The 57,671-nt window shown below is 35.2% G+C and carries 49 protein-coding genes and 5 tRNA genes (2 of these 54 cut by a window edge); 32 read left to right on the top strand and 22 right to left on the bottom strand.

The features are described from left to right. A protein-coding gene (locus EZ428_RS22800; protein WP_131555656.1) for a TonB-dependent receptor crosses the window boundary here: on the top strand, nt 1-270 show its end. 2,538 nt of this gene lie to the left of the window's left edge; 270 of the gene's 2,808 nt are visible here — the last part of the coding sequence; the start codon falls outside the window, past its left edge; it ends in the stop codon at nt 268-270. 113 nt (nt 271-383) lie between these two features. After that, complete coding sequence (locus tag EZ428_RS22795; RefSeq protein ID WP_131555655.1) at nt 384-1,712, top strand: hypothetical protein; 1,329 nt, start codon at nt 384-386, stop codon at nt 1,710-1,712. 221 nt (nt 1,713-1,933) lie between these two features. Here EZ428_RS22795 and EZ428_RS22790 read toward each other — a convergent pair whose 3' ends face one another. After that, nucleotides 1,934-3,685, bottom strand: a complete 1,752-nt coding sequence (locus EZ428_RS22790; RefSeq protein WP_131555654.1) for a lysophospholipid acyltransferase family protein — start codon at nt 3,683-3,685, stop codon at nt 1,934-1,936. Nucleotides 3,686-3,746: 61 nt separating this feature from the next. On the opposite strand from EZ428_RS22790, the gene EZ428_RS22785 reads away from it, so the two are divergent. The 3 genes from EZ428_RS22785 (at nt 3,747) to EZ428_RS22775 (ending at nt 6,650) form a co-directional block, all read left to right on the top strand. Then, on the top strand, nt 3,747-4,667 hold the full coding sequence (locus EZ428_RS22785) for a ComEA family DNA-binding protein (RefSeq protein ID WP_131555653.1): 921 nt from the start codon (nt 3,747-3,749) through the stop codon (nt 4,665-4,667). A 1-nt stretch (nt 4,668) separates the two neighbouring features. After that, nucleotides 4,669-5,196 (top strand): adenine phosphoribosyltransferase, encoded by a 528-nt coding sequence (locus EZ428_RS22780; protein WP_131555652.1) that lies wholly within the window; start codon nt 4,669-4,671, stop codon nt 5,194-5,196. Between the two features lie 302 nt (nt 5,197-5,498). Beyond that, nucleotides 5,499-6,650: an acyl-CoA dehydrogenase family protein gene (locus EZ428_RS22775; protein WP_131555651.1), complete on the top strand. Its 1,152-nt coding sequence runs from the start codon at nt 5,499-5,501 to the stop codon at nt 6,648-6,650. Nucleotides 6,651-6,662: 12 nt separating this feature from the next. On the opposite strand, the gene EZ428_RS22770 is transcribed toward EZ428_RS22775, so the two are convergent. Beyond that, on the bottom strand, nt 6,663-7,244 hold the full coding sequence (locus EZ428_RS22770) for a dihydrofolate reductase family protein (protein ID WP_131555650.1): 582 nt from the start codon (nt 7,242-7,244) through the stop codon (nt 6,663-6,665). Between the two features lie 593 nt (nt 7,245-7,837). Between EZ428_RS22770 and EZ428_RS22765 the strand changes: the two genes are divergently transcribed. The 3 genes from EZ428_RS22765 (at nt 7,838) to EZ428_RS22755 (ending at nt 13,971) form a co-directional block, all read left to right on the top strand. Beyond that, nucleotides 7,838-8,746, top strand: a complete 909-nt coding sequence (locus EZ428_RS22765) for a hypothetical protein (protein ID WP_131555649.1) — start codon at nt 7,838-7,840, stop codon at nt 8,744-8,746. A 634-nt stretch (nt 8,747-9,380) separates the two neighbouring features. Then, complete coding sequence (locus EZ428_RS22760) at nt 9,381-12,509, top strand: SusC/RagA family TonB-linked outer membrane protein (RefSeq protein ID WP_131555648.1); 3,129 nt, start codon at nt 9,381-9,383, stop codon at nt 12,507-12,509. Between the two features lie 10 nt (nt 12,510-12,519). After that, nucleotides 12,520-13,971 carry a RagB/SusD family nutrient uptake outer membrane protein gene (locus EZ428_RS22755; RefSeq protein WP_131555647.1) on the top strand — a complete coding sequence of 484 codons (1,452 nt, stop codon included), beginning with the start codon at nt 12,520-12,522 and terminating at the stop codon, nt 13,969-13,971. Nucleotides 13,972-14,158: 187 nt separating this feature from the next. Here EZ428_RS22755 and EZ428_RS22750 read toward each other — a convergent pair whose 3' ends face one another. After that, entirely contained in the window at nt 14,159-14,545 is a 387-nt protein-coding gene (locus tag EZ428_RS22750) for a hypothetical protein (protein WP_131555646.1), read from the bottom strand. A 234-nt stretch (nt 14,546-14,779) separates the two neighbouring features. Here EZ428_RS22750 and rpsU point away from each other — a divergent pair, with 234 nt between their 5' ends. The 19 genes from rpsU to EZ428_RS22655 all read left to right on the top strand — a co-directional run bounded on the left by rpsU (nt 14,780) and on the right by EZ428_RS22655 (nt 31,320). After that, a complete protein-coding gene (gene rpsU, locus EZ428_RS22745; RefSeq protein WP_055132547.1) occupies nt 14,780-14,974 on the top strand; it encodes a 30S ribosomal protein S21 in 195 nt (64 codons plus the stop codon). Nucleotides 14,975-15,094: 120 nt separating this feature from the next. Further along, nucleotides 15,095-15,979, top strand: coding sequence for a tyrosine-type recombinase/integrase (locus EZ428_RS22740; protein WP_131555645.1), 885 nt, complete (start codon nt 15,095-15,097; stop codon nt 15,977-15,979). Nucleotides 15,980-15,992: 13 nt separating this feature from the next. Then, entirely contained in the window at nt 15,993-16,340 is a 348-nt protein-coding gene (gene hpf, locus EZ428_RS22735; RefSeq protein WP_131555644.1) for a ribosome hibernation-promoting factor, HPF/YfiA family, read from the top strand. 243 nt (nt 16,341-16,583) lie between these two features. Next, nucleotides 16,584-16,656 (top strand) — tRNA-Thr (locus EZ428_RS22730). An 87-nt stretch (nt 16,657-16,743) separates the two neighbouring features. Further along, nucleotides 16,744-16,826, top strand: a tRNA-Tyr gene (locus EZ428_RS22725). A gap of 85 nt (nt 16,827-16,911) precedes the next feature. Then, nucleotides 16,912-16,984: transfer RNA gene (locus EZ428_RS22720), tRNA-Gly, on the top strand. 80 nt (nt 16,985-17,064) lie between these two features. Beyond that, a tRNA-Thr gene (locus EZ428_RS22715) sits at nt 17,065-17,136 on the top strand. A gap of 130 nt (nt 17,137-17,266) precedes the next feature. Beyond that, nucleotides 17,267-18,454 carry an elongation factor Tu gene (gene tuf / locus EZ428_RS22710; RefSeq protein ID WP_131555643.1) on the top strand — a complete coding sequence of 396 codons (1,188 nt, stop codon included), beginning with the start codon at nt 17,267-17,269 and terminating at the stop codon, nt 18,452-18,454. A 64-nt stretch (nt 18,455-18,518) separates the two neighbouring features. Then, nucleotides 18,519-18,589, top strand: a tRNA-Trp gene (locus tag EZ428_RS22705). Nucleotides 18,590-18,606: 17 nt separating this feature from the next. Next, nucleotides 18,607-18,804, top strand: a complete 198-nt coding sequence (gene secE / locus EZ428_RS22700) for a preprotein translocase subunit SecE (protein ID WP_131555642.1) — start codon at nt 18,607-18,609, stop codon at nt 18,802-18,804. Between the two features lie 8 nt (nt 18,805-18,812). Next, a complete protein-coding gene (gene nusG, locus EZ428_RS22695; RefSeq protein ID WP_131555641.1) occupies nt 18,813-19,355 on the top strand; it encodes a transcription termination/antitermination protein NusG in 543 nt (180 codons plus the stop codon). 202 nt (nt 19,356-19,557) lie between these two features. After that, entirely contained in the window at nt 19,558-20,001 is a 444-nt protein-coding gene (gene rplK / locus EZ428_RS22690) for a 50S ribosomal protein L11 (RefSeq protein WP_131555640.1), read from the top strand. A 23-nt stretch (nt 20,002-20,024) separates the two neighbouring features. Next, nucleotides 20,025-20,723, top strand: coding sequence for a 50S ribosomal protein L1 (gene rplA / locus EZ428_RS22685; protein WP_055132255.1), 699 nt, complete (start codon nt 20,025-20,027; stop codon nt 20,721-20,723). Nucleotides 20,724-20,725: 2 nt separating this feature from the next. Then, nucleotides 20,726-21,247 carry a 50S ribosomal protein L10 gene (gene rplJ / locus EZ428_RS22680; protein WP_131555639.1) on the top strand — a complete coding sequence of 174 codons (522 nt, stop codon included), beginning with the start codon at nt 20,726-20,728 and terminating at the stop codon, nt 21,245-21,247. A 64-nt stretch (nt 21,248-21,311) separates the two neighbouring features. Further along, nucleotides 21,312-21,689 carry a 50S ribosomal protein L7/L12 gene (rplL, locus tag EZ428_RS22675; RefSeq protein WP_131555638.1) on the top strand — a complete coding sequence of 126 codons (378 nt, stop codon included), beginning with the start codon at nt 21,312-21,314 and terminating at the stop codon, nt 21,687-21,689. Nucleotides 21,690-21,843: 154 nt separating this feature from the next. Then, a complete protein-coding gene (gene rpoB, locus EZ428_RS22670) occupies nt 21,844-25,650 on the top strand; it encodes a DNA-directed RNA polymerase subunit beta (RefSeq protein WP_131555637.1) in 3,807 nt (1,268 codons plus the stop codon). Between the two features lie 97 nt (nt 25,651-25,747). Next, on the top strand, nt 25,748-30,040 hold the full coding sequence (gene rpoC / locus EZ428_RS22665) for a DNA-directed RNA polymerase subunit beta' (RefSeq protein WP_131555636.1): 4,293 nt from the start codon (nt 25,748-25,750) through the stop codon (nt 30,038-30,040). Between the two features lie 158 nt (nt 30,041-30,198). Beyond that, a complete protein-coding gene (locus EZ428_RS22660; RefSeq protein WP_131555635.1) occupies nt 30,199-30,939 on the top strand; it encodes a hypothetical protein in 741 nt (246 codons plus the stop codon). Nucleotides 30,940-31,005: 66 nt separating this feature from the next. Then, complete coding sequence (locus EZ428_RS22655) at nt 31,006-31,320, top strand: DUF3467 domain-containing protein (protein WP_131555634.1); 315 nt, start codon at nt 31,006-31,008, stop codon at nt 31,318-31,320. 13 nt (nt 31,321-31,333) lie between these two features. Here the strand turns inward: EZ428_RS22655 and miaA are convergent, their stop codons facing one another. The 7 genes from miaA to EZ428_RS22620 form a co-directional block, all read right to left on the bottom strand. Then, nucleotides 31,334-32,242 (bottom strand): tRNA (adenosine(37)-N6)-dimethylallyltransferase MiaA, encoded by a 909-nt coding sequence (miaA, locus tag EZ428_RS22650; protein ID WP_131555633.1) that lies wholly within the window; start codon nt 32,240-32,242, stop codon nt 31,334-31,336. Between the two features lie 91 nt (nt 32,243-32,333). Next, on the bottom strand, nt 32,334-32,981 hold the full coding sequence (locus EZ428_RS22645; protein ID WP_131555632.1) for an IS1096 element passenger TnpR family protein: 648 nt from the start codon (nt 32,979-32,981) through the stop codon (nt 32,334-32,336). 61 nt (nt 32,982-33,042) lie between these two features. Next, on the bottom strand, nt 33,043-34,449 hold the full coding sequence (locus EZ428_RS22640) for a CCA tRNA nucleotidyltransferase (protein WP_131555631.1): 1,407 nt from the start codon (nt 34,447-34,449) through the stop codon (nt 33,043-33,045). Between the two features lie 109 nt (nt 34,450-34,558). Next, a complete protein-coding gene (locus EZ428_RS22635) occupies nt 34,559-35,122 on the bottom strand; it encodes an L-threonylcarbamoyladenylate synthase (protein WP_131555630.1) in 564 nt (187 codons plus the stop codon). 1 nt (nt 35,123) lies between these two features. Next, nucleotides 35,124-35,894 (bottom strand): DUF5672 family protein, encoded by a 771-nt coding sequence (locus tag EZ428_RS22630; RefSeq protein WP_131555629.1) that lies wholly within the window; start codon nt 35,892-35,894, stop codon nt 35,124-35,126. Continuing rightward, complete coding sequence (locus tag EZ428_RS22625) at nt 35,891-37,105, bottom strand: glycosyltransferase family 4 protein (protein WP_131555628.1); 1,215 nt, start codon at nt 37,103-37,105, stop codon at nt 35,891-35,893. The genes EZ428_RS22630 and EZ428_RS22625 overlap by 4 nt, the downstream gene beginning before the upstream one ends. 8 nt (nt 37,106-37,113) lie before the next feature. Beyond that, nucleotides 37,114-37,932, bottom strand: a complete 819-nt coding sequence (locus tag EZ428_RS22620; RefSeq protein ID WP_131555627.1) for a 2,3,4,5-tetrahydropyridine-2,6-dicarboxylate N-succinyltransferase — start codon at nt 37,930-37,932, stop codon at nt 37,114-37,116. A 62-nt stretch (nt 37,933-37,994) separates the two neighbouring features. Between EZ428_RS22620 and EZ428_RS22615 the strand changes: the two genes are divergently transcribed. After that, nucleotides 37,995-38,390: an RNA-binding S4 domain-containing protein gene (locus EZ428_RS22615; RefSeq protein WP_131555626.1), complete on the top strand. Its 396-nt coding sequence runs from the start codon at nt 37,995-37,997 to the stop codon at nt 38,388-38,390. 49 nt (nt 38,391-38,439) lie between these two features. On the opposite strand, the gene EZ428_RS22610 is transcribed toward EZ428_RS22615, so the two are convergent. Continuing rightward, a complete protein-coding gene (locus EZ428_RS22610; RefSeq protein ID WP_131555625.1) occupies nt 38,440-39,162 on the bottom strand; it encodes an EcsC family protein in 723 nt (240 codons plus the stop codon). Nucleotides 39,163-39,288: 126 nt separating this feature from the next. Here EZ428_RS22610 and EZ428_RS22605 point away from each other — a divergent pair, with 126 nt between their 5' ends. Further along, nucleotides 39,289-41,211 (top strand): TlpA family protein disulfide reductase, encoded by a 1,923-nt coding sequence (locus tag EZ428_RS22605; RefSeq protein ID WP_165501855.1) that lies wholly within the window; start codon nt 39,289-39,291, stop codon nt 41,209-41,211. 197 nt (nt 41,212-41,408) lie between these two features. On the opposite strand, the gene EZ428_RS22600 is transcribed toward EZ428_RS22605, so the two are convergent. Both EZ428_RS22600 and EZ428_RS22595 read right to left on the bottom strand, forming a co-directional pair. Beyond that, a complete protein-coding gene (locus tag EZ428_RS22600; RefSeq protein ID WP_317126466.1) occupies nt 41,409-41,780 on the bottom strand; it encodes a nucleoside deaminase in 372 nt (123 codons plus the stop codon). An 84-nt stretch (nt 41,781-41,864) separates the two neighbouring features. Then, the gene (locus tag EZ428_RS22595; protein ID WP_131555623.1) at nt 41,865-42,467 is read right to left on the bottom strand and encodes an OmpH family outer membrane protein; all 603 of its coding nucleotides are present in this window, start codon (nt 42,465-42,467) and stop codon (nt 41,865-41,867) included. Nucleotides 42,468-42,634: 167 nt separating this feature from the next. Between EZ428_RS22595 and gyrB the strand changes: the two genes are divergently transcribed. Then, on the top strand, nt 42,635-44,593 hold the full coding sequence (gene gyrB / locus EZ428_RS22590; protein ID WP_131555622.1) for a DNA topoisomerase (ATP-hydrolyzing) subunit B: 1,959 nt from the start codon (nt 42,635-42,637) through the stop codon (nt 44,591-44,593). Nucleotides 44,594-45,075: 482 nt separating this feature from the next. On the opposite strand, the gene EZ428_RS22585 is transcribed toward gyrB, so the two are convergent. From EZ428_RS22585 to mdh, 8 genes are all read right to left on the bottom strand, one after another. Further along, the gene (locus EZ428_RS22585) at nt 45,076-46,002 is read right to left on the bottom strand and encodes a bestrophin family protein (protein WP_131555621.1); all 927 of its coding nucleotides are present in this window, start codon (nt 46,000-46,002) and stop codon (nt 45,076-45,078) included. Between the two features lie 24 nt (nt 46,003-46,026). Next, nucleotides 46,027-46,524 carry a hypothetical protein gene (locus EZ428_RS22580; protein ID WP_131555620.1) on the bottom strand — a complete coding sequence of 166 codons (498 nt, stop codon included), beginning with the start codon at nt 46,522-46,524 and terminating at the stop codon, nt 46,027-46,029. A gap of 116 nt (nt 46,525-46,640) precedes the next feature. Beyond that, nucleotides 46,641-47,993: a sensor histidine kinase gene (locus EZ428_RS22575; protein ID WP_131555619.1), complete on the bottom strand. Its 1,353-nt coding sequence runs from the start codon at nt 47,991-47,993 to the stop codon at nt 46,641-46,643. After that, the gene (locus tag EZ428_RS22570; protein ID WP_131555618.1) at nt 47,993-48,670 is read right to left on the bottom strand and encodes a response regulator transcription factor; all 678 of its coding nucleotides are present in this window, start codon (nt 48,668-48,670) and stop codon (nt 47,993-47,995) included. The genes EZ428_RS22575 and EZ428_RS22570 overlap by 1 nt, the downstream gene beginning before the upstream one ends. Nucleotides 48,671-48,838: 168 nt before the next feature. Then, nucleotides 48,839-49,375 (bottom strand): SRPBCC family protein, encoded by a 537-nt coding sequence (locus EZ428_RS22565; protein WP_131555617.1) that lies wholly within the window; start codon nt 49,373-49,375, stop codon nt 48,839-48,841. Nucleotides 49,376-49,432: 57 nt separating this feature from the next. Further along, on the bottom strand, nt 49,433-50,104 hold the full coding sequence (locus EZ428_RS22560; protein ID WP_131555616.1) for an N-acetylmuramoyl-L-alanine amidase: 672 nt from the start codon (nt 50,102-50,104) through the stop codon (nt 49,433-49,435). A 40-nt stretch (nt 50,105-50,144) separates the two neighbouring features. Further along, on the bottom strand, nt 50,145-50,567 hold the full coding sequence (locus EZ428_RS22555; protein ID WP_131555615.1) for a retropepsin-like aspartic protease: 423 nt from the start codon (nt 50,565-50,567) through the stop codon (nt 50,145-50,147). A 79-nt stretch (nt 50,568-50,646) separates the two neighbouring features. Next, on the bottom strand, nt 50,647-51,585 hold the full coding sequence (gene mdh / locus EZ428_RS22550; protein WP_131555614.1) for a malate dehydrogenase: 939 nt from the start codon (nt 51,583-51,585) through the stop codon (nt 50,647-50,649). 169 nt (nt 51,586-51,754) lie between these two features. Between mdh and EZ428_RS22545 the strand changes: the two genes are divergently transcribed. Next, on the top strand, nt 51,755-52,204 hold the full coding sequence (locus tag EZ428_RS22545; protein ID WP_131555613.1) for a lipocalin family protein: 450 nt from the start codon (nt 51,755-51,757) through the stop codon (nt 52,202-52,204). A gap of 33 nt (nt 52,205-52,237) precedes the next feature. On the opposite strand, the gene EZ428_RS22540 is transcribed toward EZ428_RS22545, so the two are convergent. Next, a complete protein-coding gene (locus EZ428_RS22540) occupies nt 52,238-52,945 on the bottom strand; it encodes a DUF2071 domain-containing protein (RefSeq protein ID WP_131555612.1) in 708 nt (235 codons plus the stop codon). A gap of 342 nt (nt 52,946-53,287) precedes the next feature. On the opposite strand from EZ428_RS22540, the gene dnaE reads away from it, so the two are divergent. Further along, on the top strand, nt 53,288-57,671 hold the 5' portion of the coding sequence (gene dnaE / locus EZ428_RS22535; protein ID WP_131555700.1) for a DNA polymerase III subunit alpha. The gene runs 50 nt beyond the window's last position; the window shows 4,384 of its 4,434 coding nt (coding positions 1-4,384); it begins with the start codon at nt 53,288-53,290; its stop codon lies off the right edge, out of view.

The raw sequence follows: 57,671 nt of genomic DNA, 5'->3' as shown, positions 1-57,671 counted from the left end.
ATTTCTGAAGTAGGTTATCAAGGTTATCCTGATATCTATGAAAAAGGAAGAAATATGATAGATTTTCAAATTTCAAAAAGATTATTGAAAAATAAAGCAGAATTGAGACTCAACCTAGTTGATATTTTGAATGAAAAAATCTATTTCTATCAAAACAACAACACAAAGAATACATATCAAGCGGGAACAGACAATATCATGAACACTGCTAGGACAGGAACTGGTGCAAGTTTAACTTTTACCTACAATTTTAGCCTAGATAAAAAATAACCCTTAACATTAAGGTAATATTCAGATAATCTAATGGTAAAGAAGGCTTAATGTTTAAAAAACATTAAGCCTTTATTTTTGAATAAATAAATAAATAATTAAAAGAAAAGACAATGAGAAATTACAAATTATCAGTTTTATTTTTGGCAGCTCTTTTGGCCTTCGCATCATGTAGAAAAAGTGATGATGAAGAAGTTGTGGTAACTCCAAAAGCACCCGAAACTATCAATGGTGAGATTACAACAAGCAGAACTTTAACTGCTGATAGACAATGGATTTTAGACGGTGTAGTTTTAGTTAAAAATAATGCTGTTTTAACTGTAGAGCCAGGAACTGTGGTAAGAGCGAAAATTGGAACTAAAGCTGCTTTAGTAATAGACAAAGGTTCTAAATTAATTGCAGACGGGACGGTTACTAAGCCGATTGTTTTTACTTCTGGTAAAGACGCAGGTAGCAGAACTCCAGGTGATTGGGGAGGTATAATTTTAGTAGGTAAAGCACCAACAAATAGAACAACAGCTGTGCAAGTAGAAGGTGGTGTTGCATTAACTTACGGAACTGATAATGTACCAACAGATAACTCTGGAATTTTACGTTACGTGCGTATTGAATATGCAGGTATTGGTGTAAATGATAGCGAGATAAATGCTTTAACTTTCTATGCGGTAGGAAGTGGAACAATAGTTGAAAATGTACAAACTGTTTATGCTAATGACGATGCTTACGAGTTTTTTGGTGGAACAGTACAATGTAAAAACCTAATTGCTTACGCAACTGCGGATGATGACTTCGATTTTGACTTTGGCTTTAATGGAAGCATACAGTTTGCATTAGCCTTAAGAGACCCTGCTTTTGTTGATGCAGCTGATGATGGTAACGGTGTTGAGTGTGATAATGATAAAGATGGAACTGACGCACTTCCTATTACTCAACCTAAATTATCTAATTTAACTTTAATTGGCCCAAATAATGCAACTGGTACAGCATCTAGACATGCTTATGGTAACCGTTGGAGAAGAGGTGCTAAGTTTATCTTTAATAATTCTATTATATTAGGAAACCAAAAAGGTGGATTAAATATCGAATCTGATAAAACTGCTAACTTCTATAAAGCTGGTGATTCACAATTTAAAAATAACATTGTAGCTGCTTATGGTCCTTCATTTTTAGTAACTGCTACTACTTTGACAACAGCGGAAATGCAAACAAAAGCATTAGCAGATGGTTGTGTAGTTTTGACAGATGTTAACGTTGGTCTAAAATTAAACAATCCATTTAACCTATTAGCTCCAAACTTTTTACCAAGTACAGGTTCTCCTGCACTTGCAGGTACTTGGGTAGCTACTACAAATGCAACGTCTGTAACTTATCGTGGTGCTTTTGGAACTACAGATTGGACAGCAGGTTGGGCTAATTGGAATGCTCAAAACACAAAATATTAATAAAAAATAATATCTATCAAAAAGGCATCGTAAATTTTATGATGCCTTTTTTTGTTTTTATAACCCAAGCTTAACATTCATTTAACAAGCTAAAATTACTTTTGCAATGTTAAATATTTGGTTAATAATTAACGTTTAAGTTTAGGTTAGTTGATAAAGCAAAAAGCCACGATGGATGTCGTGGCTTTTGTTATTTAAGTCCCCTTTAGGGGATTTAGGGGTTAGAAATTCTTGCCAATTTTCTCCAGCATATCAGTCGGGATTTTATGTGCATCAACCACCAAAAACCCATCTAAACAATCTGAAAATTTAGGGTCTATGTTAAAGCAAATAATTTTGGCATTTAGGTTCATGTACTGACGAAGCAATACTGGAATCTTGATATGCGAGTTCTCAATATCCCCAATCAAGCCATCTAAATCTTTTAATGAATCACTGCTTTCTACCAATAAATCTGTATCAATGCCTGTTAAGTCTGCCTTAAATTTGTTTCTTGGCTTAATGTACGATGCTAATTCGTAATCAAAATGATTTTTTGTAATATAATCTACAATGATAGACTTAGATAGTTTAGAGAAATTATTGCTGATACTTACAGGGCCAAACAGATATCTGTATTGAGGATTTAGTACCAAATATTTTAAAATCCCTTTCCATAGTAAAAATAAGGGTAATGGTTTAAGTTGGTATTCTTTTCTAATCCACGAGCGGCCCAATTCAATTCCTTGTCTCAGAATTGGATAAAAAGGTTCTTTAATCTTAAATAATTCCGATAGGTAAAAACCTCTTCTACCCATGGTATCTAAAATTTCATCTCCTTTGCCAATGCGATAAGCGCCTACAATATTCTGTAAATCCTTATCCCAAATAAATAAGTGGTTATAGTAAATATCGTAGTTATCTAAATCTATTTTCTTGTTTGTTCCCTCGCCAACTTCCCTAAAAGTAATTTCACGCAAGCGCCCAATTTCTCTTAAAATATTAGGGATACTTGCAGTCGGGGTTATGTAAACTTCATAATTTTTTTCTTCCCAAACCCTAAAATCTTCAAGTTTATCGACTTCTTTAAGAATCAGGTTTCTATCCGTTTCTTCAACTATTGCTGCTGGTGTTTTTTTTCTTTTAAAAAGATTAATCGGATTAAATAATTTCTTTTCTTCCTCTAAGCTTGTGCCTAGTGCATAAGTTCGGGCTCTTAGAAAATCTAATAATTTGTTGGTGTCTTTTTTATAGGATATATCCTCAATTTTAATTGGTTTTCCAATCCTAACCTTAATATTTAAACCTTGTTTGTTTAAAAATTCTGAAGGTAACTTTGCGGTTCTTAATGTTGGGTGAATAAAACTTAGAATGTTAAATAGAACCCCATTGTTGCCGTGAAAATAAATAGGTACTACGGGAACCTTAGAACGTGAAATCAGTTTTCCTACTACAGGATGCCAAATTCTATCGGTAACTTCTTGTGTTTCTAGGTTAAAAGTAGAAACCTCACCTGCAGGGAAAATACCAATAGGGGTACCGCTTTGCAATAAATCAAACGTAGCTTTTAAGCCGCTAATGCTCGATGAATGTTGTACGTTCTCAAACGGATTTACGGCAACAAAAAACTCACTAAGGTTAGGTATTTTCTTAAGGATAAAGTTAACCATTACCTTAGCCTCTGGCCTAACCGTACACAAAAGTTTTACCAATGCCAAACCTTCTACGCCGCCATAAGGGTGATTGGCAATGGCAATAAAGCCACCAGTCTTGGGTATGTTCTTTAAATCGTCTTCGTCAAAATCTATGGTTACTCCAATGGTTTCTAATATTTTATCAACAAACTCTAATCCGGCAAAATGTTCGTTTTTAGAAAATACCTTGTTGATATCGTTCAACTTCATTACTTCCATTAATAAAGCTGCAAGACCTGGGACGCCTAACTTATCTATTTTAGTGGCTTTGGCAAACTCTTGTTTAGTAATAATCTTCATCTAAAGGGAGGTGTTAATTAGTAAAGCAATTTCAAAAATAACGATTATATTTAGAGTACCTATGCTAAATATTAAAACTTGGTTAAATAACTACTTTGGCTTTACAAAGCGAGAGTACAATGGATTGTTGGCTTTAATGACTATTTTATTGCTAGTAAGTGTATTGCCTTATTTTTATTCAACATATTTTATAAAACCTCAAGTTCTATCAATTGAAGAGCAAACGGCTTTAAAAAAATTGGTTTTAGTAAATCAGCAACGGCCTACTTATTATTCAAAAATTCGTAATCAGATAGAAGACAGTGAAACTACGCCCCTAAGTCTTTTTAAGTTTGACCCCAATAAAATTGATTTGGTACAATGGCAAAAACTTGGACTTTCTGCAAAACAAGCTCAATCAATAGTTAATTATAGGAATAAAGGTGGCAAGTTTTACAAGCCAGAAGATTTGCAAAGGATGTATGCCATCACCCCAAAAAAATACAAAGCTTTACTACCTTACATAGAGATAGAAAACATTAGTTTTGCAAATAAATTTGAAAAGAAGGCATATCCAGAAAGAACTCCTTATGTTAAAAAGGAATTAGTTGTTGTAGAAATAAATGGTGCAGATACCTTACAGCTAGATGAAATTAAGGGAGTAGGAGCAGCATTTGCCAGGCGAATAGTGAAATATAGAGAAAAATTGGGCGGCTTTTACAAAAAGGAACAATTACTGGAAGTTTACGGATTGGATAGCGTGAAGTTTGTAGAGATTAAAGATCAGGTTAAGATTGATGTTTCGAATATTAAGAAAATCAATATCAATACAGCTGAATTTGAAGATTTGAAAAGCCATCCGTATCTAAAATATAAACAGATAAATGCGATAGTTCAATATAGAAAACAACATGGAAAATTTAATAGCATTGATGATTTAAAGAAAGTGGCTATCTTAACCCCACAAAATATTCAAAACCTAGCACCTTATCTCACTTTCTAAAATGCTCGAAACCAGAATTAAACAAACTTTACGTGATGTTGCCGATTTCCCAAAACCAGGAATTATTTTTAAAGACATTACTCCGGTACTAAAAGATGCTGCTTTATGTGCGGAAATTACTAAAGCGCTAGCCGACCAATTAAAAGGTGTAAAAATAGATGTTGTTGCAGGTATAGAAAGTCGTGGCTTTTTATTTGGTTTAGCCTTGGCACAAGTTCTAGATGTTCCGTTTGTTCCCATACGTAAAGCGGGAAAGTTACCTTACAAAACCATACAACAATCTTACGATTTAGAATATGGCAGTGCTACTTTAGAGGTTCATGAGGATGCCTTTACTGCCGGGCAAAATGTTTTAATTCATGATGATTTATTGGCAACAGGAGGTACGGTAGTTGCTGCTTCTAAATTGGTAAACCAGTTACAGGCAAATGTTGTAGCGTATTCTTTCTTAATTAGCTTAGATTTTTTAAACGGTAAGGATAGATTAAACCTCTTCAGTCCAAATACATTTTCCTTGGTAAGTTATTAATGCGTTAGAAAACTACCTTAGTGTAAAAAACGCAATTTTATTACCGTTACAACTATCTAGCATAAAATATTTTAAAATAAATTTCCTTATAATTTATACTGGTTTTCTTTCAAAATAAGAAGTTGATTGAGTTAATGAACCAAATACCAAAACATTCTACTTAATATGGCTAAAAAATATCTTGCTAGTGTTATATAATTTGTTTATCATTGTTCTAAACCAAATATAAATCTTAAGAAAAGTTTAAATGCGAACACAAAAAGGTGTTGTGTTTAAACTTTTCTTTTTTTAAACCCTACCGTATGAACACAGGCTTTAGCTTTGAAGTAGCCGAAAATCAAGAAATCATTAAACAAATGGTCAGCGATTTCGCTGAAAAACACATCCGTCCAAACGTAATGGAGTGGGATGAAGTGCAACATTTTCCAATAGAAATTTTTAAACAACTAGGCGACCTCGGTTTGATGGGCGTTTTAGTGCCAGAAATTTACGGAGGCTCTGGCTTCGGTTATCAAGAATATGTTGATGTTATTGTAGAAGTTTCTAAAGTATGTGGCTCAATTGGGCTTTCTTTGGCAGCTCATAATTCACTTTGTACCGGACATATACTCGCTTTTGGTAATGAAGAGCAAAAAATGAAATGGTTGCCTAAATTAGCAACGGCAGAATGGATTGGGGCTTGGGGCTTAACAGAAGCAAATACAGGCTCAGATGCCTTGCGTATGCGTACCACTGCAGTTTTAGAAGGTGATGAATACGTGATTAATGGCTCTAAAAATTGGATTACCCATGGTAAATCTGGAGATGTAGCCGTAGTAATGGTTCGCACTGGTGAAGCAGGTAGCGCGAAGGGAATTTCAGCAATTGTTGTAGAACGAGGAACACCAGGTTTCTCTGCTGGTAAAAAAGAAAACAAACTAGGTATGCGTGCGTCAGAAACTACAGAGATGATTTTTGATAACTGCCGTGTACCCAAAGAAAATTTATTAGGCGTAGAAGGCGATGGCTTTAAACAAGCAATGAAAGTTTTAGATGGCGGTCGTATTTCTATTGCGGCCTTATCATTAGGCATTGCTAAAGGTGCTTATCTCGCTGCTGTTGGTTATGCTAAAGAACGTCATCAATTTGGAGTGCCTATTTCTAGTTTCCAAGGGATTAGTTTTAAGTTGGCAGATATGGCTACAGAAATTGAAGCTGCTGAACTGTTAATCCGTCAAGCTGCAGATTTAAAGAACAGGCATTTGCCGATGACAAAAGAATCTGCGATGGCAAAATATTATGCATCTGAAGTTGCAGTGAGATGTGCTACAGAAGCGGTACAGATATTTGGCGGTTATGGATATACTAAAGATTTCCCAGTAGAGAAATTCTATCGCGATAGTAAATTATGTACAATAGGGGAGGGAACTTCAGAAATCCAAAAAATAGTAATCGCTAGAGAAATTCTAAAGTAATAAGCTTAAAATTTAAGGTGATGTTTGTGAATGTTTTAATCGATATTTCACAAACGTCATTCCTGACTTATATGTTTTGGTTGCTACTGTTTCAAATTCAATTTGCTCAGATTCCCCAAAAAGCCTTAAGCCTTTTCCTAAAATTATTGGAACTGTCCTAATTTCAATTTCATCAATTAAATTCGCCTTCAATAAAGATTTGCTCAGTGATAAACTTCCCCAAAGCACCATGTTTTTTCCATTTTGTTGTTTTAGCTTTTTAACTTCGTCAACAGCATCTCCGTTTTGTAGTTTAGCATTATCCCATTTTCCCCACCCTACTTTTACTAATGAATTAGAAAACACAATTTTTGGTGTTTCATTTAAATGATTTGCTATAATTTCTTTTTCGGCTTGTGGTGTTGGCCAAAATTCAACAAATAATTTATAGGTACTTGCGCCTAATAAAATGGTGTCGATGGAATCCATTCCTTCTAGAATATCTTGATCTGAATCAACATTCATTTCATTCGAGCCAAAAAAATCAGTTGAACCTTTTTCATCAGCTGCATAGCCATCAATCGACAGCCATTCTTGAATAATTAATTTTCTCATGTCAATTTTCTTTATTATTGATTGCCTTTGGTAACATTCGAACTGATCAAAAGTTTCATGAGGCTATTGCAGGTCGTTATTGTAAATGATGAGCTGAGGTAGCTAAATAACTAAATGCATATAATAAATTTTAAATAATGAAGGGCTTGGTTAATTATTCTATAAATTTTTCTTATCTTCAATTGCTATTGCGCCCCTCAAGGCTAAGCTTATAAAAGCTTCAAATTCCTTTAAAATTTCATCAGCTCCCGGTCCACATTAAGTCCACGTCAAGTGCGCCTTAACTCCACGTTATATCCACCTGTCCTTTGTCGTTCACTCGTTGTTCCTTTAGTGTTTCTTCTAAGCTCATTAGGATAAGCCTTTCTAAAATGGGGGTTTCTACGAACCGGCCTCAAACTTAGCTCGGATAAAAGACGAAGAAGTTGCATATGATGATTTCTAATCTGTCCAGTGTATTTTGATACTTAAATAAAGGTGAGAATAAAATGATAAGCTAACAGGGGTAACAAAATTTCATTCTGGTGATATACTCTCGAAAGGCGAAAGCAGAAAAGCCAAAATAGAGTAAGCGTTATCAAAAAATAATCATCATGAAAAATTTAACCTTTATCGCATTAGTAATATTTAGTTTATCATCTTGTAAAAAAGATTTCAGTTCAAATTCATCTCAAGGTTTAAGTCTTGCCGAATTCAATTCTAAATTTTCAATTCCAACCCAAAGTTTTAATGGAGTTGCAGGGACGGCATTTACAATTACAGGGGCAAAGGGAATAAAATTAGATTTCCCTGCAAATGCTTTTTTAGATGCTATCGGAAATCCTGTAAGTGGAAATGTAAAACTTACCTTAAAAGAAGTATTAACTAAAAGAGATATTTTATTGTCTGGGAAATTTACAGAATCTAACGGTCAGCTTTTAGTGTCAGGGGGTGAGTTTCAAATTTTAGCGCTTCAAAACGGTCAGCTTTTAAGATTAAATCCCGCTGCAACAGTAAATATTAACGTGCCTACTACGTTAAGTACCGCACCAATGGATTTATTTGAATTTAAACCAACAGCTGCATCGGATAGTACTTGGATGTTAAATCAAAAAGCAAGGGTATTCACAACGCCTGCTTATTATCAATTTTCATTACCTAATTTTGGCTGGGTTAACTGCGATTACTTTTACAGTAACCCAAATCCAAAAACAACAGTTACGGCTGGTCCAATATATGCAGGCGTCATTCCAAGTATTAAAGAGCAAAGAGCCTATTTAATTTTCGACAATTTTAATAATGTAATTGGTTTGCCTTTTGTTATGGCGGTTAACAAACATCAATCTTATTTGAATTCTTTACCGATTGGGATGGCAGGTAAGTTGGTAATCATTTCTGTGGATATGAACGATAAAATTTATTTCGGGGCAACAAGTTTTACTGTTAGTGCAGATTTGAATTTAAACATACCTGTGTCATTGGCAACTCAAAGTACAATAGATAACTATTTAAACAATCTGTAAATTCTTGTTTTAGAATAAATAAAAGGCCCTAGCTTATTTTTAAGTTAGGGCTTTCTTATGTAGTAATAGTGTGATGTTGAAACCATAAAGTTGTTAAGTTAATTTGGTTGTTAAGGTAAATTTTATGCACTATTAAAAAGCTAGATTACCAAATGACAATAATTCTTTTTTTTTGTACTTAAAACCATAAAAAATATTATTTAAACTCTTTAAATTGCTATTTTATTAGTGTGTTATGCGTTATAAGTATATTTATTATTGTGTTTTATTGTTAATTTTCTTTTTAGTGATTAAAAATCAGTTTTTTAATCACTAAAAATTATGCTTTTTTTATTTTTTTATTAAAAAAAAGTAAATAAATATTAAATTTTAATGTTTTAGTCATTTTTTTACCTAATTTGGTTTTACGAAAACTTAAAACAAACTAATTATCTCATTTTTATTGTTTTTTTCTCCAAAAAATATGTTTTTTGGAGAAAAAAACAATTTATTTTTCCTTATAATTTATCTATATGGAAAAATAAGGCAGGTTTTAATTGCCAAAAATTTCATTCGCGTTTTTTGCTTTCTGATTTGCTTATGTAGAATAAATTTTCTCAATAATAATTAATCATTAACCCTAAAAACTAAAAGTATGAAAGAAAAACTACTCGTTTTGTTCCTTCTAATTTTGCTGAGTGCATCGGTAAATGCACAACAGAAGACTATTACTGGAAAGATTACAGAAAAAGGAGGGCTTCCCCTTCCAGGAGTTTCCGTTACTGTTCCAGGTACTAGAATTGCCACTCAAACCAATGAAGATGGTGTTTATTCTATTACAGTTCCTAATAATACTACATTGCTTGCATTTCGTTTCTTAGGTTATGTAAGTAAAACTTTAACTATTACCTCAGGTACAATTAATGTGACATTAGAAGAAGATACAAGCACATTAAGTGATGTTGTTGTAACTGGCTATGGGACAGTTAAGAAAAGTGACTTGGTTGGTTCTGTTGTTTCAATTAGAGGCAACCAAATTGCAAATAGGCCTGTTCAAAGTTTTGATCAAGCCTTAGGAGGTAAAGCAGCTGGTGTTCAAATATCAATACCAAATGGTGTGCTTAACAATCCTCCTGTATTTCGTATTCGAGGTACAAACTCAATCTCATTAAGCTCTTACCCGTTAATTATTGTTGACGGTGTTGCGTCTTTTACGGGAGATGTGAGTGGGAGCAATGCAGCGGGTAATGCGCTGTCAAGTATCAATCCCCAGGATATTGAAACCATTGACATATTAAAAGATGCTGCAGCAACTGCAATTTATGGTAGTAGAGCGGCTAATGGTGTAGTTGTAATTACAACTAAAAGAGGAAGAACTGGAAAAGCGACAGTTACTTATGATGGTTGGACGGGTATTGCGAATGTGCAAAGATTGCCAGATATGATGGATGCTTATCAATATACCGACATGAAAAATGAAGGGCTAAGGAATGCGGGCACTTTTAATGCCGCTACTAATGCTTATGCCTTAACTAATGGCCCGGATGGCAATCCAATCAATACAAATTGGTATGACTATGCTTATCGTCAAGGAGTTTCTTACAGTAGTTCACTAAGTGTTTCTGGTGGGTCAGAGTCTACTAATTATTACATGTCGCTTAACTACACCAATCAACAAGGTATAATTGTAAAAAATGACTATAAAAGATTAGGTGTGCTTTTTAATATTGATCATAAAATAAGCAAAACATTAAGTGTAGGTGCTAAATTGCAATATGCTAATGAAGACAACCTGGCTGTTATTAGTTCAGGCTCTCTAGATGGTCAGGCATTTTCTACTGCAGGTCTTGGTCGTGTTGCTTTAGTTAATTCTCCTAACGTTTCACCTTATTCAAATGCTGGTGGTTATAACTTAAGCGGAAATAACTTAGGTATCATGAATAATAAGGTCAGTCAGGTTGGCTTCTATAATCCTGTTGTTCAAATTGATTTGGATAGATCTTACAACTATTTGAATAGAGTTCAATCGAATGCATTTGTGCAGTATAGACCAATTCCAATGGTTACATTAAGGAGCGTTTATGGCATAGATTATCTATATTCTACCAATGATACCTTTGCAAACCCTGTAAATGGTGATGGTTTTGCAGCATTAGGCTCTGCGGGTATGAGTTACAGTCAGAATAAACGTTCAGTTTGGACAACTACAGCGCAAGCAGATAAAACTTTTAATAACGATCATACCTTTTCTTTACTATTAGGTACAGAACAACAAACTACTGTAAATACGTCGTTTGGTGCTGGTAGGTCTGGACTTTCTGATTTAGCTTTTAATGATTTCACTGCTGGTTACACCCAATTTTCTAATACTGGAGGTTTTGGAGAAAACTATTTAGTTTCATTTTTTGGTCGTTTAAACTATGATTATAAAAAGAAATATATAGTTAATGGTACTTTACGACAAGATGAGTATTCTGCATTTGGTCCTGATAAAAAGGCTGGTACATTTTACAGTTTTGGGTTAGGGTATGAGTTAGCTCAGGAGGATTTTTGGAAAAATGGCAAAATTGGTAAAGTTTTTAGCAGTTTTAAATTAAGAGGTAGCTATGGTGAAGTTGGTAACTTTGCCGGTTTAGGCAATTTAGCTCCAAATTCTTACTATAGCCCAGGTTTATTTGGAGGTGCGCCAACATTAAACTTTAGTCAGGCTGGTAATTCTGAGATAGGTTGGGAGACTAGTAAGAAATTAGATGTAGGTGTAAATTTTGGTATCTTAAAAGACAGGATTACCTTCGAATTGGCTTATTATAAAAATGATATCGATGGATTGATATACAATGTTCCTCAAGCTCCATCAGCTGGTTTGCCAAATTCTCCACAAACTAACATTGGTTCTATGTACAATAAAGGTTATGAGTTTACTGCAAATGCGCAGGCAATAACGACTAAGAATTTTAGCTGGTCGTCATCTTTTAACTTTACCTATAATAAAAACGTAATTGAATCACTTACGCCAACAATAACTCAATTTACTTCAACAACATCAGGGTTAGAAACTGCCAATATATCAAGAGTTGGAACGTCGCTAGGAATGATTTATGTTGTAACTACTGCTGGTGTTGACCCTGCAACTGGAAGAAGAATCTATGTTAGCGGTTCTACAGGCAGAAAAATGCTTTATGATCATGCCTCACCTGTGGCAAGCCGCTGGAAATATGAAGATGGGTCTATCGCTCCTGGTATTACTTCTCAAGATCAACAAATCTATGGTAACTCTCAGCCTAAATTCTATGGTGGTTTTAACAATAACTTCAAGTACAAGAATATTGATTTGAGTTTAACCATCACCTATCAAGCAGGATTTTATATTTATAATGGAACTCAAGCGTCAATTATGGACCAACGTTTTTGGAATAACTCTGTAGATATCTTAAATAGGTGGACTACTCCAGGTCAGATTACCTCAGTGCCAAGAGTGGTAGCGGGAGATAATATGTCTAACGGTTCTGCTGTGCCTCTTGATATAAATGTTTATAAGGGGGATTTTATTAAGTTGAGGGATATCTCGATTGGTTATACTGTTCCGGGTAGCTTTCTTACTAAAATGAAGATTGCTTCTGCAAGGGTATTTGTAAGTGGACAAAATTTACTCATCCTTACCAAATACAATGGTACTGACCCTGAAGTTTCATCAAATGGTGGTTCTAATGGTTCTCAAGGTGTTGAGCGTAACTCAGTAGCAAGTGCAAGAGTGTTTACTGCAGGATTAAATTTCAAATTTTAAGATGATTAACATGAAAAGAAAAATAATATATACACTTGCATTGCTAGCTCTTATAGCTACATCATGCAGAAAGGAGTCGAAATTAAATCCAGAATCGGTTAATGCCGTTTCCTTTGAATTTTCTTTTAGCACGCCAGATAGGGTAAAAGCCCAGGTACTCGGAATGTACTCAGGGTTAAAGGCGGGTGATTTTTATGGTGGTAGATACATCGTTTACAACGAAGTAAGGGCAGATAATTATATTAACCTAACAACAAATGCCGTAACAGCTTATCAGGTATGGAATTTTACAACTTCTAATAATGCACAAGAAGTAACAGGGTTATGGGGTGCCGCTTACTCAGTAATTAACAGGTGTAATTTATTTATAGATGGTATGGCTGCTGGTGGCGCTGCAACAGTGGGGCCAGCATTGGCGGCCAATTATGTTGCGGAAGCAAAATTGGTAAGAGCAATTAGTTATTATAGTTTATTGCAATTATACGCTAGGCCATATTGGGATGGAAATGGTAGTAAACCAGGAGTTCCATTAAGATTAAAAGGTAATTCTGTTGCAGGTAATTATGATTTAGCTAGAAATACTGTTGGAGAGGTTTATGCACAGATTATAAAGGATCTAAATGAAGCCGAAACAGCTTTGCCGTTGAATTATACTACTGCATATGATAACACGATTCGTGGTCATAGGAATACAGCAATCGCATTTAAAACAAGGGTGTATTTAAGTATGCAGCGTTACGCAGACGTAATTACAGAAGCTAATAAGATTGTAAGTGCGGCAGCTCCGTTTACCGCAACATCAGGTGTTGCCAATGCACTACAGGCTAATGTGGCTAATGTGTTCAAAACGCCATATACCACTACAGAATCAATTATGTCATCACCTATGAATGCAACTACTGATGTTGTTGGTGGTCAAACGGCATTAGGTTCTTATTTTTTCTCGGTTAGAGAGTTTAAATTAAATGATGCTGGTATTATTGCCGATGCAGGTTGGAAGGCAACGGACACTAGAAGGACATTAATAGGTACGGCTACAATAAGTGGTGTGCCTAGTAAGCTGATGGGTAAGTTTGCAACACCATCGCCTTACATAGATTATGTGCCGATTATTCGTTATGCAGAGGTTTTGCTAAGCTTGGGTGAGGCCATTACAAGAAGCACTAACACAGTTGATGCTAGGGCAATTAGTCTGTTAAATGCAGTTAGGCAGCGTTCTGATGCAACAACTACTTTTACAGCTGTAGATTTTCCAACATCTGCAGATCTTGCCACCGCATTCTTAAAAGAGAGAAATATTGAGTTGCTTGGAGAAGGGTTAAGAAGTCCAGATTTATTGAGACTAGGTTTAGACCTTCCTGCAAAAGGAACCGTATCTTCAGTTCCATCAACCGATAGAAGATATATTTTTCCTATTTCACAGACAGAATTATTATATAACAAATTAATGACGGATAACTAATTCTAGATTTACGTTTAATGAAGTGCCCCGAATTTTCCGGGGCACTTTTATTTAATTGCCATAGATGATGCTTTGTTTGATACGGCAAATTTCACGATAACTCAAGACTGCATATAAATGTTCCAATGGTAATTAGAGGTTAAAACTGCAATAGAAACAGCTTCGAATTACGTATGTATGTTTTCGTTTAAGGCAAAGGTTCCCTTATAGATACGATGCTATCAACCACATAGGCCTTAAACCCCCTCCATGGCAGAGCACCTTTGTATTCTTTATAATGTAACTCGAACATTTTACCACTATTTGCCATCATCTTGTCGGCGACCTCTTCGTTGCCTACCGAGAATTCAAACTCATTAGATTGTACATTTCCAGTGGTTCTAGATTTTAAACCTACTTGAATAATTTTTCCTTCATAGGTTTTAAACAAGTAACCCTTTTTTACAATGTAATTTAGTTCGCCAGCTTTTACGCCTTCTCCAAACACAAAGTAATAACGATAATAAATAACGATGCTTAAAATGAGTACAACAACTATTGTGCTGTAGGCAATAATTTTTTTTCCGATTGTCATGATGTGTTTCTTAGGTATTTAAAAGTAGTAAACAATAATAGATTAATATCAATAATGGCAAACCATTTTAATGCCAACTTAAGCTGACATTAACGGTTAGGTCATTTTAAATCTCTCTACAGTACATTTATAAAAATATTTATAAAAACCTTTCTAATTTTCAATATTTTACCTACATTTGCAACCCCAATAACAGGGAACATTAAACACATCGAGAGGAGGTATTTCTACGTTATGATCATTATTAACATTAAAGACGGCGAATCATTAGATAAAGCGCTTAAACGTTTCAAGAAAAAGTTTGAAAAAACTGGTGTATTGAGAGAACTACGTAGTCGTCAGGCATACGAGAAAAAATCTGTTGCTCGTCGTACAGAAATCAAACATGCTGTTTACATTCAGAACATGAACCAAGAAGGAACTTTATAGTTTTAACTTGTTTAATAGATAAAAAAGTCTCGACGTTTAGTTGGGACTTTTTTTTTGAAAAAAATAATTTGCAATTCATTTTTTTGTATATTGACAAATATTGAATAACGAATAAGGCCTATGCTTATTAGTAGTTTTTTAACCTATTTGCAACATGAGAAGCGTTATTCTCCACATACTGTAAAGTCATATCATACTGATCTATTACAATTCGAGAAGTTTTTGCAAGAGGAATTTGAAACTGATCTCATCTCAGCTCAAACACCACAAGTTAGAAGTTTTGTGGTTTCTTTAATGGACTTGAAAATTTCTGAAAATGCAATTGGACGAAAAATATCATCTCTTCGTAGTTTCTACAAATATCTTTTACGAGAGCAAGCGTTAAAGAAAAATCCAATGTTATTAATTAAGGCACCTAAAGTGCCAAAACGATTGCCCGTGTTTATTGAAGATGCTAAAATGGATTTGCTGTTAGATGGGTTAGATAGCTTTGATGAAAGTTTCTCTAGTCAAAGAGACAAATTGGTATTAGAAATGCTTTTTGGTACTGGCGTTCGTTTAGCAGAATTGTTACTTTTAAAAGAAACTGATGTGAATTTTTACGAGGCAACCATTAAAGTGCTGGGCAAGAGGAATAAAGAACGTATTATCCCATTGCATAGTGAATTGGTCATTCAAATAAAAAATTACATTGAATTAAAATCATTGCAAAAATTTGATAACAAAAGCACTACCTTAATCGTTAGCAATCCTGGCGCCCCAGCCTATCCCAAATTAATATATAGGATAGTAACTAGTTATTTGACATTAATATCAACCCAAGATAAAAAAAGTCCCCATGTTTTGAGGCACTCTTTTGCAACTAGTTTATTGAATAGAGGCGCAGATCTAAATTCGATTAAAGAGTTGTTGGGGCACTCAAGCTTAGCTGCAACACAAGTTTATACACACAATTCAGTAGAACGTTTAAAAACTATATATAAACAAGCCCATCCAAAGGCATAAAAAAGGAGGAAAAATGAAAATTAGAGTACAGTCGATCCATTTCAATGCGGACAAGAAATTATTAGATTTCATTCAGAAAAAAGTAGATAAGTTAGATTTATTCTTTGACCAAATCATAGGGGGCGAGGTTTATTTGAAACTCGAAAATGTAGAAGACGAAGAAAATAAGATATCAGAAATAAAATTAATGGTTCCTGGAGGTACATTATTTGCAAAAGAGCAATGCAAATCATTCGAAGAGGCTACAGATTTGGCTATCGAATCACTAAAAAAACAAATTACCAAGCATAAAGATAAAACAAGAGCAAAATTAAGCGAGCATAAAGCGCTTTTAAATGCAGATGAAGTATCTGATTATTAAGTAGATATTTTTAACATTGAATTATATAAGAATTGACGGAAAGTATTCCGTCAATTTTTTTTTAAAATAAATTTTTTTCAAAGATTAATTATTGTAGATTTGCATTCCATTTCGGAAGGGGCATTGCTTCGGAGTAGAAACGGGTTGTTCTGTGAAAAGTTAAAAAATAAAAAAATGTTAGTTCGATTATATAAAAACACAATTTTTTATATATTTGCGCCACATTAAAAAAAAAGTATAAAAGCCTCCTTAGCTCAGCTGGTAGAGCAACTGACTTGTAATCAGTAGGTCATTGGTTCGATCCCGATAGGAGGCTCTTTTTATTTACGATGGTAAATTTTCGACTTTAGATTGAGCGCAAGTTCAGTCATAATTCGTAAATCTAAAATCTAAAATAAAAAGCGGGGGGATTCCAGAGCGGCCAAATGGGACAGACTGTAACTCTGTTATCGCAAGATTTCGAAGGTTCGAATCCTTCTCCCCCCACAATCTGATTTTAGATTGTAGATTAACGATTTTGGATTGATAGATTTCAATTGTAATTCGTAAATCAAAAATTGTAAATCAAAAAGCGGAAGTAGCTCAGTTGGTAGAGCGATAGCCTTCCAAGCTATAGGTCGCGAGTTCGAACCTCGTCTTCCGCTCTTAAAAGAGTGAGCAGTTGGCGGTTAACAGTTGACAGTTTGAACTGAAAACTGAAAATTGGTTACTGAAAACTAAAAAAGCCGACTTAGCTCAGCGGTAGAGCACTTCCTTGGTAAGGAAGAGGTCATGGGTTCAATTCCCATAGTTGGCTCTAAAAAGAATAAAGAATAAATACTTTGTTAAATCTGTTTAAAATGCAGAATGAGCAAGGTTTTTTGTATTGAAATTGTATCAAAACAATAAATAAATAAAAAAGTTAACCTACTAATAAGTATAAAAACATGGCAAAAGAAAAGTTTGACCGCAGCAAGCCGCACTTAAATATCGGCACTATCGGTCACGTTGACCACGGTAAAACAACCTTAACAGCAGCTATCACTAAAGTGTTATCTGATGCTGGTTTATCTGAGGCGCGTTCATTTGATTCGATTGACTCTGCTCCAGAGGAAAAAGAAAGAGGTATCACAATTAACACGGCTCACGTTGAGTATTCAACAGCTAACCGTCACTATGCCCACGTTGACTGTCCAGGTCACGCGGATTATGTGAAAAACATGGTTACTGGTGCGGCTCAAATGGATGGTGCTATCATTGTGGTAGCAGCTACAGATGGTCCAATGCCACAAACTCGCGAGCACATTCTATTGGCTCGTCAGGTAGGTGTTCCTTCATTAGTTGTTTTCATGAACAAAGTTGATATGGTGGATGATCCAGAATTACTAGAATTAGTAGAGATGGAAGTTCGTGAATTATTATCTTTCTATGATTTCCCTGGTGATGATATTCCTGTAATTCAAGGTTCAGCTCTTGGTGGCTTGAACGGTGATGCTAAATGGGTAGCAAAAATTATGGAATTAATGGATGCTGTAGATAGCTACATTCCAATTCCTCCACGTTTAACTGAACTTCCATTCTTAATGCCTGTTGAAGATGTATTCTCTATCACTGGTCGTGGTACTGTTGCAACTGGTCGTATTGAGCGTGGTGTAATCAACTCTGGTGATCCAGTTGAAATCTTAGGTATGGGTGCTGAGAACTTAAAATCTACAGTAACTGGAGTTGAGATGTTCCGTAAGATCCTAGATTACGGTGAAGCAGGTGATAACGTAGGTTTATTATTACGTGGTATTGAGAAAACTGATATCAAACGTGGTATGGTAATTTGTAAACCAGGTTCAGTAACTCCTCACGCTGATTTTAAAGCTGAGATCTATGTATTATCAAAAGCAGAAGGTGGACGTCACACTCCATTTTTTAACAAATACCGTCCACAATTCTATTTCCGTACCACAGATGTAACTGGTGAAATTTCATTAGCTGAAGGAACTGAAATGGTAATGCCAGGTGATAACGTTACAATCTCTGTAAAATTGATTTCTCCTATCGCAATGGAAAAAGGTCTACGTTTCGCTATCCGTGAAGGTGGTAGAACTGTAGGTGCTGGTCAGGTAACTGAAATTGTAAAATAAGGGTTAGCCCTTCAAATATCACAATTAGCTAATTAGCAAATTCGCTGATTAGCTAATTGTGTCTACGGGAATAGTTCAATGGTAGAATAGAGGTCTCCAAAACCTTTGATCAGGGTTCGAATCCTTGTTCCCGTGCTTTTAAAAGATATAATATGGCTGGTGTAGTTCAATTTATTAAAGAATCATACGAAGAAATGACCCAGAAGGTAACTTGGCCTACTTGGGGAGATTTGCAAAATTCTGCAGTATTGGTTTTGGTAGCATCATTAATTATTGCATTAGTTGTATTTGCAATGGACAAAGGAGCTAATTATATATTAGAAACTTTTTATAATTCACTTTCTAAATAGAATACTAGATGAACGATCAGTTAAAGTGGTATGTAGTTAGAGCGGTAAGTGGTAAAGAGAAGAAAGTAAAACAGTACATAGATTCTGAAATTAGCCGTTTAGGTCTTTCTCATTTAGTTCCTCAAGTATTAATCCCGATGGAGAAATACTATCAAATGAAAGAGGGAAAGAAAATTGCAAAGGAGCGTAACTTTTATCCTGGTTATGTTTTAATCGAAGCAATTCTTGATGGGGAGTTAGAGCATGTTATTAAAGGTGTAAATAGTGTAATTGGATTTTTAGGCGACAAAGCCGGAAATGCAATTCCGATGCGCCAAGCAGAAGTTAACCGTATTCTAGGTAAGGTTGATGAAATGAGCCAACAAGCTGAAACAATGAACATCGCCTATTATGTTGGTGAGAATGTTAAAGTAATGGACGGACCATTTAACGGGTTTACCGGAGTTATTGAAGAGGTTAACGAAGAAAAGAAAAAATTGAAAGTAATGGTTAAAATCTTCGGACGTAAAACTCCACTAGAGCTTAACTATATGCAAGTAGAGAAGGAATAAAATTTATTTTAAAAAATATATTTGAGGACTGCAAGATTATTCATATCTTTGCAGTCCTTTTGGTTTTATGTGTTTAGGTTATCATGTTAAAAGAGGCTGTAGTCTCAATTCTCATATCTCAAATTCTCATACCCAATAGGATATCAAAATGTTACATGCTTCCAATATTTAACATTGAGTATTACAATTAACAAATCAGAAAATGGCAAAAGAAGTCGGCGCACTTGTTAAATTACAAATCAAAGGCGGAGCTGCAAACCCATCACCACCAGTAGGACCTGCATTAGGTGCTAAAGGTGTTAATATTATGGAGTTTTGTAAACAATTCAATGCTCGTACCCAAGATAAGCCAGGTAAAGTATTACCAGTTGTGATTACTGTATATGTGGACAAGTCTTTCGAATTTATCATCAAAACCCCTCCGGTTGCTATCCAATTATTGGAAGCTACTAAATTAACGAGTGGTTCTGCTGAGCCCAACCGTAAGAAAGTTGGTTCGGTGACTTGGGATCAAGTTAAGTCAATTGCTGAAGATAAGATGACTGATTTAAATTCATTCACTATCGAATCTGCTATGAAAATGGTAGCGGGTACAGCACGCAGTATGGGAATCATCGTTAGTGGTGATGCACCCTGGACAAATTAATTAACAAAAAACAGTTTACAACAGTGGCGAAATTAACAAAAAATCAAAAACTGGCACACGCTAAACTAGAAATCGGTAAATCGTATTCTTTACAGGATGCGGCTGCTTTGGTAAAAGAGATTACTACAACTAAATTTGATGCATCGGTTGATATCGATGTGAGTTTAGGTGTAGATCCACGTAAAGCCAATCAAATGGTACGTGGTATAGCTACTTTACCTCACGGTACAGGTAAAACTGTACGTGTTTTAGTTCTTTGTACTCCTGATAAGGAAGAAGAGGCTAAAGCTGCAGGTGCAGATTTCGTAGGTTTAGACGAATATGTGGCAAAGATTGAAGGTGGTTGGACAGATGTTGACATTATTATCACTACTCCTGCTTGTATGGCAAAAGTAGGTAAACTGGGCCGCGTTTTAGGTCCACGTAACCTTATGCCAAACCCAAAATCAGGTACAGTTACCAACGAAGTTGGAAAAGCTGTGACTGACGTAAAAGGCGGTAAGATTGATTTTAAAGTTGACAAAACTGGTATCATCCATGCTTCAATAGGAAAAGTATCATTCTCAGCAGAGAAAATATATGAAAACGCGTTGGAAGTACTTCAAACGATTTCAAAATTAAAACCTTCTGCTGCAAAAGGAACTTATTTTAAAAGCATTCACGTGTCTTCTACAATGAGTCCTGGAATTGCAATCGAAACTAAATCAGTAGCGGGGATCTAATTATGAACAGAGAAGAAAAACAAGAAGTAGTTTTAGCTCTACAAGAGAAAATGCAAGAGTATGGCAATTTTTACATTGCTGATACGTCAGGCTTATCTGTTGAGAAAGTAAATAACATCCGTCGCAAATGTTTCGAAAGTGGTATCGAAATGAAAGTTGCAAAAAATACATTAATCAAAATTGCGATTGATGGATTAGAAGGCGACTCGTCTGAGATACACGCAGCATTAAAAGGTCAATCGGCTTTATTATTTTCAAAAGTAGGAAATGCACCAGCTAAGCTGATCAAATCTCTAAGAAAAGGTAAAGAAACGAAACCAGCGCTTAAAGGTGCTTATATCGATACAGCAATATTTGTTGGTGATAACCAATTAGATGCATTAGTAAGTCTTAAATCAAGAGAAGAACTTATTGGCGAAATCATTGGATTATTACAATCACCAGCTAAAAATGTTGTTTCGGCATTACAATCTGGCGGTAACAAAATTGCAGGTATTGTTAAAACACTACAAGAAAGAGGTTAACGAACACCTTAAGTTCGGAATTAAACAAAAATATTTTTACGTAAATTTTTAAAATCTTAATAAAATGGCAGATTTAAAAGCGTTTGCTGAGCAATTGGTAAACTTAACAGTTAAAGAAGTTAACGAATTAGCTCAAATCTTAAAAGACGAGTATGGTATCGAACCAGCTGCTGCGGCGGTTGCTGTTGCAGGTCCTGCTGCTGGTGGCGAAGCTGCTGCAGTTGAAGAAAAAACTACTTTCGATGTAATATTGAAAGAAGCTGGTGGTGCTAAATTAGCAGTTGTTAAATTAGTGAAAGACTTAACTGGTTTAGGTTTGAAAGAAGCTAAAGACTTAGTTGATGGTGCACCAAAAGAATTAAAAACTGGTGTTGCTAAAGACGAAGCAGAAGCTTTGAAAAAACAATTAGAAGAAGCTGGAGCTGTAGTTGAGATTAAGTAATCACTTAATTTTAACGAACCTTTAAGAATAAGACTCCGACTGTTAAGTCGGAGTCTATTCCCGTTTATAAACATTTCATCTTGTTTGGTTGGTGATCTGTTTAAAGGCAAACCAAACTAATAGTTTATTCTTAAACTAAATTAAATTTAGTCCCTTGGCAAGTAAAGTCGTAGACCAAAGAGTAAATTTTGCACGTAGTAAGCATATCATAGATTATCCAGATTTTCTGGATGTGCAGTTGCAATCATTTAGAGAATTTTTTCAGATAGAAACAACTTCAGATAACCGTCACACAGAAGGTTTATTTAAAGTATTTGCTGAAAATTTCCCAATCACAGATTCTAGAAACATATTCGTTTTAGAATTTTTAGATTATTTTATTGACCCACCACGTTATGACATTCCTGAATGTATTGACCGTGGGTTAACTTACAGTGTTCCGTTAAAGGCAAAGCTTAAACTTTCTTGTAACGATGCAGAACACGAGGATTTTGAAACCATCATTCAAGATGTATATTTAGGAACCATACCTTATATGACTCCTAAAGGTACGTTTGTGATTAACGGTGCAGAACGTGTAATTGTTTCTCAATTGCACAGGTCTCCAGGTGTGTTCTTCGGCCAAAGCCGTCACACAAATGGAACTAAATTGTATTCTGCTCGTGTGATTCCTTTCAAAGGTTCTTGGATTGAGTTTGCTACAGATGTTAACAACGTAATGTATGCTTACATCGACCGTAAGAAAAAATTCCCGGTAACCACCTTATTGCGTGCAATCGGTTATGATTCTGATAAAGACATCTTAGAATTGTTTGATCTTGCTGACGAAGTAAAAGTTAGTAAATCAGGTTTAAAGAAGTATACAGGACGTAAACTGGCTGCAAGAGTTTTAAGAAAATGGACAGAAGATTTTGTAGATGAGGATACAGGTGAAGTTGTTTCTATAGATCGTAATGAAGTTATCTTAGATAGGGATACCGTTCTTGAAGACGACCATATCGATATGATCATCGATGCGGGTGTTAAAACTATTATCTTATCTAAAGATGATGGTGCATCTCAAGCTGATTATACCATTATATACAATACTTTACAAAAAGATACTTCAAACTCTGAAAAAGAGGCTGTTGAAAACATCTATCGTGCTTTGCGTAACGCAGAACCACCTGATGAGGAAACTGCAAGAGGTATCATTGAGCGTTTATTCTTCTCAGATAAACGTTATGACTTAGGTGATGTGGGTAGATACCGTATTAACCGTAAGTTAAAAATGGATACTCCAGATCATGTGAAAGTATTAACTAAAGCAGATATTATTGCTATTGTTAAATACTTGATCAAATTGATTAACTCTAAAGAAGAAGTGGATGATATTGATCACTTGTCTAACCGTCGTGTTCGTACAGTAGGTGAGCAATTATATGCGCAATTCGGTGTTGGTTTAGCTCGTATGGCTAGAACTATCCGTGAGCGTATGAACATTCGTGATAATGAGGTGTTTACGCCAACAGATTTGATTAATGCCCGTACTTTATCGTCGGTTATTAATTCATTCTTTGGTACTAACCAATTATCTCAGTTCATGGATCAAACCAATCCTTTGGCAGAGATTACACACAAACGTCGTTTGTCAGCTTTAGGCCCAGGTGGTTTATCACGTGAGCGTGCTGGTTTCGAGGTTCGTGACGTTCACTATACTCACTATGGTCGTTTATGTACCATTGAAACTCCAGAGGGACCAAACATTGGTTTGATTTCATCACTATGTGTACACGCTAAAATTAACAATTTAGGTTTCATCGAAACTCCTTATAAAATTGTTGAGAATGGTGTTGTGGCAATGGATAAAGATGTAATCTATCTTTCTGCTGAAGATGAGGATGGTAAAACTATCGCACAAGCAAATGCTGAGTATGATGAAAAAGGAAACTTTACTACTGCTCGTGTTAAAGCTCGTTACGAAGGTGACTTCCCGATCATTGAGCCTGAGAAATTGGACTTAATGGATATTGCTCCTAACCAAATTACCTCTATCGCTGCTTCATTAATTCCTTTCTTGGAACATGATGATGCGAACAGGGCTTTGATGGGATCGAACATGCAACGTCAGGCTGTACCATTGTTACGTCCTGAGGCTCCAATTGTTGGTACAGGTTTAGAAGGTCGCGTTGCTCGTGACTCAAGAACTTTGATCAATGCAGAAGGTGATGGTGTTGTAGAATATGTAGATGCTAACGAAATCACAATTAAATATGTACGTAACGATGGAGATCGTTTAGTATCATTTGAAGGTGATAGCAAAACTTATAAATTAATCAAGTTCAAAAAGACCAACCAGAATACTTGTATCAACTTAAAACCAATTGTTAAGAAAGGTCAGAAAGTTGTTAAAGGTCAAGTACTTTGTGAAGGTTATGCAACTGAAAATGGAGAGTTGGCATTAGGGAGAAACTTAAAAGTTGCTTTCATGCCTTGGCAAGGATATAACTTTGAGGATGCGATTGTAATTAACGAGCGCATTGTTAGGGATGATATTTTTACCTCTTTACACATTGAAGAGTTTGAATTGGAAGTACGTGATACAAAACGTGGAGAAGAGGAATTAACACCAGATATCCCTAACGTTTCTGAAGAAGCTACTAAAGATTTAGATGAAAACGGTATCATCCGTATTGGTGCTGAAGTAAAAGAAGGCGATATCCTAATTGGTAAAATTACACCAAAAGGAGAGTCTGATCCTTCACCAGAAGAGAAATTACTTCGTGCAATCTTTGGTGATAAAGCCGGTGATGTTAAAGATGCTTCATTAAAAACTCCACCTTCAATTAAAGGTGTGGTAATTGATACTAAATTATTCTCAAGAGCTAAGAAAACTACTAAAGCAGAAGAAAAATCGGCTATTGAGAAATTAGATAAGAGATATAATTTAGCTACAGAGAACCTTAAAAACGAGTTAGTTGATAAATTGTTCCAAATCGTTAACGGTAAAACATCTCAAGGTGTATTTAACGTTTACAAGGAAATGTTAATCGCTAAAGGTGCTAAGTTTACTCAGAAAATATTAGCAGACCTAGAGTATGCTCATATTAACCCATACAAATGGACAACTGATGATGATAAAAACGATCAAATCAAGTTGTTGTTACATAACTATGGTATCCGTGTAAACGAAGAATTAGGTGCTTACAAACGCGATAAATTTGCAATTAGTGTTGGTGATGAGTTACCATCAGGAATTGTTCAAATGGCGAAAGTTTATGTAGCTAAAAAACGTAAATTAAAAGTAGGTGATAAGATGGCTGGTCGTCACGGTAATAAGGGTATTGTTGCTCGTATTGTACGTGATGAAGATATGCCATTCTTAGAAGATGGAACACCAGTTGATATCGTGTTGAACCCATTGGGTGTACCTTCACGTATGAACTTGGGTCAGATCTACGAAACTGTATTAGCTTGGGCTGGTAAAGAATTGGGTGTAAAATTTGCAACTCCAATTTTTGATGGTGCTAAATCTGATGAGGTTGAAGAGTGGATTGCTAAGGCAGGTGTACCAGCTTCTGGTAGAACTTACTTACACAATGGTTTAACGGGTGAGAAGTTTGATCAGCCAACTACAGTAGGTATTATTTATATGCTTAAACTGGGTCACATGGTTGATGATAAGATGCACGCTCGTTCTATCGGACCATACTCATTAATTACACAACAACCATTGGGTGGTAAAGCTCAATTCGGGGGTCAGCGTTTTGGTGAGATGGAGGTTTGGGCATTAGAGGCATTTGGTGCAGCTAATATCCTACAAGAGATCTTAACAGTTAAATCTGATGATGTTATTGGAAGAGCCAAAACTTACGAAGCCATCGTTAAAGGCGAAAACCTACCAACTCCAGGTGTACCAGAATCATTTAATGTATTGGTACATGAGTTACGCGGTTTAGGTTTAGATATTACGTTAGACTAAATAGTATTCAGTATAAAGTATTTAGTAGTTAGATAAAAGCTAAGCGCCAAGTCTAATTACTAACTACTAACGACTAAGTACTCAAAACAAAAGAGCTATGTCTTACAAAAAGGATAATAAATTAAAAAGCAATTTCACCTCGATTACCATTAGCTTGGCATCGCCTGAGAATATTTTAGAGCGTTCAAGTGGTGAGGTGTTAAAACCTGAGACTATCAATTATCGTACTTACAAACCAGAACGTGATGGTTTGTTTTGCGAGCGTATTTTTGGTCCAGTAAAAGATTACGAATGTCACTGTGGTAAATACAAACGTATCCGTTATAAAGGTATTGTTTGTGACCGTTGTGGTGTTGAGGTAACTGAGAAAAAAGTACGTAGAGAGCGTATGGGTCACATCAACTTGGTGGTGCCTGTTGCGCATATCTGGTATTTCCGTTCTTTACCTAACAAAATCGGTTATCTTTTAGGTTTACCTACCAAAAGACTAGATTTGATCATTTACTACGAGCGTTATGTAGTAATTCAATCTGGTTTAATGGCAGATCAAGGTATCAACTATATGGACTTCTTAACTGAGGAAGAATATTTAGATATCTTAGATAAATTACCTAAAGAAAATCAATATTTAGACGATAAAGATCCTAATAAATTCGTTGCCAAAATGGGAGCTGAAGCATTAGAAGATTTATTAAAACGTATTGATTTAGATAGCTTATCATACAATTTACGTCACCAAGCTGCTAACGAAACTTCTCAACAACGTAAAAATGAGGCGTTAAAACGTCTTCAAGTTGTTGAAGCTTTCCGTGGTGCTAGAACTCGTATTGAGAATAACCCAGAGTGGATGATCATTAAAATCGTTCCTGTTATTCCACCAGAATTACGTCCTTTAGTACCATTAGAAGGTGGTCGTTTTGCAACTTCAGATTTGAACGATTTATATCGTCGTGTAATTATCCGTAACAACCGTTTAAAACGTTTGATTGAGATTAAGGCACCAGAAGTTATTTTACGTAACGAGAAACGTATGTTACAGGAAGCTGTAGATTCGTTATTTGATAACTCACGTAAAGTAAATGCTGTTAAAACTGAAGGTAACAGAGCATTAAAATCTCTATCCGATATTTTAAAAGGTAAACAAGGTCGTTTCCGTCAGAACTTACTAGGTAAACGTGTGGATTATTCTGCTCGTTCGGTAATTGTTGTAGGACCAAACCTTAAACTACACGAGTGTGGTTTACCTAAAGATATGGCTGCTGAGCTTTTCAAACCGTTTATTATTCGCAAGATGATTGAACGTGGAATTGTGAAAACAGTTAAATCTGCTAAGAAAATTGTAGATAGAAAAGACCCATTAGTTTGGGATATTCTTGAAAACGTATTAAAAGGACACCCAGTGTTGCTTAACCGTGCACCTACGTTGCACAGATTAGGTATCCAGTCTTTCCAACCACGTTTAATTGAAGGGAAAGCTATTCAATTACACCCATTAGTTTGTACTGCATTTAACGCGGATTTTGATGGTGACCAGATGGCGGTGCATTTACCTTTAGGTCATGCAGCAATTTTGGAAGCCCAAGTTCTAATGTTAGCAGCTCACAATATTCTAAACCCTGCAAATGGCACACCGATTACGGTTCCATCTCAGGATATGGTTTTGGGTCTTTATTATATTACTAAAGGCCGTAGAACTGATGCTGGTCGTGTTGTTAAAGGACAAGATTCATCATTCTATTCTCCAGAAGAAGTTATCATTGCTTACAACGAGAAGAAAATTGATTTACACGCTTTCATTAAAGTGAAAGTTAACGTAAAACAAGAGGATGGAACGATTGTAAATAAATTAACTGAAACTACTGTTGGTAGAGTATTGTTTAACCAAATGGTGCCAGAAGAAGTGGGTTATATCAATGAGCTATTAACTAAAAAATCTTTAAGAGATATTATTGGTGAAGTAGTGAAAATGACTGGTATGGCTCGTTCTGCAAGATTCCTTGATGATATCAAAGAACTTGGATTTAGAATGGCATTCCAAGGTGGATTATCGTTTAACTTACAAGATGTTAACATTCCGGTAGAGAAACATACTTTATTGGAACAAGCAGCTGGTGAAGTTGAAGAGGTAAGAAACAACTATAACATGGGTTTTATTACCAACAACGAACGTTACAACCAAATTATCGATATCTGGACTCGTATTAACAACCGTTTAACTACGTTTGTAATGAACCAATTGTCTAGCGATAACCAAGGTTTCAACTCTGTTTATATGATGCTTGACTCTGGAGCCCGTGGTTCTAAGGAGCAAATTCGTCAGTTAGCAGGTATGCGTGGTTTGATGGCTAAACCTCAAAAATCTGGTTCAGGTGGTGAGATTATCGAAAACCCGATTTTATCTAACTTTAAAGAAGGATTATCGGTATTGGAATACTTTATATCTACTCACGGTGCTCGTAAAGGTTTGGCGGATACAGCGTTAAAAACAGCAGATGCTGGTTACTTAACTCGTCGTTTACATGACGTTGCGCAAGATATGATTGTTAACGCTGTAGATTGTGGTACTTTAAGAGGTATGTACACTACTGCATTAAAAGACAATGAAGATGTCGTTGAACCATTGTATGACAGAATTTTAGGTCGTATTTCACTTCATGATGTGTTTAATCCTTTAGATGGTAAATTGTTGGTTTCTGCAGGAGAAGATATTTCTGAAGAAATTGCAAAAACGATTGAAGAATCTCCATTAGAAGGTATTGAAATTCGTTCGGTATTAACTTGCGAAAATAAACGTGGTGTTTGTGCATTATGTTATGGACGTAACTTAGCATCCGGTAAACGTGTTCAAAGAGGTGAAGCTGTTGGTGTAATTGCTGCACAGTCTATCGGTGAGCCGGGTACACAGTTAACCTTACGTACATTCCACGTGGGTGGTACTGCATCAAACATTGCTGCAGAATCTCAGATCAATGCTAAATTTGACGGTGTTATCGAATTTGAAAACTTACGTACTGTACCAACTACTACAGAAGATGGTGTAGTTGATATCGTATTGGGTCGTTCTGGTGAGTTTAAAATTACTGAACCAGGTACTGGTAAAGTAATTGTAACTAACAACATTCCTTATGGTGCATTCTTATTCGTTAAAGAAGGAGACAAAATCTCTAAAGGCGATAAGATTTGTTCATGGGATCCATACAACGCAGTTATTATTTCAGAGTTTGCAGGTAAAATTCATTTCGATGCAATTGTAGAAGGTGTAACCTTCCGTGAAGAGTCTGATGAGCAAACTGGTCACCGTGAAAAAGTTATTATCGATACACGTGATAAAACTAAAAATCCGGCTATTCAAGTAGTTGATAAAAAAGGTGAACTGATCAGGAATTATAACATTCCAGTAGGTGCTCACATCGCTATTGAAGAAGGTGAAGCAGTTCAAACTGGTCAGATTTTAGTTAAGATACCTCGTGCTACTGGAAAAACAAGAGATATTACGGGTGGTTTACCACGTGTAACTGAGTTATTCGAAGCACGTAACCCATCTAACCCGGCTGTAGTAACTGAGATTGATGGTGTGGTAACTTTAGGTGGTGTTAAACGTGGTAATCGTGAGATGACTATTGAATCTAAAGACGGAGAAGTTAAAAAATATCTAGTTCCATTGTCTAAACACATTTTGGTACAGGATAACGACTTTGTGAAAGCAGGTATGCCATTATCTGATGGATCAATTTCTCCAGCTGATATTTTAGCTATTAAAGGCCCTGCGGCTGTACAAGAATACTTAGTAAATGGTATCCAAGAGGTTTACCGTTTACAAGGTGTGAAAATTAACGATAAACACTTCGAGGTAATTGTACACCAAATGATGCAGAAAGTTCATATCGAAGATCCGGGTGATACTCGTTTCTTAGAAAATGATTCTGTTGATAGATGGGACTTTATGGTTGAGAACGATGAAATTTATGACAAAAAAGTTGTTGTAGAAGCAGGGGACTCAGAAACAGTAAAACCAGGTCAAATTCTTTCTCTACGTAAATTAAGAGATGAAAATTCTCAATTGAAACGTAAAGATTTGAAACAGATTGAAGTACGTGATGCACAACCAGCAACAGCGAGTTCAATTTTGCAAGGTATTACTAGAGCTTCATTGGGTACCAAATCATTTATCTCTGCGGCATCATTCCAGGAAACTACTAAAGTACTGAATGAGGCAGCAATTGCAGGTAAACGTGATAATATGTTAGGCTTAAAAGAAAACGTTATTGTTGGTCACTTGATTCCTTCAGGTACTGGTGTTCGTGGATATGAGCGTATCATTGTTGGTTCTCAAGAAGAATACGATAAATTATTAGCTTCGAAACAAGAAGAAGAGGAAGTAGAAGCTTAATCCCTAAATTCCCTAAAGGGGAATTATAATCAAAATCCCTAGTGTTAATTCGCTAGGGATTTTTTTGTACCCAATAACCCTTAGTTAAATATGCCCTGCTCGTGGTATATAGAAGTTGATTTTTTGAATAGATATTTACAAAATCAAAATCATAAACAATGAAAAATTATATCTCTAAACTAACGCTTTTATTTGTTGTTTTAGCAACTGTAGGATTAACATCTTGCAAAAAAAGTGAAACTCCAGAGCCTACTGTAACACCTCAATTAGCCAAAGTAGTTTTTTGGAATCCTTCCACTGGAACAGAATCACTTAGTGCAGAATTTATTTATGATACTAAAGGAACCATGACTAGCTTAATTTATGGAGGAACAACCTACACTGTAGCATTTGATTCATCAAATAAATTAGCGTCGCTTACAGGAACGTTAAAACAAGGACTTATCGTTACTTATACAATAGAATATAGTTCTGCTGGTCAGTTAGTTAAAGTTGTTTATGCAGATGGTGGAACAAATGCAAATACTAAAACCATTACTTATAATGCTGCTGGTAAAATCAGTAAAATTGGAATTGTGTATACAAATACAGCTATTACTCCTTATAATGCAGAATATACTTGGAATGGTGACAACCTTGCCACCGCTTCTTCAGGCACTTATATCACAACTTATACTACATATGATGATAAGTTAAATCCTTATAGTTTGGCTGACGGAATTTCAGTCGTTTTTTACGGAAACCCTGCTTCAAAAAATAATGTAACTGAAATTAAAACGCTAAATGGTACGCTTACTAATGCACAAAAAAGGACTTATGAGTACAATAGTGCTGGTTACGCAACTAGTATGAAATTATTGGATGGAAGTAACGAAGGGCAAAAATATTATTACAGATAATTAAATAAATTGAAAATATTAGTGAACAAACTAGCGCTTTAATTTTTAAAGCGCTAGTTTTGTTTTATGGAAGAACAACAAAACGAAAACCAACTTAACATAGAATTATCTGAAGAGATTGCAGAGGGGATTTTTTCTAATTTAGCCATCATTACTCATTCAAATACAGAATTTGTATTGGATTTTATAAGAGTAATGCCAGGTGTGCCAAAAGCAAAAGTTAAATCGAGAATTATTTTAACGCCAGAACATGCTAAACGATTATTGCATGCCATACAAGATAATATAGAGAAATACGAGGTGGCAAATGGAAGAATTAAAACTCAAGAAGAGCCTCCAGGCTTTCCAATGAATTTTGGCGGGCCAACTGCGCAAGCCTAATTTATTTACGATTTTAGATTGACGAATTGAGATATTGAATAATATCATCAACCTGATTTGGCTCAAACCAAGCTGTTTTTTCATCTCGTCTGAACCAGGTGAGTTGCCTTTTTGCAAAACGACGCGTGTTTTGTTTAATCATCGAAACTGCGGAAGTTAAATCTGTTTTACCATCAAAATAATCGAATAATTCTGAATAACCAACAGTGTTTAAAGCATTGTATTGCCGATGGGGAAGGAGCGATCTGGCTTCTTCTAATAAACCAGCTTCTATCATTAAATCTACGCGATGATTGATACGGTCGTAAAGCAAAGCCCTATCCATATTTAAACCAATTTTGATGATTTGAAAAGGTCTTTCTTTTTTATTTGACGTTAAAAATGAGCTTAATTTTTCGCCGCTAGAAAGCACAACCTCTAAACCTCTGATCATTCTTTGAGGATTAGATTGGTCTACTTTTTCGTAATATTCTGGGTCTAATTCTTGAAGTTGTTTTTTGATTGATTCAATTCCTTCAGCAGCTAATTTTTCATTTAGTGCTTCACGAATATTAAGGTCTATTTCTGGTAAATCATCCAAACCTTTGCAAACAGCATCGATATATAAACCAGAGCCGCCAACCATAATCATAACATTATGCTTTTTGAACAGCTCATCCATCAATTGCAACGCTTGAACTTCAAAATCGCCTGTGCTAAAAAATGTTTTTACGCTATGGGAATTTATAAAATGATGAGGTGCAGTAGCCAACTCTTCTGTTGAAGGTTTGGCGGTGCCGATATGCATTTCTTGAAAGAACTGTCTTGAATCTGCAGAGATAATCTCACTTTGATAAAACTGCGCTAACTTTATAGCTAGTGCAGTTTTACCTATTGCTGTTGGCCCAACTATTACAATTAAGGTTTTTTGGCTGATTTGCATTTATATTAACTTAATTGCAGTAACTAAACTATTGTTCAGTGAAAAATAAGCAGAGATTTCTCCTCGTTTCTCGTTCGAAACGACAGTAAAATTAATAGTCTTCTTCTTTACCGCTTCCGAATTCTTCATCGGCATAATCATCGCCGTCGGCAAATTCATCTTTTTCTTCCTCTTCTTCAGTATCATCTACTTCTTCCGCCATGATACCTCTTCCTCCCATTGCTTCTAATTCTTCGGTGTCTTCTGGCACAAAATCCATTTCATTTAAAAAGTCGAAATCTGTAGATGCTGCTGCAGTGCTTACTGCAAAACCCCCAGCATTTTTTTCGATGATTTTTGGAGCTTCTCCAGTACTTTTTACTAAGAAAGGATACTCGATATTTGGATCGTTTTCTAGAATGATTTTAATCAATTCTACGTGAAAATCAAACGGACGTTCAAAGTTGTAGATGTAATAAAATTTTTGATGTGGGTCTTCAATAAAGTTACTCAATTTAGATTTCTCCATTAAAGCTACTCCATTATTCACTTTGCGCTCATTTGGTAACAATGCAATTTCATCACCCTTAATCCAGTTATCTGTACTTACATAAAATGATGATGATTTATCAGCATTGTAGCCAGTAGAACGATGGATTGCCCTATGTAAATCTTCAAAAGTTTGAGTAGTTTTAATATCGATTTCTCTTACTACGTCGTCAAAATCTTCAAAAGAAATTTTAAATCTATAAATTGCCATTGTGGTGTTCTGTATCTTTCTGTAAAATTAAGAAATAAAAAATTATTTCGTAGCCTTAAGCTCACTTTGTAACTTGGTTTAAGCCTAATTGTTTAGCTTTTTCTAGCATAAAGTTAAACGCTTCTTCATAACTGTTTGTTATTTCGCCTTCTAATATCGCTTCTCTTATTGCATTTTTAAGTAGTCCTACCTCTCTACCAGCATCTAAACCAAAGGTTTGCATGATATCATTTCCGGAAATTGGCGGTTGCCAGTTCCGTAATTGGTCACGTTCTTCAACATCTTTAAGTTTTTGTTTAACTAACTCAAAGTTGTTGCGATATTTCTTAATTTTGTATTCGTTTTTTGTAGTTACATCAGCATTGCATAACGCCATTAAACTTTCAATCTCCTCTCCAGCTTCAAATAATAATCTTCTTACTGCTGAATCTGTTACTTTTTCTTGTGCTAAAACAATTGGTCGTAAATGTAATTGAACCAATTTTTGAACGTATTTCATTTTTTCATTCAATGGTAATTTCAATTGAGCGAAAATTTGAGGAACCATTCTGGCTCCTTTATCTTCATGACCGTGGAAGGTCCAACCGTGTCCTTCTTCAAATCTTTTGGTAGCAGGTTTAGCAATATCATGTAAAATTGCTGCCCAGCGTAACCATAGGTCATCAGTTGTTTCGCAAATGTTATCTAAAACCTGTAAAGTATGATAGAAATTATCTTTATGTCCTTTCCCTTTAATGATATCAACACCATAAAGATTTGCCATTTGAGGGAAAATTAGGTGTAATAATCCAGTATCAAACAGGTGCTTAAAACCAATTGAAGGTGTTTTTGCCAAGATGATTTTATTTAGCTCATCCGTTATTCGTTCTTTTGAAACAATGCTAATTCGTTCATTCTGCGTTTTGATAGCTTGTATGGCATTATCATCAATTTGAAAATTTAATTGTGTAGCAAAGCGGATGGCACGCATCATCCTTAATGGATCATCAGAAAAAGTAATTTTGGGATCTAATGGCGTACGAATAAATTTGTTCTCTAAATCTGCCAGTCCATTAAATGGATCAACCAAGCTACCATAATTTGAAGCATTAAGAGATATGGCTAATGCATTGATTGTGAAGTCCCTGCGTAATTGATCGTCTTCTAAAGTTCCATTTTCTACAATGGGTTTTCGAGAATCAGAGCGATAAGATTCTTTTCTGGCACCAACAAACTCTATTTCTAAATCGTTGTACTTCAGCATCGCTGTGCCGAAATTCTTAAATACGGCAACTTTTGTTTTTAATTGTTGACCAACCTTTTCTGCAAAATCAATCCCATTACCAAGTATTACTATGTCAATATCTTTAGAAGGGCGATTTAAAAATAAATCCCTTACAAAACCACCAATAACATAAGCTTCTGTTTTGGTTTGTTCAGCAATGTTTGCTAATACTTTAAATATTGGATTTGATAGGTGTTGTTGCATAATTTTGTCATGGTCATGCTGAATTTATTTCAACATCTTTTTAGCATAAAGACCCTGAAGTAAATTCAGGATGACTAGCAGGGCTATAATTTATGCAAAAATAGTAAAATTACTTACGTATAAACTCAAATTGCCCAGATGGACCTAATTTAATAATGGTAGAAGGTTTTTTTACAGTGTGATTTTCCTGGTCAAAATCAACAATGTAATCAACAGCGCTTTTTACTTCATCGCTAATTTCATCGAAAAATTTAGGTGTTGGCTCGCCACTTATATTGGCAGAAGTTGAAACTATTGGTTTACGAAAACGCTGCAGTAATTGCTCACAGAAATTATGTTTAACAATGCGGATGCCTATAGTTCCATCCACGTTAATTACATTTTTGGCTAAGTTTTTTGCGCCAGAAAAAACAATCGTCATAGGGTTCTCTGCATATTCAATTAACTCATAAGCTACTTCGGGGATTTCCGTAACATAACTTTGTAACTTGTTTTCATTATCTAAAAGGATAATCAAACTTTTATCAGTGCTACGCCCTTTGATAGCATTTACCTTCGCAACTGCTTCTTCATTAGTAGCATCGCAACCTAAACCCCAAACGGTATCTGTAGGATAAAGAATTACGCCACCATTTTTTAAAACTTCAAGTACATTATTAATTTCCTGTCTCATCTTACTTAATAATTGGAATAAACTTTTTCCAGAATTCTGGATTATGTTTTAATGGAGCATGACAACCGAAAGGTAGCGTTTCTCCTAAATAATTATAGGCAACTGCCGGATGAAATTCAACTGCAAACTTCATTCCTTCTTCCCATTGGGGGATTTTAAATTCTGCAAACAGTGGAGCTTCTAATGACCAAAAAATATCCTCATTAAAATTATCACCTTCAGCTTTTATATACTTATTTAGTAATGATTGTTCTACTACCGCTAAAACTTTTAAAGCTGAGCTTATTTTGCGAAGCGACAAACCGCCATTACCAACTTTGTTGTATCTATCTCCATAGATTTTATTTTTTTTAAAGGAGAGCTTTATTTTCTGCCCTAAATTGTAAACGGCATTTCTATTCAACTTGTCTGGTCTAAACCAAGGAGAACCAATATAATCATAATCTTTTTCGCACCAAGCTTGTAACTCATCTTTAAAAAGATAAACATCTGCCTGGTGAATTAACATGAAATCATATAAACCGAATGCCGTATAAAAACCTTTTGATAATAAAAGATGATTGTAACCACTAATGCCTTCAAAATAATGCTTGGCAAATCTTTTTACTTCTAACTGCTCCAATTGACCAAATGATTTATCAACCATTAATCCCTCTGGTGCAACAATAACTTGTTTAAATCCTTTAGTTAACTGTAAACCATTTTCTAAAAAAGCCAGTTCAATTGCTGTTGGTTTTTGGTAAAGTGGAAAAATGACTACACAACGTTTCATTGTTTGATTGTTTTTAAATAGCAATCCATCAGCTGTTTATTAACTATTTCATTATTGAATTTTTGAACGTATTCAAGCCCTTTTTGTTTCATTGTTTCCTGCAACCCTTTGTCAGTTAAAACTTTGTTTATTGCATTTGCTAAATCAACTTCGTTATCTGGAGAAACATAAATACTATTTGGTCCGCCCGCTTCTTCCAAACAAGAGCCAATTGCTGCAATTACTGGAACATTGCTGTATAATGCCTCAATTACTGGAATTCCAAAGCCTTCATAGTATGATGGAAGAACAAAAAGACTAGCCAGTTGATAAATTAAAGGTAAATCACTAAAAGGAACTTTTTTAAGGAAAATTACCCTGTGTAGTAAACCCAAATTTTCTATTTCCTTTTTTACCAAAGCTGTATATGCGGTTTCTTTGCCAACAACAACGAGTTTAAAGTCAACATCTATTTTCGGTAACGCTTTGATAATGAGTAAAAGATTTTTTCTCGCCTCAATGGTGCCAACATTCAATATGAATTTATCTGAAAGCTTGTATTTTTCCTGTATTTTTTCTTTTTCAGCAATGCCCGATAAAGTTTTAAAACTATCATCGCAGCTTTGATAAATTACATCAATTTTTGAAGGATTGATATTATAAAGTTCTACAATGTCCTCTTTTGTTTTTTCGCTGATGGCGATAATCCTATCAGCATTATCACAAGCATATTTACTTTTAAACTTATAAATAAGCCTATCTATAAGATTATAATAGTGTGGTTTTCGAAGAAAGATCAAGTCATGCATCGTTACAATACTCTTAATTCCGGTGTGCTGTATGCCGAAAGGAATTTCATGACTTAAACCGTGAAATAGTTCGATTTTGTCTGCTAAAAGCTGTTTTTTGATGCTTATACTTCTCCAGAACAATTTGGATTTTCCTTCTTGAGGTAGTTCTAGGTAAACATTTAGCTTTGTAAACAAGGGTAAGTTTACAATTGCTTCCTTTTTTTTAGGTGTGTAAATGAAATATTGATTTTCTGGAAATTGTACGGCTAAATGTTCAATCAACGATCGGCTGTAATTGCCTAGGCCGGTTAAATTATTTGCCGCACGTTTACCGTCGTAACCTATTTTGAGCTTAAATCCAAAAGCCGAAAGACCAAAGCTTGATTGCTCAAGTTCAGGACTTTCGGCTTTGTGAGTTAGCTTTTCGCTTTTTTCTTTCACCTTTTTGCTTAAACAGCTACATTATTTTCTCTTAATGCATCATTTAGAGAAGTTTTTTTATCTGTAGATTCTTTACGTTTTCCAATAATTAAAGCGCATGGAACCTGGAAATCTCCGGCAGGGAATTTTTTGGTGTATGAGCCTGGAATAACAACCGAACGAGAAGGCACATATCCTTTATATTCTACTGGAGTAGGACCAGTTACATCAATAATTTTTGTAGATGCTGTTAATACAACATTTGCACCTAAAACAACCTCTTTCTCCAATTTTACGCCTTCAACAACAATTGCTCTAGAACCTAAGAAACAATCGTCTTCAATAATTACAGGAGCTGCTTGAACAGGTTCTAAAACACCTCCAATTCCAACACCACCACTTAAGTGAACACGTTTTCCGATTTGAGCGCATGAACCAACTGTTGCCCAAGTATCAACCATTGTACCTTCGTCAACATAAGCACCAATGTTTACATAAGAAGGCATCATGATTACACCTTTAGCTAAAAAAGCACCATAACGGGCACTAGCCATAGGTACAACACGCACACCTTGTTCTTTATAGTTGGTTTTTAATTCCATTTTATCATGGTAAACAAATGGTCCAACTTTAATTTCTTTCATTTCTTTGATTGGGAAATATAAAATCACGGCTTTTTTAATCCATTCGTTTATTCCCCAAGAATTTAAAATAGGTTCTGCAACACGCAACTCGCCTTTATCTAATCTCAAAATTACTTCTTCAATTGCCTCGCAATAGTTGTTGTAGGTTAATAAAGATCTATCTTCCCAAGCAGCTTCTACTAATTTTTTTAATTCTCCAATCATTTTTTTTAATTTTTTACAAAATAAATCAATTTTATCTATTGAGCGTTGTATTTTTGATTTTTATGACTGAAAAAGAGAAATTAAGGATAGATAAATATCTCTGGGCAATAAGATTGTTTAAAACCAGAAGTTTGGCGACCGATGCCTGCAAAGCTGGTCGGGTGAAATTTAACGGTCAAAATTTAAAGCCTTCAGCTATTGTTAAGGTAGGGGAAGTGTATCAAGTTTCTAAAGGAATAGAGAAAAAGGTAATAGAAGTTATCGAGCTTTTATATAATAGGGTTGATGCAAAAATTGCAATAACAAAGTATAGAGATATCACACCTGTGGAAGAAACCCACGCTTACAAATCGATGTTTCATGCACCAAGTTTAAAACGAGACAGGGGAACAGGCAGGCCGACTAAAAAAGACAGAAGAGAAACTGATGATTTAATTGGTGGACTTTACGAGGAATAGTTTATCGGTGTCGTTGGTTCGTTAGTACGTTTTGACACTAGATTTAAGACTAACGACTCACTACTCTAACCCTATAAGCCATCATTGCAGTTTTACCAAGCTTTTGTATCAATTGGTAATTAGCGACTGCGCCTACAGCTGCACCCACAACGGGAAGTAGTTGTGCCATTTTAGCCAAATCTATATAATCTCTATATTCTTGCTGAAAAGTTTGCCAATCGAATTGATCTGCGCTCTCGGGCAATACAATTAATTTTTGATCCCAGTTTTGCATCTGTTTGTATACATTTTGAGTTCCTACTTTGCTAGAAAAAGCCAGTTGGAAAATATGAAGAATGTATAGCCTTTCACGATAGTCTTTAACATCAAAACCATAAAGAGCTGCGATTTCAAAAAGCATTTTTATTTTAATGCCAATTAGTATTGGAAAATCAGCCATGCTCATTAAAAAACCACCTGCTCCGGTTATTCCACCTTCGGCTGCACCAGTTTTACTAAAGCTGTCAACTTTCGATTTTACTAAAGCTTCCCTGTGCAATAAGCTCATTTCTTCATCTGGCATAGCCGAAGTTGTATAAGTAGAGCCAAACAAAACAGCTTTAACCATTTGTTTAATTGCTGCAGTAATTGCTTTATGAACTTTTGCTGGAATGTAACTGTTTATTTTGGTCTGCACCTTGGTTGCTAAATTGCCAAGAAGAGATGGTTTTTTCATCAATTCCAATTCCCAAAATTGTAATTCTAACTTTATTTGAGCTTCGTAGTTATCCATGTTTAATATTAGTCAAAAATCATTCCGTCAATTAGTTAGACTAATTATTTGATGTTTATTACAAAATTTTGCAAATCTCAAAAACAAACTATATATTTAGTTGTTGTTTCACCTAATTCTTGTTTTATGAAAAAAATATCATTGTTAATCTTCTTATTAATGGCATTGGTTATTTCGAGATCAAATGCTCAGTCAGTTAAATTTTCTTCAGCTGCACCAGAAGCTGGTCAGCTATTATCTTTTGTGTATGATCCGTCAGGTGGGAAACTTGATAAGTTAGCTGATTTGAAATGTACGGCGTATACAACGATCAATACAAAAATTAAACCTGTACAAGTTACACTAACTAAAGATGGGCAAGTTTTTAAAGGTGATGTACCTACCGTAGATAGTACTGCATTTGTATTGTTGGCATTTTCTGTTGGCAAAGAAAAAGATGATAATCCAAACGGTTACTACACTTTGATGTATAAAGGTGGAAAACCAACTGCAATGGCCTACTATTGGGAAGCACAGTTTTATAATGGATATGGGGCCGCTTATGCAGGGGCAAAAGCAGATAAAAATAAAGCTTTAATAGCATTTGATAAAGCATTTACTGTCGATCTAGCTTTGAAATCGAAGTTTTTGGTAAATTATTTATCTCTTCAATTAGCTGTGGATAAAGTTGCGGGTGCAAATATGACAAATGATCAAATTACTGCATTGAATGCCTCTAAAAACCAAAAGGAAGATGATTTGACAAAAATTGCAAGTCTTTATACACTACTAAAGAAAAAACCTGCAGCTGATTCTGTTTATGCTATTGTTAAGACTAAATATCCAAAGGGAACTTATGTTTATTCACAAAACGCTAATGCCATATATAGAGAAAAAGATGCAGCCAAAATGGAAGAAATGGTAAATTCATTAATTAAGGATTATAACTTAGACTTAAGTAAAAAGGCTGACGCAGATAAAATTACAGGATTTTATGCTCAGTTAGCAAGTGCCTATGGTTTAGCAAAAAACAACGAAAAATTTGAATTTTACTCCAATAAGGTTACAAGCAAAACAACACTGGCAAGTCTATATAACAGTTATGCTTGGGCTAGTGCAGAAAAGAAAGAGAATCTAGAATATGCATCAAAAATTTCAAAAAAATCTTTAGAATTAATTGAAGCTGCTAAAAATGATCCAATGCCAGATTATTATTCTTCGAAGGATGAATATTTAAAAGGTCTTGATGGAAGCTATGCATCTTACGCAGATACTTATGCCGTTTTGCTAGATCAATTGGGTAAATATGAAGAAGCATTAAAATTGCAAGAAGAGGCTGTTACAAAGAACAACTTCAGCAGCGCAGAGATGAATAGTAGATACGTTACTTTTTTAGCAAAAGCAGGAAAAAATGATAAGGTTGTAACTTATGCAGAAAGATTTATAAAAGACGGACAAGGAACTGACCAAATGAAATTGGATTTGAAATCTGTCTATAGAGGGACAACTTCATTTGATGTTTATTATGCTGCTCTAGAAAAAGTAGCCATTGAAAAGGAAAAGGCAAAATGGGCAAAGGAAATGATTAATATGCCTGCGCCGATATTTGCATTAATGAATCTAAAAGGAGAAAAGGTTGATCTGGCTGCACTAAAAGGTAAGGTTGTAATAGTTGATTATTGGGCTACTTGGTGTGGTCCATGCATTGCTTCTTTTCCTGGAATGCAAAAGGCAGTTGATAAATACAAAAATGATCCAAATGTAGCCTTCTTGTTTATTAATACTTTGCAAACAGAAGAGGCCAGAGAAAAAGTGGTTAAAGATTGGTTGGCAACAACAACCTATACCTTTAACATCTTGTTAGATACAAAAAATAAGGACGATCAAAGCAAGTTTGATGTAATTGAAAAATACAAGGTAGATGGTATTCCGAATAAATTTATTGTAGACGGAAACGGAAACATTAGGTTTACAAAAGTTGGTTTCTCAGGAAGCGCAGAAGGAACAGTTAAAGAGCTAGATATGATGATTGAAATGGCGAAGGCAGCAACGAAAACTGCAAGTAAATAGAGTTCTCGAATGGCTAAGAGTGACCATTTTCTAAAATTAAGCCACAGGTTTAGAGATTTAATCTACGAATCTGTGGCTTTAATGTTCGCCTTAATAATCAATCTTCATTGGCGATTGTTCCCAAAGCTTAAAAGCCTGTAAAGATTCATCTCTTAATAATTGCTTAATTGGCAATTGGCGCTTGTTCATGGGCTTATCTAATTCGTCATAGATAAATTATCATCGAAGTTAATTGCGGCTGCGTCCGCTTTTGTATTCCCGTAATAAATAGTTTCAATTCTACTCCAGTAAATTGCACCTAAACACATTGGGCAAGGCTCGCAACTTGTATAAATCACAGTCCCACTTAAATCGAATGTTTTCAATTTCTTGCAAGCAAGTCTAATTGCAGATACCTCTGCATGTGCAGTTGGGTCATTGCTGGTCGTTACTTTGTTGCCGCTTTTTGCAATAACTTTTCCATCCTTTACTACAACAGCACCAAATGGGCCACCTATGCTTTGAAGTACATTTTGCTCAGATAAGCGAATGGCAATTCGCATAAATTTTTCGTGTTGTTTGTTTTCCATAATTATTCTTTAGGACAAAAAAAATGCTCCGAATTGGAGCATCTTAATATTTCAATTTTTTAACTGCCAACTAGCAACTGTTAACTATTTCTTGTCTTTTAAATAAGCTTCATTTAAGCCAACGAGTACCGGAGTAGTTACATCTAAAGTTTCATCAGCAAATAAAATAGCACTGTTACCTTTTGAATAAGTTAACACCATTTTATAGCCTTTAGATTTCGAATAGGTTTTCAAATAATCAGCAATTTTGTTGTAAAGCGCTTCTTGTTCTTTGGCATTTTCGTTTTGCAAAGCTGCACCAGCGTTTTGCTGATAAGCCTTTAACTCTTGGTCTTTACGTTGTAACCTTTGCTCGGTTGCAGCTCTTTGGTCAGCAGGTAAAGTATTGGCTTGTGCTTGGTAAGCTTGTACTTCACGTTGGAAAGCTTGGCCTTTTGCTGCTAGGTCGGCTTCAGCTGCTTTGCCTTTAGTTTCCATTTTAGCTTTAATGTCTTTAGCATATTCGTATTTAGTTAACAATGAGTCAGAGTTAACGTAAACGATTTTCTCATCAGCAGCCACAGTTGCACTAGATGTTTTTGCAGCTGTTGCATCAGTTTTTGTATCCTTATTTCCACAAGCAGACAGTACCGAAACTATTGCTATTGCAGTAGCTAAACTGCTTACTTTTAATGTAGTTATCTTCATTCTGTTTTATTAAATTTTAGCAAATATAAAAATCAAAATGGACTATCCTAAAAATAGGTGTTTTTTAATCGAAAAACAGATGATTTCAACACTCAAATAGTTATCCACAATGTGGCTTAAGTGGTAAAAAATGGTTATTTTTGATTCTTTATGTATTAAATGAAATTATGAGCGAAGAAAAAGATCCAAACTCAAATTATGGAGCCGATAATATACAGGTTTTAGAAGGTTTAGAGGCTGTTCGTAAGCGTCCTTCGATGTATATCGGTGATACCGGAATTAAAGGTTTGCACCACCTGGTTTATGAAGTTGTAGATAACTCGATAGATGAGGCATTGGCTGGTCACGCAGATACAATTTATGTGAATATTCTAAAAGATAATTCGATTAGGGTAGAAGATAATGGTCGCGGTATTCCAACCGGAATAAATAAGAAAGAAAATAAATCAGCATTAGAAATCGTAATGACGGTTTTACACGCTGGTGGTAAATTTGATAAAGACACCTATAAAGTTTCTGGTGGCCTGCATGGCGTTGGTGTAAGTTGCGTTAACGCTTTATCTACGCACTTGAGAGCTGAAGTTCATCGTGAAGGTGAAGTTTGGGTACAAGAATATAATATAGGTAAACCTTTATATGATGTTAAAAAAATTGGGACTACTGAAAAACGTGGTACAATCGTAACATTTAGTCCAGATGCTACAATTTTTACTCAAACAACAGAATATCGTTTCGATACTTTAGCTTCTCGTTTACGTGAGCTATCATTCTTAAATAAAGGGATTAGCTTAACATTGGTTGATGAGCGTGAAACATTAGCTGATGGTACATTTTTAACCGAAGTTTTTAAGTCTGAGGGTGGATTAAAAGAATTTGTTCAGTTTTTAGATGGAACTCGTCCTTCATTAATTCCTGAGCCAATTTATGTAGAGGGAATTAAAAATGGTATTCCGGTTGAGCTAGCAATGCAGTATAATGATAGCTACTCCGAAAATGTTCACTCTTACGTAAACAATATCAATACCCACGAAGGTGGAACGCACATTGCTGGTTTTAGACGTGGTTTAACACGTACTTTAAAAGCTTATGCTGAAAAATCAGGCTTGCTTAAGAATGTAAAGTTCGAAATCACTGGAGACGACTTTAGAGAAGGTTTAACAGCTGTGGTTTCCGTGAAAGTTCAGGAGCCACAATTTGAAGGTCAAACTAAAACCAAGCTAGGCAATAGCGAGGTAATGGGAGCTGTAGACATTGCAGTAGGCGAGGCTTTGGGCATTTACTTAGAAGAATATCCAAAAGAAGCTAGAATGATCGTTAACAAGGTTATTTTGGCTGCAACGGCTAGAGCAGCAGCTCGTAAGGCTCGTGAAATGGTTCAGCGAAAAAGTGTAATGGGCGGTTCTGGTTTACCAGGGAAACTTGCCGATTGTTCTGATAGCGATCCAGAAAAATGTGAGTTATACCTTGTAGAGGGAGATTCTGCAGGTGGAACTGCTAAGCAAGGTCGTGATCGTAATTTCCAAGCTATTCTACCATTAAAAGGAAAAATCCTGAACGTGGAAAAAGCAATGGAGCACAAAATCTACGAGAATGACGAGATTAAAAATATGTTTACTGCATTAGGTGTAAGTATTGGAACACCTGAAGACGATAAAGCCTTAAATATCACGAAACTTCGTTACCACAAAATTGTAATCATGACGGATGCTGATATCGACGGGTCGCACATTACTACGTTGATTTTAACATTCTTCTTTCGTTACATGAAAGCATTAATTGAAGCTGGTTACGTTTACATTGCTGCACCACCACTTTATCAAGTTAAAAAAGGTAAAGAGTTTGAATATTGCTGGAATGACGTTCAACGTGATCAGGCTGTACAACGTTTAAAAGGTGCAGGTAAAGAAGAAAGCGTTCACATACAACGTTATAAAGGTTTGGGTGAGATGAATGCAGAGCAATTGTGGGATACCACGCTAGATCCAGCTAGACGTACTTTGTTAAAAGCAACAATAGAAAATGCTGCGGAATGTGATCATACTTTCTCTATGTTAATGGGCGACGAAGTTGCGCCACGTAGAGAGTTTATTGAGCGTAATGCAAAATATGCTAAGATAGATGCATAGAAAGCTGAAAGTCTAAAGCTGAAAGCGAAATAAAGACCCTTCAAGAATTAACTTGAAGGGTCTTTTTATTAAACCCAATCTTCCTCATACAATATTTTTTGAAAAACAATTGCAGTACTTTTTGGCTCCATCATTCCCGTTTTGCATTCCAAGTCCTCGTCTCGTACCGCGCCTGCGGGCTTTCCATTACAACCATGTTTAAAATGCTGGGATTGTGCAACTATGAGTGGTTTTGCTAGCATAAGTTTTAGTAAATAGACCTGAAGTGTTATGCTTTTTGTGAAGCAAAGCTTAAAAAAGACTTTAAAAAAGCAGGATAACTTTAATGGAAGCAAGAAATTTGAACTTCCAATTATTTATTGTTGTATATACATATTAATTACATTATTTCTAGCCATGTCAATTACAGAATGGGATATGTGAAAAATAAAGCCCCTTCCAATATGTTATTGAAAGAGGCTTAGATACTTGGTTATTAAATTCTATAAAATATAGTAAGAGCCAATGCTTGCTTTTTCTACATGTGGCATGTCTTCAAATAATTTATTGTCGTCTAACATTTGGCATAAATCTTTTTCAATATTCCTGCAAATAGTTGTAGTTGGTGTATCTGTAGGCTTATTTTCAAAGGGGTCTTGTAAATGAACAGCCATTTTTTCTACGAGCAAAAAGAATGCGGCAAGCGCGATAACTAATGGCACTTCCATATAGCCAAAGTATTCGATTAAGCCAAAGGGTAACAGCACAATAAATAAATGAATAGACATATTGATGTACTTGCTATAGGTAACTGGGAATATTGTGTTTTTAATGCGCTCAGACCCACCCATATGGTTACATAAGGCAGTGATTGTTTTGTCAATTTCTATCTGTTGATATTTGTTGATCCAACCCTCGTTTAAAGCTTTTTTAAGGTCCATTGCATGTAATTCTAATAAAGCGACCATTACATTACGTTGGTTTTTAATGAATACCAGTTCGTTCTTATCTAAATAACGTTCTAAACCTTTATGAGCGCTAAATCCTCTTAGGGATTGACTTAATGCATTGCACCATGCAATTTGCCTTTTAATGAATCGATATTTAAATTTCTCTACTTCTTCTAATTCGTATGGATTCTCAACAAAAGATAGAATTTGTCTTGAGATTGTTCTCGAATCGTTAACAATGGCGCCCCAAATTATTCTCGCTTCCCACCATCGGTCATAAGCTTGGTTAGATCTAAATGCCAATAGTAAAGATATTACTGTGCCTAATAAAGCAGGAACAGCAAGAGGAATAGAGATTCTGGTTACATGGAAATTTTCATAAAGAACTACAATACCTAATGAATAAGCAATTACAAAAAAGAGCTCTTTTTTGATTTTTCCAAAAATATAAGTGAGGGGAATGTTATTTCGTAATAGCATGATAAAATGGATAAAGGTTTATAATTAAGCACTTAAAACTTTGATGTTTTCTTGAGGCATCTTTGTGTCAAATAATTTTTCTTCTTTAGAGAATTCGTGAACATCTAATTCAATTACCTCGCAACCGCAACGTTTGGTTAACGTCTTAGGGTTAATACTGTATTTGTTTATTTTATCGAAATTGTAATCTTTAGGGTAGGCAATACAATCTGCATTAACACCATCTATAAAATTTTTAAAGGCCGCTACTGTATTACCGTAAAAGTATTCTATCTCAATAGATTGAATATGATTTGTGTATTTCTGTCTGTAGATTTCTAGCTGTGTGTAAAAGTCATCGCTTATGTTTTCGTAATCCTTGCTTCTACGACTTAACATTAACATATCTGAAATTGAATCTGATAGGCCAAAGGCATGCATGAAAATTATATTTATGTTTTGGGGTTTGTTAGTTAAAACCAAAGCATCAATAATTTTTACACGCTCTGCATTAAAGTCTGTTGGTATTAAAATAGTTTTCATAGCTCTTCTTGTTTTTAATGATTGATTAAATAATTAATACAAGTTTAGGGCTATGATATTATAGCGAAATAAGAAGGAGATTAGAATGAGATTAGAATTTAAAAAAAATCCTATAATTATTTGAGGGGCAACAAAACTTTAATTTCGGTGCCTATTTGTTCTTGGGAACTAACGCCTATACTGCCTCTGTGCAAACGTATAATATTTAGGGATAAGGGCAAACCCACACCATAGCCTTTAAATTGCGATGTATTTGAAGCTCTGTAAAAGGGCTCGAAAACATGCTGTACATCGCCTTGTGGAATTCCGATACCTTGATCCTTAACTGCAATGGATATTACATTGAGTTTGCTTAATAGCGTTATAAATACAGTTTTGTTATTTGAATATTTACAGGCATTACTTACAATGTTTGTTATTGCAAGCTTGAGCAGGTTTTTATTCGCTTTAATGGTAATTAAGCTTTCATCTTCGGGCAATATGCTAAAATCAACTTCAATTTTACTTTCTGGATGTACCTGATTAACTGTTTGCTGCACTTCCCAAATCAATTCATCTACTCTTACCTGTTCCCATGGTTGATTTTTTCCATTAAAACCCGATTGAGCTAAGCCTAGTAAACTGGTTAAAATATGTTCTAATCTTTCGGCCTCATCTTTTATTTTAGTTAGTGCTTTTTGCTGTTTTTTTATGTCAGTTTCAGCCCTCATTGCTAATTCTACCTCTCCACTAATTATTGTTAAAGGTGTTCTTAACTCGTGTGATGCATTACTGATGAAATTATTCTGCGTTTCGAAAGCTGTTTCTAGCCTATTCAACATGTTATTAAATGTTTGCGCTAGCTGAGACATTTCATCAGTTCCCTGTTTTACATCTAATCTTAAATGGAGATTTTCGGCCTTTATTTTTTTCACGCTTTTAATTACATTCCTTAAAGGATTAAGCATATAGTTTGAAAATTTCCAACCGACAACGAAAGAAAGAACCACCGATAAGAAAAAGCCTGCTATTAAAATTTTTTGTAAATCTTTTAATTCCCTAAAACCTACTGGGTCATTGGCAGATACGATAATAATATAAGTCTTTTGATTGCTAATAAAGGATTTACCTGCATAAAACTGGTTTTCTTTTCTATGTCTAGCTACTTTTCCAGCATTAATGGTGTTAAAAAAACCTTCTGGTAAATCTGAGTTTATGGTATTTTTATCAAGCTCTCTTTTCTCAATTACGAATTCTTTTTCATCGGGTAACCGCTCTAAATACTGATTACGAACCTTGGCGTAAATATTATCACTTTTATCTTCAGAAAGCCTAATTTGTGCCGTAATGTTAACCCTGGCTTCTAACCTTTTATAGAAATCCTCGAAAGCAAATTCGTTAGAGAAATACCAAACAAATCCACTTAATAAAGAAATTATTATTGCAGAAAGAATAGCAAAGAGAAGAGTGATTTTTTTAGCAATATTCATTAAGCTTCTTTTAGAACATAGCCAAGCCCGATGGCGGTATGAATTAATTTCTGGGAACCTATTCTGTCAACTTTTTTGCGAAGATAATTTACATAAACATCAACTACGTTAGTGCCAAGGTTAAAATCTATGTCCCAAACATTTTCTAAGATATCAATACGAGATAAGATTTTAGATTTATTCTTGGCCATAAATTCTAGGAGTCTATATTCTGTAGCTGTTAATATAATCTCTGAGCTGGCCCTTTTTACAGTTTTAGCAGATAGATTGATTTGTAAATCGGCAATGTTTATGATGTGGTCGTTAGCACTAGCTCCATTGTATCGTCTGAGCAACATTCTAATACGAGCAAAAAGTTCAGCGAATTTAAAAGGTTTGATGAGGTAATCATCAGCACCATTATCTAAACCATTAACAACGTTTTCAGTAGTGCCCAAGGCAGTAAGCATAATTATTGGCGTTGTAGGTTTTTCTTTTTTAATGATTTTACAAAGTTCTAAACCATTTATGCCAGGAAGTATGATATCTAAAATAATCAAGTCGAAATGATTGGTTTTGACCATTTTTTCACCAATCAAGCCATCAGGAGCAACACTAACACTAAATCCTTCTTCAGTTAAACCACGAGAAATTACTGAAACAACATTCGGCTCATCTTCTACTAGCAATAAATTCATTGTCGCAAATATTCAAAAAAATGCTAAAAATTAAAATGTTATAAGTGATTTCATAAGATATCAACTGTTTTTTAACACAAAAAGGACATTTTGGTTTTTATAATTATAAAAATGAATAAAAAAGCCTTGCTGATTTCTCAACAAGGCTTTTTCTTATGTTATTATTGGTTAATTTCCTGTTTCAGATTTCTCTTTTAAGAATTTTAAACCATCTTCAAAGTCTTTCCCAATCATACTATCCATACTCATAAAAACCCCCATCCATTTACCCATTAAATCATTTTCGCCACTCATCGTCCAAGTTACTTTATTTCCAGTGCCTTCTGGAACAATATCAAAACGGGTATCTGCTAAACTTTCGAAAGGTTTAATGAATTTCAATTCAATGTCAACCATTTTATTAGGTTCAACGCTTTTAGTCTTCATGTAACCTTGCCCAGTTTCTTTTCCTTCCCATTCGTATAAATGATCTGGTTGTGCAACTGGGCCACTAATTTTGGTTTTTGCTGTGGGTTCCATTTTATACCACGGATTCCACTTTAAAAATTCATTATAATCTGCAATGTTATTATAGATAACACTATCAGGTGCATTAATTACTGTACTACGGCTTACAGTGTAGGTTTTGGGTAAGAACATTCCGCCAACTAAAATAATTATTGCCAACACGACAATAATAATTCCTAATACTTTTAAAAATTTCATATTTCTGTTTGTTTTGGTTTACTTAAAGTTATCATAAACCATTAAACAATCCAAGAATTATTTTAGCCTCGCAGGAGCACCTTTTAGATTTAGATCTTGTAATTCTTCCCTTATGTTCTTCATGAAAGTTTTTCCAGGGTCTATTTTATCAGAATGATAATATGGGTTGGTTTCTCGCCAAAGGGAAGTATTTTTAAACCAAGTATGTTCGTAATGTCCAATTAGGTATTGGATTTTATACTTCGCAGCTAGATAGCGAACCAATTTTTCGTTAGCTATAAGCTGAGCTTTTGTTAATGGATAATTATTACTCCCAACATTTTCAATACCAATGGCACAATAGTTTAAACCAATAACGTGACGAGCAAAAGTTGTATCGGGTAATAACTGATAAATAGAACCATCTCTATCTACCAAATAATGAGAAGAGACATTTAAGCTACTTGCATTGGCAATCGCTTTACGAGAACTTGGTAGGATAGATTTGTTAAAAGCATTGTAAGTTCCCATCATCGTTTTAGAAGCTGTCCAATGCAAAACTATCATAGAAGGTACAATTGTTGGGGTTTTTTGAACCAAATTATGCCTCCTCTTTAAATAATCTAAAGATAATTGTGTTCGCGTTGCATCAAATATGATAGGTTTTTCGATAATTTTAATCTGCTGCGCAGCTGCATTTAGCGATATGGAGATTAAAATTAGAAAGAGAAACTTTTTGTAGATGGTCATTCGGTAGAGCGTATTGCTTAATGAGATAAGGATTCTAATATTACTTGTAAAATCTTAATAATTTCTTCTGGTAATCAATTTTAGCATTAAATTTCATCAAGATGTCGCCGCCAATTATACCAGCTATCGATGGATGACCCATTTGTATATAGGTGTCACTTACGCCTTGTAAATCTAAAGCTACAGCATCGTAAGCTTTTAAAGTTAATTTACCTATTTGAAGTTTTGGAATTACGCCTTGTAAAGTTGTTGATGTGCTAAAAATAGTTGCAGCTTGAGTTTCTTCATTTGCAGATAGCTCTTGCAAATGATGCTCCATGAAACCTTTATCAAATACAGAACGAGATGCACCCGTATCTAATACAGCGAATAATTTTTCGCCAAAAACAACAATTTCCACCAAAAGGTGGAAACCATCGTCTTGTAAGTTAATTGGGATTAAGGGAACAGTGATTGTTCTCATATGAGTTTCTTGTCATTCCGAGCGAAGCGAGGAATCTATTGAGCAAATTCTTCGCTTCGCTCTGAATGACAAATTATGATTAAACTAATTTCATTTCTGCCAATACGTTGTTCATGTTGCGCACGGCATCTGCACTTTTGTTAAACGAAGCTTGTTCCGCTTCATTTAGTTTATAATCGATGATTTTTTCCCAACCGTTTTTCCCAACAATTACAGGGACACCTAAACAGATATCACTTTGCCCGTATTCGCCTTCTAGCGCTACACAGCAAGTGAATAATTTTTTCTCATCACGAACAATTGCCTCAACTAATGCAGCACCTGCTGCACCTGGTGCATACCAAGCAGAAGTGCCTAATAAGCCGGTTAACGTAGCTCCCCCAACCATTGTGTCTGCAGCAACTTTTGCTAAGGTAGCCTCATCTAACAATTCGCTAACAGGTAAACTTTGGTAAGTTGCGTAACGAGTTAAAGGGATCATGGTTGTATCACCGTGACCACCAATTACAAATCCTTGCAAATCGTTAGAATTACAGTTTAAAGCAACACTTAAATAATATTTGAAACGAGCGCTATCTAATGTTCCGCCCATTCCAATGATTCTGTTTTTAGGTAAACCCAAAGATTTCAATGCTAAATAAGTCATTGTATCCATTGGGTTACTAATCACGATTATAATGGCATCTGGAGAATATTTTAAGATGTTTTCTGCTACACCTTTTACAATTCCAGCATTAATTCCAATTAACTCTTCACGAGTCATCCCAGGTTTACGAGGCAAGCCTGAAGTAATTACTGCTACTGTAGAACCTGCTGTTTGACTGTAATCATTAGTAACTCCTTTGATTTTAGTATCGAAACCTAGCAACGTAGCAGTTTGCATCATGTCAATCGCTTTACCTTCGGCAAAACCTTCTTTAATGTCAAGTAATACTAATTCTTCTGCTAATTCTTTTCTAGCGATGTTATCTGCACAAGTTGCGCCTACGGCTCCTGCACCTACTACCGTTATTTTCATTTGGATTATATTTTGGAATTTGGTTGAAAAATGTTTTTCGATGCCCAAGATATAGAATTGCATTAGTTTACCCAAATGCTTTGCGAAATTTAATAGGCTTATGATAAATAATTTACATTCAATTAAAACCTTTTAAATCTCAGGTGGTTAAATACTAAAATATTACTTAATGGAAAACCAACCTGTAAATATTATAGACCATAGCGCTTTCGCTGGCAAATGGTATTCCCTTTATTCTATTCCAACACTGTTGGATAAAAATTGGAAACAGACCATTGAAAATTACACATTGGTGGAAGATGACCATTTTGAAGTTTTAACCACATACCATAAGGATGGAAAACCAGAGGGAAAATCGATTAAATCTAAATTGTTTTTCGATGAACATAAACCTGACGGTGATATGAAAGCTCAATTTTTATGGCCTTTTAAAATTGGTTATTGGGTTATAGAATTAGCAGATGATTATAGTTACGTAGTTGTTGGTCACCCAGAAGAAAAGTACTTATTTATCATGGCTCGTGAACCAAAAATAGAGCCTGAATTACTAAGAGATATAATTGAAAGATGTAGAAAGATTGGATATGATACTGGGAGTTTGGTTAGTCAAGAACACTAGTTCAGTTGGGAGTTTTAATATGACATTCAAAAATTATTTATCCGCTACACTTTTCCATTCGTGTTCAATTTTTGTCATTAATAGTGCATTGTCAAATTTTACTGCCCCCTTTGGGAAAATAGCTTGGTCTTCAAAAAAACTAGACTGAACATTACTAACATTTAATGGTCTTATTTTCCATTTGTAAGCATTTAATTTCAACCCATCGAATTTTTTGCCATTGGGCGAATAACCCACAGAACCCTTTTCAAAAAAATCAGATACATTTTCTAAAGTTTCAAAAATAGAATTGCTATCGAAATCATTAGTTTCTACGGCATCAATATTGATTTTGGTATTGTCTGAACTTATAAAATCAATGTGATAATTGTTATTTTCTTCTACGACATTAAACTTTGCTAAGTAATGCTTGCCAGGAAAAATTTTCCCGCCAATTATACTGTTTAATTTCAAAGAAGTGTCCCGTCTGGGTATATAGACACCTTCTTTAATTTGCGTATTTTCATCCCATTCTACTGCAATTCTATGTGCCCCATTTTCTGAAGAAATACCTATAAAATTCGGTAATCCTTTGGGTTTTATATCCTTTAATCGAATAAGGCAAATGCCCACAATTGCTTTGCCTGTATAAATTTTTGGCCTAAAAGGTGCCGGAATAATCTTTTGAATGATATCAGGGTCGACAGTAAAGTTTATTAGTATTCTTCTATCAATAAAGCCATGTATTGTAGGGATTTTCATAAAATGATATTTCTCTGAACAAATATCGACTTAATATAACGGACACTCCAAAAAGTCGCAAAAATTATTTTCTATAAACCTGATTGACGGGGAAAGCTCTCGGTTTTTGATCGGGACTTGTACCAAAAAGCAGGGCTAAATTTTCCTAAAAGCTACTATTATTGCTTTTCAAACTCTTCAACAATTAAGCAGTTTAACAATATAACAATTTAATATTTCTCCTTCTCCACACATCTTCTATCTTACCTTTTAGCCCTTCCGTTTTTTGTTAGATTGTTGATAATTTACTGACACAACCGCCCTCAAAAATCTCTATTTTTGAACTCCACGATAATTCCCACTATGTACCTGATTTTTGACACCGAAACTACTGGTTTGCCACGTAATTTTAATGCGCCCATTACCGATACGGATAATTGGCCACGTTGCATCCAAATAGCTTGGCAGTTACATGATGAAATGGGTAATTTGATTGAACATCAAGATTATTTAGTTAAGCCAGAAGGGTTTAATATTCCCTATGATGCAGAACGAATTCACGGAATTTCTACAGAACTAGCACAAGAGCAAGGAATTGAACTTGCAGAAGTTTTAGAGAAGTTTAATATTGCGCTCGGTAAATCAAAGTTTGTTGTTGGTCAGAATGTTGGGTTCGATGTGAACATCATGGGTTGTGAGTTTCATCGTTTAGGCGTCGAAAGCCCGATGGCAAGTATGCCGGTTTTAGATACCTGTACAGAAGTTACAGCTGACCTGTTAAAGATTCCTGGAGGTAGGGGTGGACGTTTTAAATTGCCAACTTTAACTGAGTTGCACCAGTACCTTTTTGGTGTTCCATTTTCTGAAGCACACAATGCAACTGCCGATGTGGAAGCAACAACACGTTGTTTTTTAGAACTGATTAAAAAGCAGGTTTTTAAGAAAGAAGAGTTATTAGTTGATACTGATTATTTCTTGCGTTTTAAGGAAGTTAATTCCAATCCAATTAGCTCGATTGGTTTACAGCATATTAACTTAAAAGCTGCATCAGATGAAATTAGGAAACGTTCGCAGGGTTCAGAAACAGGCGGAATATCTAAACAAACATTAGCAGATAATAAACAAGAATTAGCGAATGCAAACTTCGTGCATCTGCATAATCACACGCAATTTTCGGTTTTACAATCTACCATCAGCGTACCCGATTTAGTAAAAGCTGCTGCAGCTCAAAAAATGCCGGCGGTTGCGCTTACGGATCATGCAAATATGATGGGTGCTTTCCACTTTGTTAGTAATGTGAGCAAGCATAATAAAGAAGCCAAAGCTAAAAACGCTGAAGCTTTAGAAAAAGGCGAAGAACCAGTTATGCAAGTGGTAAAACCAATTATTGGCGTCGAGTTTTTCGTTTGTGATGACCATTTAGACAAGAAACGTAAAGATGATGGTTATCAAGTGGTGTTGTTAGCGAAAAACAAAACAGGTTACCACAACTTGGCAAAAATGTCGTCCATTGCTTATACCAAGGGCTTTTATTATGTGCCAAGGATAGATAGAAAAGTAATTGAGCAATATAAAAGCGATATCATCGTACTCTCAGGAAACCTATATGGTGAGGTTGCTAGTAAATTGTTAAACTTAGGTGAAAAACAAGCTGAAGAAGCATTACTTTATTGGAAAGAACAATTTGGTAATGATTTCTATGTAGAAATTATGCGTCACGGTCAAGAAAACGAAGACCGTGTAAATACTGATTTAATAGCAATGGCTAACAAGCATGACGTTAAATTAGTGGCAACTAACAATACTTATTACATCAATAAAAAAGATGCCAATGCGCATGATATTTTGCTGTGTGTAAAAGATGCCGAAAAACAAGCAACTCCGATAGGTAGGGGAAGAGGTTATCGGTATGGTTTGCCAAATCAAGAGTATTATTTCAAATCTGCCGAAGAAATGAAAAAGCTCTTTACTGATGTGCCACAGGCTATTTTAAGTACACAAGAAATTGCAGATAAGGTAGAGGCTTATGAATTGGCTCGTGAAGTGCTCTTGCCTAAATTTGGTATTCCTGAAGAGTTTTTAGTAGAAGAAGACAATGCTGATGGCGGAAAACGTGGTGAGAATAAATTTTTAAGACACCTTACTTATGAAGGTGCGAAAAAAAGATATGGAGAACTAACCGAAGTTATCATTGAACGTTTAGATTTTGAGTTGGCAACAATTGAAAAAACTGGTTACCCTGGTTATTTCCTGATTGTACAAGATTTTATTGCAGAAGCTCGGAGACGTGATGTTTCTGTTGGCCCTGGTCGTGGTTCGGCAGCAGGTTCAGTAGTTGCCTATTGTTTATGGATTACCAACATTGATCCTTTAAAGTACGATTTGCTATTTGAGCGTTTCCTTAATCCAGACCGTGTTTCCATGCCCGATATTGATATTGACTTTGACGATGAAGGTCGTGGTCGTGTCATGGAATATGTAATCGATAAGTATGGTTCTAGCCAGGTGGCGCAGATTATCACTTATGGTACAATGGCGGCAAAGTCATCCATTCGTGATACCGCAAGGGTTTTAGATTTACCACTTTTTGAGGCAGATAAAATAGCAAAGCTGATTCCTAACATGAAGTTGGCCAAGATATTTAACTTGGAAGACAAGGCTTTAAAAGCTGCCTTGCGTCCAGATGAATATGAAAAGATAATTGAGTTAAAGGCATTAGCAGCAGCCAAAAATTTAAGTGCAGAAACCATTGAACAAGCTATTATTTTAGAAGGTTCATTAAGAAATACGGGTATCCATGCTTGTGGAGTTATCATTACACCAGATGATATTACCAATTTTGTTCCGGTAGCTACTGCAAAAGATTCAGATTTATATGTTACCCAATTTGATAACTCGGTTGTAGAAAGCGCTGGTTTGTTAAAGATGGACTTTTTGGGGTTAAAGACATTAACCCTCATAAAAGACACTGTTAAACTAGTTAAGAAAAGACATAGTATAGATTTAGACCCAGATACTTTTCCGATAGACGATGTAAAAACTTATGAGCTCTTTCAGCGTGGCGAAACAGTCGGTATTTTCCAGTACGAGAGTGCCGGTATGCAGAAATACATGAAGGAGTTAAAACCAACTGTTTTTGGAGATCTAATTGCAATGAATGCTTTATATCGCCCAGGACCAATTGCATATATCCCAAGTTTCGTAAAACGTAAAAACGGTGAGGAAGAAATTAAATACGATTTAGAAGCTTGTGAAGAATTACTTAAAGAAACTTACGGAATTACGGTTTACCAAGAGCAGGTAATGCTTTTGTCGCAAAAATTGGCAGACTTTACCAAAGGTGAGGCCGATGTTTTGCGTAAGGCGATGGGTAAAAAACAACGTGACGTGTTGGATAAAATGAAACCAAAATTTATTTCCCAAGCGGCAGCCAAAGGTCATGATGCACAAATATTGGAGAAAATTTGGAAAGATTGGGAAGCTTTTGCTGAATATGCTTTCAATAAATCTCACTCTACTTGTTATGCTTGGATTGCTTATCAAACGGCTTATTTAAAGGCAAATTATCCAGCAGAATACATGGCTGCGGTACTTTCTAATAACATGAGCGATATTAAGCAAGTTGCCTTTTTTATGGAAGAATGTAGGCAAATGGGGGTAACCGTTTTAGGGCCAGATGTAAACGAATCTGATTTAAAATTCTCTGTAAATCCAAAAGGAGAAGTCCGTTTTGGTATGTCGGCTGTTAAAGGTGTGGGAGAAAAAGCGGTAGAAAGTATTATTGAAGAGCGTTTGGAAAATGGTCCTTATACTACTGTCTTCGAATTTGCTAAACGTTCAAATACACGTATTGTTAATAAAAAAGCTTACGAGAGTTTTGTTTATAGTGGCGCTTTTGATGCTTATGGATTTCATAGGGCTCAATATTTTTACATCGGTGCTAATGATAAAATGAACGGCATCGAGAAACTGATTAAATATGCCAACGATTTCCAGAATAACCAGAATTCATCACAATCATCTTTATTTGGTGGTTCAAAAGCAGATTTAATTCTAGAGCCAACTTTTCCTGTTTCGCCAGAATGGGGATTGATAGACCGTTTGAAATATGAAAAAGATGCAATTGGAATTTTCTTGTCAGGACATCCTTTAGATGATTATCGTTTTGAATTGAACCATTATTGCCAACATTCTGTTAAACATTTGTCTATCGTTAATAAAATAAGAAGTGGCGATACCAACGAAGAGATTTTAGCTGAGTTTGAAGGGATAAAGAACAGAGATTTAGTTGTTGGTGGTTTGGTAGTTTTAGCTACTCAACGAATTACAAAAACAGGTAAACCTTTCGGGATTTTCGTTTTTGAAGATTATGATGATAGTTGCGAAATTGCTTTGTTTGGAGATGATTTCTTGAAGTTTAAACAGTTTTTAACAGAAGGTTATTTCTTACAAATTAGAGGTAGGGTAGGAGAACGTTTTAGGAAAGAAGGAGACTGGGAATTTAAGGTTACCTCGATAGACTTATTGGCAGAATTAAGAGATAAACTGACGAAATGTATTACCATACAAGTGCCAATTGATGCCATAAATGATGAGTTGATGGCCAAGATTGATGTGCTTTTACAGGAAAACAAAGAAAACAGCGAACAGCATAACTGTAAGCTTAATTTCGAAGTTTATGATAGGGAACAAAACTTAAAGCTAGAACTGCCTTCAAAGTCTTTAAAAATAAACCCAAACAATCAAT

The sequence above is a fragment of the Pedobacter frigiditerrae genome, from assembly GCF_004331645.1.
GTDB lineage: Bacteria > Bacteroidota > Bacteroidia > Sphingobacteriales > Sphingobacteriaceae > Pedobacter > Pedobacter frigiditerrae.
Note: the sequence above shows the minus strand (reverse complement) of the source record. Positions and strands in the feature narration are given on the sequence as shown.

Coding starts and splice junctions, on each gene's coding strand:
- EZ428_RS22560 (WP_131555616.1), bottom strand. CDS start 50,104: ATGACCATCTACAAAAAGTTTCTCTTTCTAATTTTAATCTCCATATCG.
- EZ428_RS22555 (WP_131555615.1), bottom strand. CDS start 50,567: ATGAGAACAATCACTGTTCCCTTAATCCCAATTAACTTACAAGACGAT.
- miaA (WP_131555633.1), bottom strand. CDS start 32,242: ATGCAAATCAGCCAAAAAACCTTAATTGTAATAGTTGGGCCAACAGCA.
- EZ428_RS22645 (WP_131555632.1), bottom strand. CDS start 32,981: ATGGCAATTTATAGATTTAAAATTTCTTTTGAAGATTTTGACGACGTA.
- hpf (WP_131555644.1), top strand. CDS start 15,993: ATGAAAATTAGAGTACAGTCGATCCATTTCAATGCGGACAAGAAATTA.
- EZ428_RS22765 (WP_131555649.1), top strand. CDS start 7,838: ATGAAAAATTTAACCTTTATCGCATTAGTAATATTTAGTTTATCATCT.
- EZ428_RS22615 (WP_131555626.1), top strand. CDS start 37,995: ATGACTGAAAAAGAGAAATTAAGGATAGATAAATATCTCTGGGCAATA.
- EZ428_RS22605 (WP_165501855.1), top strand. CDS start 39,289: ATGAAAAAAATATCATTGTTAATCTTCTTATTAATGGCATTGGTTATT.
- EZ428_RS22770 (WP_131555650.1), bottom strand. CDS start 7,244: ATGAGAAAATTAATTATTCAAGAATGGCTGTCGATTGATGGCTATGCA.
- rplJ (WP_131555639.1), top strand. CDS start 20,726: ATGAACAGAGAAGAAAAACAAGAAGTAGTTTTAGCTCTACAAGAGAAA.
- EZ428_RS22570 (WP_131555618.1), bottom strand. CDS start 48,670: ATGAATTTATTGCTAGTAGAAGATGAGCCGAATGTTGTTTCAGTAATT.
- gyrB (WP_131555622.1), top strand. CDS start 42,635: ATGAGCGAAGAAAAAGATCCAAACTCAAATTATGGAGCCGATAATATA.
- EZ428_RS22610 (WP_131555625.1), bottom strand. CDS start 39,162: ATGGATAACTACGAAGCTCAAATAAAGTTAGAATTACAATTTTGGGAA.
- EZ428_RS22595 (WP_131555623.1), bottom strand. CDS start 42,467: ATGAAGATAACTACATTAAAAGTAAGCAGTTTAGCTACTGCAATAGCA.
- EZ428_RS22565 (WP_131555617.1), bottom strand. CDS start 49,375: ATGAAATTTTTAAAAGTATTAGGAATTATTATTGTCGTGTTGGCAATA.
- rpsU (WP_055132547.1), top strand. CDS start 14,780: ATGATCATTATTAACATTAAAGACGGCGAATCATTAGATAAAGCGCTT.
- EZ428_RS22785 (WP_131555653.1), top strand. CDS start 3,747: ATGCTAAATATTAAAACTTGGTTAAATAACTACTTTGGCTTTACAAAG.
- rpoC (WP_131555636.1), top strand. CDS start 25,748: ATGTCTTACAAAAAGGATAATAAATTAAAAAGCAATTTCACCTCGATT.
- nusG (WP_131555641.1), top strand. CDS start 18,813: ATGAACGATCAGTTAAAGTGGTATGTAGTTAGAGCGGTAAGTGGTAAA.
- EZ428_RS22585 (WP_131555621.1), bottom strand. CDS start 46,002: ATGCTATTACGAAATAACATTCCCCTCACTTATATTTTTGGAAAAATC.
- EZ428_RS22620 (WP_131555627.1), bottom strand. CDS start 37,932: ATGATTGGAGAATTAAAAAAATTAGTAGAAGCTGCTTGGGAAGATAGA.
- EZ428_RS22790 (WP_131555654.1), bottom strand. CDS start 3,685: ATGAAGATTATTACTAAACAAGAGTTTGCCAAAGCCACTAAAATAGAT.
- EZ428_RS22780 (WP_131555652.1), top strand. CDS start 4,669: ATGCTCGAAACCAGAATTAAACAAACTTTACGTGATGTTGCCGATTTC.
- secE (WP_131555642.1), top strand. CDS start 18,607: ATGGCTGGTGTAGTTCAATTTATTAAAGAATCATACGAAGAAATGACC.
- EZ428_RS22580 (WP_131555620.1), bottom strand. CDS start 46,524: ATGAAAACTATTTTAATACCAACAGACTTTAATGCAGAGCGTGTAAAA.
- EZ428_RS22540 (WP_131555612.1), bottom strand. CDS start 52,945: ATGAAAATCCCTACAATACATGGCTTTATTGATAGAAGAATACTAATA.
- EZ428_RS22750 (WP_131555646.1), bottom strand. CDS start 14,545: ATGACAATCGGAAAAAAAATTATTGCCTACAGCACAATAGTTGTTGTA.
- EZ428_RS22630 (WP_131555629.1), bottom strand. CDS start 35,894: ATGAAACGTTGTGTAGTCATTTTTCCACTTTACCAAAAACCAACAGCA.
- EZ428_RS22575 (WP_131555619.1), bottom strand. CDS start 47,993: ATGAATATTGCTAAAAAAATCACTCTTCTCTTTGCTATTCTTTCTGCA.
- EZ428_RS22635 (WP_131555630.1), bottom strand. CDS start 35,122: ATGAGACAGGAAATTAATAATGTACTTGAAGTTTTAAAAAATGGTGGC.
- EZ428_RS22740 (WP_131555645.1), top strand. CDS start 15,095: ATGCTTATTAGTAGTTTTTTAACCTATTTGCAACATGAGAAGCGTTAT.
- EZ428_RS22655 (WP_131555634.1), top strand. CDS start 31,006: ATGGAAGAACAACAAAACGAAAACCAACTTAACATAGAATTATCTGAA.
- EZ428_RS22545 (WP_131555613.1), top strand. CDS start 51,755: ATGGAAAACCAACCTGTAAATATTATAGACCATAGCGCTTTCGCTGGC.
- rplK (WP_131555640.1), top strand. CDS start 19,558: ATGGCAAAAGAAGTCGGCGCACTTGTTAAATTACAAATCAAAGGCGGA.
- EZ428_RS22600 (WP_317126466.1), bottom strand. CDS start 41,780: ATGGAAAACAAACAACACGAAAAATTTATGCGAATTGCCATTCGCTTA.
- EZ428_RS22660 (WP_131555635.1), top strand. CDS start 30,199: ATGAAAAATTATATCTCTAAACTAACGCTTTTATTTGTTGTTTTAGCA.
- mdh (WP_131555614.1), bottom strand. CDS start 51,585: ATGAAAATAACGGTAGTAGGTGCAGGAGCCGTAGGCGCAACTTGTGCA.
- EZ428_RS22760 (WP_131555648.1), top strand. CDS start 9,381: ATGAAAGAAAAACTACTCGTTTTGTTCCTTCTAATTTTGCTGAGTGCA.
- rplL (WP_131555638.1), top strand. CDS start 21,312: ATGGCAGATTTAAAAGCGTTTGCTGAGCAATTGGTAAACTTAACAGTT.
- EZ428_RS22755 (WP_131555647.1), top strand. CDS start 12,520: ATGAAAAGAAAAATAATATATACACTTGCATTGCTAGCTCTTATAGCT.
- EZ428_RS22640 (WP_131555631.1), bottom strand. CDS start 34,449: ATGCAACAACACCTATCAAATCCAATATTTAAAGTATTAGCAAACATT.
- tuf (WP_131555643.1), top strand. CDS start 17,267: ATGGCAAAAGAAAAGTTTGACCGCAGCAAGCCGCACTTAAATATCGGC.
- EZ428_RS22775 (WP_131555651.1), top strand. CDS start 5,499: ATGAACACAGGCTTTAGCTTTGAAGTAGCCGAAAATCAAGAAATCATT.
- EZ428_RS22795 (WP_131555655.1), top strand. CDS start 384: ATGAGAAATTACAAATTATCAGTTTTATTTTTGGCAGCTCTTTTGGCC.